Origin of the sequence: Acinetobacter gyllenbergii CIP 110306 = MTCC 11365, from assembly GCF_000413855.1 — a bacterium.
GTDB lineage: Bacteria > Pseudomonadota > Gammaproteobacteria > Pseudomonadales > Moraxellaceae > Acinetobacter > Acinetobacter gyllenbergii.
In genome coordinates this window covers 1-57,671 of record NZ_ATGG01000010.1, presented here as the reverse complement: position 1 = coordinate 57,671, position 57,671 = coordinate 1, and the positions used below count along the sequence as shown (strand labels likewise).

52 protein-coding genes and 1 pseudogene are annotated in these 57,671 nt (G+C 39.9%); 24 read left to right on the top strand and 29 right to left on the bottom strand.

Annotated features, from left to right (window positions below; all coding sequences use genetic code 11):
• Nucleotides 1-10 precede the first annotated feature (10 nt).
• The 8 genes from F957_RS15280 to F957_RS15315 all read left to right on the top strand — a co-directional run bounded on the left by F957_RS15280 (nucleotide 11) and on the right by F957_RS15315 (nucleotide 9,248).
• Nucleotides 11-1,297: an NAD(P)/FAD-dependent oxidoreductase gene (locus F957_RS15280; protein WP_016541262.1), complete on the top strand. Its 1,287-nt coding sequence runs from the start codon at nucleotides 11-13 to the stop codon at nucleotides 1,295-1,297.
• A 125-nt stretch (nucleotides 1,298-1,422) separates the two neighbouring features.
• Nucleotides 1,423-1,905, top strand: a complete 483-nt coding sequence (locus F957_RS15285) for an FKBP-type peptidyl-prolyl cis-trans isomerase (protein WP_004652066.1) — start codon at nucleotides 1,423-1,425, stop codon at nucleotides 1,903-1,905.
• A 120-nt stretch (nucleotides 1,906-2,025) separates the two neighbouring features.
• Nucleotides 2,026-3,465: a deoxyribodipyrimidine photo-lyase gene (gene phrB, locus F957_RS15290; protein WP_016541261.1), complete on the top strand. Its 1,440-nt coding sequence runs from the start codon at nucleotides 2,026-2,028 to the stop codon at nucleotides 3,463-3,465.
• 187 nt (nucleotides 3,466-3,652) lie between these two features.
• On the top strand, nucleotides 3,653-4,402 hold the full coding sequence (locus F957_RS15295; protein ID WP_016541260.1) for a hypothetical protein: 750 nt from the start codon (nucleotides 3,653-3,655) through the stop codon (nucleotides 4,400-4,402).
• The gene (locus F957_RS15300) at nucleotides 4,402-5,307 is read left to right on the top strand and encodes a hypothetical protein (RefSeq protein ID WP_016541259.1); all 906 of its coding nucleotides are present in this window, start codon (nucleotides 4,402-4,404) and stop codon (nucleotides 5,305-5,307) included. Before F957_RS15295 ends, F957_RS15300 begins: the two co-directional genes overlap by 1 nt.
• Nucleotides 5,294-6,544, top strand: a complete 1,251-nt coding sequence (locus tag F957_RS15305) for a glycosyltransferase family 2 protein (protein WP_016541258.1) — start codon at nucleotides 5,294-5,296, stop codon at nucleotides 6,542-6,544. The genes F957_RS15300 and F957_RS15305 overlap by 14 nt, the downstream gene beginning before the upstream one ends.
• Complete coding sequence (locus tag F957_RS15310) at nucleotides 6,545-8,392, top strand: hypothetical protein (RefSeq protein ID WP_016541257.1); 1,848 nt, start codon at nucleotides 6,545-6,547, stop codon at nucleotides 8,390-8,392. It abuts the gene before it with no gap.
• Nucleotides 8,370-9,248 (top strand): alpha-amylase family protein, encoded by an 879-nt coding sequence (locus F957_RS15315; RefSeq protein ID WP_016660214.1) that lies wholly within the window; start codon nucleotides 8,370-8,372, stop codon nucleotides 9,246-9,248. Before F957_RS15310 ends, F957_RS15315 begins: the two co-directional genes overlap by 23 nt.
• A gap of 15 nt (nucleotides 9,249-9,263) precedes the next feature.
• Here the strand turns inward: F957_RS15315 and wecB are convergent, their stop codons facing one another.
• Both wecB and F957_RS15325 read right to left on the bottom strand, forming a co-directional pair.
• The gene (gene wecB / locus F957_RS15320; protein ID WP_016541255.1) at nucleotides 9,264-10,391 is read right to left on the bottom strand and encodes a non-hydrolyzing UDP-N-acetylglucosamine 2-epimerase; all 1,128 of its coding nucleotides are present in this window, start codon (nucleotides 10,389-10,391) and stop codon (nucleotides 9,264-9,266) included.
• Nucleotides 10,392-10,393: 2 nt separating this feature from the next.
• The gene (locus F957_RS15325) at nucleotides 10,394-11,608 is read right to left on the bottom strand and encodes a tetratricopeptide repeat protein (RefSeq protein WP_016541254.1); all 1,215 of its coding nucleotides are present in this window, start codon (nucleotides 11,606-11,608) and stop codon (nucleotides 10,394-10,396) included.
• A 230-nt stretch (nucleotides 11,609-11,838) separates the two neighbouring features.
• Between F957_RS15325 and F957_RS15330 the strand changes: the two genes are divergently transcribed.
• Together F957_RS15330 and F957_RS15335 are read left to right on the top strand one after the other, a co-directional pair.
• Nucleotides 11,839-12,540, top strand: coding sequence for a VIT1/CCC1 transporter family protein (locus F957_RS15330; protein WP_016541253.1), 702 nt, complete (start codon nucleotides 11,839-11,841; stop codon nucleotides 12,538-12,540).
• 115 nt (nucleotides 12,541-12,655) lie between these two features.
• Nucleotides 12,656-13,699, top strand: coding sequence for an NAD(P)H-dependent flavin oxidoreductase (locus F957_RS15335; RefSeq protein ID WP_016541252.1), 1,044 nt, complete (start codon nucleotides 12,656-12,658; stop codon nucleotides 13,697-13,699).
• Nucleotides 13,700-13,746: 47 nt separating this feature from the next.
• Here the strand turns inward: F957_RS15335 and ppk1 are convergent, their stop codons facing one another.
• Both ppk1 and mtgA read right to left on the bottom strand, forming a co-directional pair.
• A complete protein-coding gene (gene ppk1, locus F957_RS15340; protein ID WP_016541251.1) occupies nucleotides 13,747-15,825 on the bottom strand; it encodes a polyphosphate kinase 1 in 2,079 nt (692 codons plus the stop codon).
• A 112-nt stretch (nucleotides 15,826-15,937) separates the two neighbouring features.
• Nucleotides 15,938-16,612, bottom strand: a complete 675-nt coding sequence (mtgA, locus tag F957_RS15345) for a monofunctional biosynthetic peptidoglycan transglycosylase (RefSeq protein ID WP_016541250.1) — start codon at nucleotides 16,610-16,612, stop codon at nucleotides 15,938-15,940.
• Between the two features lie 72 nt (nucleotides 16,613-16,684).
• Here mtgA and F957_RS15350 point away from each other — a divergent pair, with 72 nt between their 5' ends.
• Nucleotides 16,685-17,491 carry a rhomboid family intramembrane serine protease gene (locus tag F957_RS15350; protein WP_016541249.1) on the top strand — a complete coding sequence of 269 codons (807 nt, stop codon included), beginning with the start codon at nucleotides 16,685-16,687 and terminating at the stop codon, nucleotides 17,489-17,491.
• Here the strand turns inward: F957_RS15350 and F957_RS15355 are convergent.
• Nucleotides 17,488-19,971, bottom strand: a complete 2,484-nt coding sequence (locus tag F957_RS15355) for an ABC transporter permease (RefSeq protein WP_016541248.1) — start codon at nucleotides 19,969-19,971, stop codon at nucleotides 17,488-17,490. The genes F957_RS15350 and F957_RS15355 overlap by 4 nt on opposite strands.
• Nucleotides 19,968-20,672 carry an ABC transporter ATP-binding protein gene (locus F957_RS15360; RefSeq protein ID WP_016541247.1) on the bottom strand — a complete coding sequence of 235 codons (705 nt, stop codon included), beginning with the start codon at nucleotides 20,670-20,672 and terminating at the stop codon, nucleotides 19,968-19,970. Before F957_RS15360 ends, F957_RS15355 begins: the two co-directional genes overlap by 4 nt.
• A gap of 36 nt (nucleotides 20,673-20,708) precedes the next feature.
• Here F957_RS15360 and F957_RS15365 point away from each other — a divergent pair, with 36 nt between their 5' ends.
• Nucleotides 20,709-21,338 carry an arylesterase gene (locus F957_RS15365; RefSeq protein ID WP_016541246.1) on the top strand — a complete coding sequence of 210 codons (630 nt, stop codon included), beginning with the start codon at nucleotides 20,709-20,711 and terminating at the stop codon, nucleotides 21,336-21,338.
• A gap of 25 nt (nucleotides 21,339-21,363) precedes the next feature.
• Here F957_RS15365 and F957_RS15370 read toward each other — a convergent pair whose 3' ends face one another.
• Nucleotides 21,364-21,804 (bottom strand): aminoglycoside N-acetyltransferase AAC(6')-Ih, encoded by a 441-nt coding sequence (locus F957_RS15370; RefSeq protein ID WP_016541245.1) that lies wholly within the window; start codon nucleotides 21,802-21,804, stop codon nucleotides 21,364-21,366.
• Nucleotides 21,805-21,904: 100 nt separating this feature from the next.
• Entirely contained in the window at nucleotides 21,905-22,519 is a 615-nt protein-coding gene (locus F957_RS15375) for a carbonic anhydrase (RefSeq protein ID WP_004652048.1), read from the bottom strand.
• 233 nt (nucleotides 22,520-22,752) lie between these two features.
• Here F957_RS15375 and F957_RS15380 point away from each other — a divergent pair, with 233 nt between their 5' ends.
• On the top strand, nucleotides 22,753-23,769 hold the full coding sequence (locus F957_RS15380) for an alpha/beta fold hydrolase (RefSeq protein WP_016541244.1): 1,017 nt from the start codon (nucleotides 22,753-22,755) through the stop codon (nucleotides 23,767-23,769).
• 24 nt (nucleotides 23,770-23,793) lie between these two features.
• Entirely contained in the window at nucleotides 23,794-24,798 is a 1,005-nt protein-coding gene (locus tag F957_RS15385) for a hypothetical protein (protein WP_016541243.1), read from the top strand.
• A gap of 32 nt (nucleotides 24,799-24,830) precedes the next feature.
• Here the strand turns inward: F957_RS15385 and F957_RS15390 are convergent, their stop codons facing one another.
• On the bottom strand, nucleotides 24,831-26,840 hold the full coding sequence (locus tag F957_RS15390) for a ligand-gated channel protein (protein ID WP_016660213.1): 2,010 nt from the start codon (nucleotides 26,838-26,840) through the stop codon (nucleotides 24,831-24,833).
• A gap of 224 nt (nucleotides 26,841-27,064) precedes the next feature.
• Complete coding sequence (gene nfuA, locus F957_RS15395; RefSeq protein WP_004652044.1) at nucleotides 27,065-27,703, bottom strand: Fe-S biogenesis protein NfuA; 639 nt, start codon at nucleotides 27,701-27,703, stop codon at nucleotides 27,065-27,067.
• A gap of 153 nt (nucleotides 27,704-27,856) precedes the next feature.
• On the opposite strand from nfuA, the gene F957_RS15400 reads away from it, so the two are divergent.
• The 5 genes from F957_RS15400 (at nucleotide 27,857) to F957_RS15415 (ending at nucleotide 32,871) form a co-directional block, all read left to right on the top strand.
• On the top strand, nucleotides 27,857-28,474 hold the full coding sequence (locus F957_RS15400) for a rhomboid family intramembrane serine protease (protein WP_016541241.1): 618 nt from the start codon (nucleotides 27,857-27,859) through the stop codon (nucleotides 28,472-28,474).
• Nucleotides 28,475-28,608: 134 nt separating this feature from the next.
• The gene (locus tag F957_RS15405; RefSeq protein WP_016660212.1) at nucleotides 28,609-30,291 is read left to right on the top strand and encodes an arylsulfatase; all 1,683 of its coding nucleotides are present in this window, start codon (nucleotides 28,609-28,611) and stop codon (nucleotides 30,289-30,291) included.
• A complete protein-coding gene (locus tag F957_RS15410) occupies nucleotides 30,288-31,289 on the top strand; it encodes an SUMF1/EgtB/PvdO family nonheme iron enzyme (protein ID WP_016541239.1) in 1,002 nt (333 codons plus the stop codon). The genes F957_RS15405 and F957_RS15410 overlap by 4 nt, the downstream gene beginning before the upstream one ends.
• Nucleotides 31,290-31,384: 95 nt before the next feature.
• On the top strand, nucleotides 31,385-31,546 hold the full coding sequence (locus F957_RS21585) for a hypothetical protein (RefSeq protein WP_016541238.1): 162 nt from the start codon (nucleotides 31,385-31,387) through the stop codon (nucleotides 31,544-31,546).
• Nucleotides 31,547-31,743: 197 nt separating this feature from the next.
• Nucleotides 31,744-32,871, top strand: a complete 1,128-nt coding sequence (locus F957_RS15415) for a helix-turn-helix transcriptional regulator (protein ID WP_016541237.1) — start codon at nucleotides 31,744-31,746, stop codon at nucleotides 32,869-32,871.
• Nucleotides 32,872-32,880: 9 nt separating this feature from the next.
• Here F957_RS15415 and epmA read toward each other — a convergent pair whose 3' ends face one another.
• Together epmA and F957_RS15425 are read right to left on the bottom strand one after the other, a co-directional pair.
• The gene (epmA, locus tag F957_RS15420) at nucleotides 32,881-33,864 is read right to left on the bottom strand and encodes an EF-P lysine aminoacylase EpmA (protein ID WP_016660211.1); all 984 of its coding nucleotides are present in this window, start codon (nucleotides 33,862-33,864) and stop codon (nucleotides 32,881-32,883) included.
• Nucleotides 33,861-34,928, bottom strand: a complete 1,068-nt coding sequence (locus tag F957_RS15425; RefSeq protein ID WP_016541235.1) for a 4-phosphoerythronate dehydrogenase — start codon at nucleotides 34,926-34,928, stop codon at nucleotides 33,861-33,863. Before F957_RS15425 ends, epmA begins: the two co-directional genes overlap by 4 nt.
• Nucleotides 34,929-35,118: 190 nt before the next feature.
• On the opposite strand from F957_RS15425, the gene F957_RS15430 reads away from it, so the two are divergent.
• Nucleotides 35,119-35,493, top strand: a complete 375-nt coding sequence (locus F957_RS15430; RefSeq protein ID WP_016541234.1) for a diacylglycerol kinase — start codon at nucleotides 35,119-35,121, stop codon at nucleotides 35,491-35,493.
• 57 nt (nucleotides 35,494-35,550) lie between these two features.
• Here F957_RS15430 and F957_RS15435 read toward each other — a convergent pair whose 3' ends face one another.
• Nucleotides 35,551-36,288 (bottom strand): hypothetical protein, encoded by a 738-nt coding sequence (locus tag F957_RS15435; protein WP_016660210.1) that lies wholly within the window; start codon nucleotides 36,286-36,288, stop codon nucleotides 35,551-35,553.
• A gap of 320 nt (nucleotides 36,289-36,608) precedes the next feature.
• Here F957_RS15435 and F957_RS15440 point away from each other — a divergent pair, with 320 nt between their 5' ends.
• Nucleotides 36,609-37,832 (top strand): tyrosine-type recombinase/integrase, encoded by a 1,224-nt coding sequence (locus tag F957_RS15440; protein WP_004828396.1) that lies wholly within the window; start codon nucleotides 36,609-36,611, stop codon nucleotides 37,830-37,832.
• Between the two features lie 72 nt (nucleotides 37,833-37,904).
• Here the strand turns inward: F957_RS15440 and F957_RS15445 are convergent, their stop codons facing one another.
• Nucleotides 37,905-39,638 carry a UvrD-helicase domain-containing protein gene (locus tag F957_RS15445; protein WP_004828394.1) on the bottom strand — a complete coding sequence of 578 codons (1,734 nt, stop codon included), beginning with the start codon at nucleotides 39,636-39,638 and terminating at the stop codon, nucleotides 37,905-37,907.
• A gap of 5 nt (nucleotides 39,639-39,643) precedes the next feature.
• Nucleotides 39,644-41,743 (bottom strand): ATP-dependent nuclease, encoded by a 2,100-nt coding sequence (locus tag F957_RS15450; protein ID WP_004828393.1) that lies wholly within the window; start codon nucleotides 41,741-41,743, stop codon nucleotides 39,644-39,646.
• Nucleotides 41,744-42,108: 365 nt separating this feature from the next.
• Between F957_RS15450 and F957_RS15455 the strand changes: the two genes are divergently transcribed.
• Nucleotides 42,109-43,029: a chromate resistance protein ChrB domain-containing protein gene (locus F957_RS15455; RefSeq protein WP_004828391.1), complete on the top strand. Its 921-nt coding sequence runs from the start codon at nucleotides 42,109-42,111 to the stop codon at nucleotides 43,027-43,029.
• Between the two features lie 2 nt (nucleotides 43,030-43,031).
• Nucleotides 43,032-44,384 carry a chromate efflux transporter gene (chrA, locus tag F957_RS15460; RefSeq protein ID WP_005158089.1) on the top strand — a complete coding sequence of 451 codons (1,353 nt, stop codon included), beginning with the start codon at nucleotides 43,032-43,034 and terminating at the stop codon, nucleotides 44,382-44,384.
• Nucleotides 44,385-44,428: 44 nt separating this feature from the next.
• On the opposite strand, the gene dmeF is transcribed toward chrA, so the two are convergent.
• A complete protein-coding gene (gene dmeF / locus F957_RS15465; RefSeq protein ID WP_004828387.1) occupies nucleotides 44,429-45,349 on the bottom strand; it encodes a CDF family Co(II)/Ni(II) efflux transporter DmeF in 921 nt (306 codons plus the stop codon).
• Nucleotides 45,350-45,404: 55 nt separating this feature from the next.
• Here dmeF and F957_RS15470 point away from each other — a divergent pair, with 55 nt between their 5' ends.
• Complete coding sequence (locus F957_RS15470) at nucleotides 45,405-45,674, top strand: metal/formaldehyde-sensitive transcriptional repressor (RefSeq protein ID WP_005158090.1); 270 nt, start codon at nucleotides 45,405-45,407, stop codon at nucleotides 45,672-45,674.
• A gap of 32 nt (nucleotides 45,675-45,706) precedes the next feature.
• Here the strand turns inward: F957_RS15470 and F957_RS21465 are convergent, their stop codons facing one another.
• From F957_RS21465 to F957_RS15530, 13 genes and pseudogenes are all read right to left on the bottom strand, one after another.
• Complete coding sequence (locus tag F957_RS21465; RefSeq protein WP_016541229.1) at nucleotides 45,707-45,832, bottom strand: YHYH domain-containing protein; 126 nt, start codon at nucleotides 45,830-45,832, stop codon at nucleotides 45,707-45,709.
• A gap of 89 nt (nucleotides 45,833-45,921) precedes the next feature.
• Complete coding sequence (locus tag F957_RS15475) at nucleotides 45,922-47,229, bottom strand: MFS transporter (protein WP_004828384.1); 1,308 nt, start codon at nucleotides 47,227-47,229, stop codon at nucleotides 45,922-45,924.
• A gap of 80 nt (nucleotides 47,230-47,309) precedes the next feature.
• Nucleotides 47,310-47,948, bottom strand: a complete 639-nt coding sequence (locus F957_RS15480) for a hypothetical protein (protein ID WP_004828381.1) — start codon at nucleotides 47,946-47,948, stop codon at nucleotides 47,310-47,312.
• Between the two features lie 11 nt (nucleotides 47,949-47,959).
• Nucleotides 47,960-48,673: a HupE/UreJ family protein gene (locus tag F957_RS15485; RefSeq protein WP_004828379.1), complete on the bottom strand. Its 714-nt coding sequence runs from the start codon at nucleotides 48,671-48,673 to the stop codon at nucleotides 47,960-47,962.
• Between the two features lie 5 nt (nucleotides 48,674-48,678).
• A complete protein-coding gene (locus tag F957_RS15490) occupies nucleotides 48,679-49,050 on the bottom strand; it encodes a hypothetical protein (RefSeq protein ID WP_004828376.1) in 372 nt (123 codons plus the stop codon).
• Nucleotides 49,051-49,061: 11 nt separating this feature from the next.
• The gene (locus F957_RS15495; RefSeq protein ID WP_004828374.1) at nucleotides 49,062-52,190 is read right to left on the bottom strand and encodes an efflux RND transporter permease subunit; all 3,129 of its coding nucleotides are present in this window, start codon (nucleotides 52,188-52,190) and stop codon (nucleotides 49,062-49,064) included.
• 14 nt (nucleotides 52,191-52,204) lie between these two features.
• On the bottom strand, nucleotides 52,205-53,680 hold the full coding sequence (locus tag F957_RS15500; protein WP_004828373.1) for an efflux RND transporter periplasmic adaptor subunit: 1,476 nt from the start codon (nucleotides 53,678-53,680) through the stop codon (nucleotides 52,205-52,207).
• 10 nt (nucleotides 53,681-53,690) lie between these two features.
• Nucleotides 53,691-54,890 (bottom strand): TolC family protein, encoded by a 1,200-nt coding sequence (locus F957_RS15505; RefSeq protein ID WP_016541228.1) that lies wholly within the window; start codon nucleotides 54,888-54,890, stop codon nucleotides 53,691-53,693.
• A gap of 47 nt (nucleotides 54,891-54,937) precedes the next feature.
• Nucleotides 54,938-55,393: a hypothetical protein gene (locus tag F957_RS15510; protein WP_004828369.1), complete on the bottom strand. Its 456-nt coding sequence runs from the start codon at nucleotides 55,391-55,393 to the stop codon at nucleotides 54,938-54,940.
• A 313-nt stretch (nucleotides 55,394-55,706) separates the two neighbouring features.
• Nucleotides 55,707-56,009: a hypothetical protein gene (locus F957_RS15515; RefSeq protein WP_004828367.1), complete on the bottom strand. Its 303-nt coding sequence runs from the start codon at nucleotides 56,007-56,009 to the stop codon at nucleotides 55,707-55,709.
• Between the two features lie 115 nt (nucleotides 56,010-56,124).
• Nucleotides 56,125-56,508, bottom strand: a complete 384-nt coding sequence (locus F957_RS15520; protein ID WP_016541226.1) for a hypothetical protein — start codon at nucleotides 56,506-56,508, stop codon at nucleotides 56,125-56,127.
• 28 nt (nucleotides 56,509-56,536) lie between these two features.
• Nucleotides 56,537-57,298 (bottom strand): hypothetical protein, encoded by a 762-nt coding sequence (locus F957_RS15525; protein ID WP_004828362.1) that lies wholly within the window; start codon nucleotides 57,296-57,298, stop codon nucleotides 56,537-56,539.
• Nucleotides 57,299-57,321: 23 nt separating this feature from the next.
• A pseudogene (locus tag F957_RS15530) lies at nucleotides 57,322-57,671 on the bottom strand (CAP domain-containing protein); the annotation flags it as partial.

The following is a 57,671-nucleotide window of genomic DNA, read 5'->3' as shown; positions in this document are numbered from 1 at the left end:
TAGGTTAATCATGAGTAAAACCTTACATCATATCGTGATTGTAGGCGGTGGCGCAGGTGGTTTAGAACTTGCGACACAACTAGGTGAACGTTTTGGCCGACGTAAGAAAGCCCGAATTACCCTAGTCGACCAAAACCTCACTCACATATGGAAACCACTTCTTCACGAAATCGCAGCTGGCTCACTCAACCCCCACGAAGAACAGACCAATTACTTTGCTCATGCAGAAAAACATCATTTTGAGTTCGTCCTTGGTACCCTCACTGATGTCAATAAAGATAAAAAACAAATTACGCTCTCTCCTCCACAACTTTCCAAAGAACACACCCCACTGATCCAGACACTTAACTACGATACGCTAGTGCTTGCTGTTGGCTCTGTGTCCAATGACTTCGGTACCGAGGGTGTGCGTGAATACTGTCATTTCCTTGATAGTCGTCAACAAGCTGACATCTTCCAACAGGATTTGTTCCATCTGTATATCGAAGCACAAAACCAGCCAACTGAACGTGCCTTAAATATTGGCATTGTCGGCGCAGGGGCAACGGGGGTTGAACTGGCAGCTGAACTGATTGAAACCACCAAAAACTTTTATCGTTATGGCTTAAAGAAAATTGACCCTAAACAAGTCAAAATTACCTTGATTGAAGCTTCTGATCGTATCTTGCCTGCACTGACTGAGAAAACCGCTGCACATAGTGCCAAGCAACTCAAGAAAATGGGCATCGACATTTTGACGCAACACAAAGTACAGAAAGTCGATGAATCCAATGTCTATTTTAGCAATGGCAGTGTTTTACACTCAGATATTACGGTTTGGGCCGCAGGTGTTAAAGCGCCTAAAGTTTTAGAATCATTCCATGATTTTAAACGGGACAAGATTAATCGCTTAATGGTCTATGCAACGCTGCAAACCTACTCTGATCCAAATGTATTTGCTTTCGGCGACTGCGCCAACTGTCAGTTGGATGCACGCCAACCTCCACTAGGTCCACGTGCGCAAGTGGCAAGTCAGCAGGCCACCTTCTTGGTAGATGCCATGGCTGCGCGTTTGTCGGGTTCACCTCAGCCAATGTTTAGCTTTAATGAAAAAGGGTCTCTGGTGTCATTGAGCCACAATCAAGCGGTGGGAGAGCTGTTGGGCGATGTTAGCGTACAAGGTTTTATTGCCAAAACTATGTACGTCTCTTTATACCGACTACATCAAGCCAATATTCATGGTTATACCCAAGCGGGCATGCTCACCATGAAAGATTTCCTAACGCGTCGTGTCCGTCCAAAAATTAAACTGTATTGAGTTGAAATTTGATATTTCGACTCAATATTTAAGTAAATCGTTTCAAAAAGTGGAAAATAGTCAACAAAATCTATTTTTCACTTTATGATATACAGCTAAAACTATTGATGACATGGATTCAAAACATGACTGCTATTGCAAATAACCACGTGGTTTCATTCCACTACACTTTAACAAACGCTGAGGGTGAAACACTTGATCAATCTCAAGGTGAACCACTTGCATATTTGCACGGCGCGGGCAACATCATTCCAGGTTTAGAAAATGCTCTTACAGGTAAAACTGTTGGTGAAAAATTCACTGTAAACGTTCCAGCTGCTGAAGGTTATGGCGAATACAACCCTGACCTCGTTCAAGAAGTTCCAGCTCAAATGTTCCAAGGTGTGGACAACATCCAACCTGGTATGCAATTCCAAGCTCAAACTGATGACGGCGTTCAAATCGTAACCGTTAAAGCAATTGAAGGCGACAACATCATTGTTGATGCGAACTTCCCACTTGCTGGTCAAGATCTTACTTTCGAAGTTGAAATCGTTGAAATCCGTGATGCTTCTCAAGAAGAATTAGATCACGGTCACGTTCACGGTGCAGGTGGTCACCACCACTAATTCATGATTTGAATTAGATGCAAAAAGCAAAGCTTGGGCTTTGCTTTTTTATTAGCAAATACTTTTTTAAAATCAGAAAATCGCTTAAGGTCATTTCAATCACCATCTACGTTGTCAACTATGTCTCATCCCTATCAATTGATTTGGTTTCGCCAAGATTTAAGAATCCAAGATCATGCTGCGCTTTGGCATGCGACTCAGGCTGGTTCATGTCTGGCACTGGTGATCTTATCGCCTGCGCAATGGCAACAACATAATGATGCGCCCATTAAAATCGAATTTTATTTACGCCAACTGCAAGAATTAAAAAAACAACTGCATCAACTCAATATTCCTTTAATGGTTCAGACCATTTCACTTTGGAAAGATCTACCTGATTTTTTTGCTGATTTGCTCCAACGACTTGAGATTGAACATGTCTATGCCAATGTCGAACTCGGTGTCAATGAATTAAAACGCGATCAGGCCATCCAACAACAACTCCATCAGCAGCAAAAAGAATTCATACTTTTTCATGATCGAACCTTATTTCCTGTGGCTTCGATCCGCAATCAGTCTGCCTTACCCTATAAAGTTTTTAGCGCATTTAAAAAAACCTGTTATCAACGTTTACAGCATGGTTTACCGCAATGCTACCCGGCTCCTACGCAGCAGCAACCACTCTCGCTCGATGTGTCCTATTTTCAGCTAGATAACATTCAACAATTACATCACGATTATCTAGAACAGATCCAACATCCGCATTTTGCTGAATGGCAAGTGGGTGAAGACTATGCACTCACCTTACTCGACCAGTTTATCCATACTCGCTTAGCAGATTATAAAACTGCACGTGATTTACCAGCTGTTTCAGGCACCAGTCAGTTATCTGCCTATTTAAATATCGGGATTCTTTCCATTCGACAATGCCTGCAAGCCCTGTTTAGACAACAACACGGGCATTTTGAAATTCAGTCTGAAGGGCAACAAACTTGGTTAGATGAGCTGCTGTGGCGAGAATTTTATCAACATATCTTGTTTGATTTCCCCCAAGTTTCAAAGCATCTACCTTTCCAATCTTCCACTGCAAAAATCAGCTGGCGTAATGATCATGTTGCTCTAGCAAAATGGCAACAAGGGCAAACAGGGATTCCGATTATTGATGCGGGCATGCGGCAAATGTTGGCGACAGGTTGGATGCATAATCGAGTACGTATGATCTGTGCCATGTTCTTAAGCAAGAACTTGTTGATTGACTGGCGTAAGGGAGAACAATGGTTTATGCAGCATTTAATCGATGGCGATTTAGCAGCAAATAATGGGGGTTGGCAATGGTGTGCCTCAACAGGTACCGATGCGGTCCCCTATTTCCGAGTGTTTAACCCTGTTACACAATCACAAAAGTTTGATCCCGATGGCGTTTATATTCGCCAATGGATCCCTGAACTGGCTCATCTTGATCACAAAACAATCCATGACCCTTATGCAAAGAATCAAGCCTTAGTACTAGATTATCCTAAGCCAATGGTTGATTTAAAGCACAGCCGTCTACGAGCCATAGCAGCATTTAAAACAATCTAACTCAGCTTACATAAATTAAAAATTCTTATCATTTTGACTACTGTTTATTACTCTGAAATACAGGCTATACTGTATGTTACTGTTTATAAAATTATTTTACAAAGCTAACAACAGAAAAACTATCGTCAAAACCGTAAAATAATGCTAACTTTTCCACAAAAGACATATATTAAAACTAAAAACGATTATGCAAAAAAATCCAGCTCCAGCACTCGTCTTATGGATTATCTCAGCCCAAATCTTTATGGGCATTGTTGCGTATGAATGGCTACCAGCAAGTTATCGTGGAAGTTGGGTATTTCTACTCATCTTGTTAATCTCAGGTGCGTTCTTAAATGTTGGCATGGCCATCATCGTGGGTTTACTCACGTTTATAGGCGTTGCCGTTTACTTTTTCCTCGACTTGGCCAATCAGACTTATGTCGAACGCCAATTGTTATTGTTGTTTGTACTTCCAATTACCCCGATTTTTTTGAGTGCTATCCGTCATAATATTCAAAATGCATTAAAAAGTTTCCGAGCCATTCAAAGTTATGACCGCAATTATCAACACGATATCTTGCCGCTCACTGCGTTGAAACATTTCCAAGGCGAATTAAAAAAGTTACTTCAGCTTACCCAAAAAGATCACTATAAAATCATTACGACACGTATTAGCAACACTGTCCTGATTCGTGAAATGCTGGGTGAAGATATTTGGAAAGACACACAAAATAAAATTATGGAAATCCTATCTACTGAGCGTGACAGTGTAATTTACCACTTCATCAATGAAGAACTTAGTGAAATTCAAAGTATCGTGATTCATGAAACAACCTCAGATGAAACTCAAGGATTTCCTCAGTTTATTCAAGACCTTCAAGAGCTTACCGTCCTTAAACTCCAGATCGAGCAACATACTGAATACTTAGCCCCTCCAAGTAGTGAGGTGAGCTAATGTCGGTACTCCTCAATATTTGTGGTGTTTTGGTCGCCACCAGTCATTTTCCAGATACCACCTTGCAGCAATTTTATCAGCAGTATTATCACTGCCAGATTGAAACAGCTAAACAAGATCTCAGTACTCAAGTTCAAACGCCCCAAACTGTAGCAGAGCTCTTTCCACAACCTGCCACGTGGTGGCCAATTTTCACTTCCGATCAATTAGACTCTGAAAGCTTTAAACAATTGCTTGAACAAGGGATCAAGCCCGGTGTGATTTTACCCAATGAATATTTTAGCGTAGTGAAATATTATAAAATTAAAAAAGCCGTCAATGAAGGCGCTATTCCTGTTGCCTTATATCAGATGACCCATGCCAAATATTTTGCCGCCAAAGCCACGTTTTCAACGGCAATTGGCTTACGCCCTTTAGCAGCATTGATCGAAACAGGTTGGGATGAAAACATCATTGCGCAGCCTGCTGGAAGTTATATTATTCAGTCCGATCTTCCAGATGAATTGCGTATTCCCGCACGTAAAATTCAGCATCATCAGCATTATTTTTATCAAGCCATTACTGACTCCTCACAAAGCTCAGGTTATCAAGTCGTGATTAATCCACCACTTGGGATGCCCTTAAATACTATTCAATATCCTCAATTGGGTATTTCCTGGGATCTGAATCGTACAAAATTTACCAGCAGCACCGAAGGGGTTAAAACTAGTTTATTTGGCTATATTTTAATTGGGTTAAGTACAGTGGTCATTCCACTGGATTATATCTATTCAGCACATTATCCAAGTCTTCTCAGCTCCTTTGGTAGTTCGATCTCTTGGGTTTCGCTGCTGCTCGGTGGTGGACTCCTCCTGATCTTGATTATTTCAATTATCCGCAGGAGAAGAATAAATGCCCGCAATTGACATTCTTTTCTTATTCGGTTTTTTAGGCATCTGGATTCCTCAAGCCTTCTGGGCTTGGCTCAGTTTTCAGGCATGGAAGTATTCAAAAAATGCAGCCAAGGAACTGGAAAACATGCCTGTTCCCGAGCACTGGCCCATGTTAAGTGTTTTGATTCCTGCCTATAACGAAGGTGTGGTGATTGAAGATACCCTACATGCGATTGCCCAGCAGGATTATCCTGCCCATGCCTATGAAGTACTCCTGATTAATGATGGTTCAAAAGACAATACTTTAGAAATTGCAGAAGCTATGGCTGCCATTTATCCCTGCATTAAAATTGTCAATGTACCCAAAGGTATGGGAGGGAAAGGAAAATCACGCACGCTGAACAATGGTTTACCCCATGCCACCGGTGAGCTCATTGTGGTCTATGATGCAGATAGTACGCCTGAACCAGACTGTGTGCGCTTATTAGCCCAGACCTTACTGGCGGATAAAAAATTAGTTGCAGTGAATGGTAAAGTTCGTACCCGTAACTGGCGCGACAGTATTTTGACCCGTTTTATTGCGATCGAATTTATTTTCTTCCAATGGATTTTCCAAGGGGGGCGTTGGCAACGTTTTGAGTTGTCCACCCTGATGGGCACCAATTATGTAATCTGGCGCGATGCATTGGAAACACTGGGTGGTTTTGATGAAAAATCATTAGTCGATGATACCGAAATGAGCTTTCGTATCTTCCTTGGCCAAAGACGAATTAAATGGGTACCGTATGCAGTTGGTTGGCAACAAGACCCACCTTCATTGAGCGTCTTTGTCAAACAGCGCTCACGCTGGACGCAAGGAAACTTTTATGTCACCAGTAAATATCTGCCAATTGCATTGAGAAAACCGTTTCCAATCGGCATCGAAATTTTCAACAACATCATGTGCTATGTTCTCTTTGTACCGGCACTGATCTGGAGTCACATTACCTTAGCTTTAGGATTGCTTGGGATTGCTGGGATTACTGTTCCCGGCCCATTCACCCTGCTTTGGGGCTTATCCTTCTGTTTATATGTCGCACAAATGTGGTTCACCTTATCTTTAGAACGAGCTAAACCTCAACTATATTTCTTCTCGGTCTTATCTTACGTAACCTATTCACAAGTGTTCTTATTTATCGTGTTTAAAGCTGCTTATGACATGCTGAAAAATAAGATTCAGGGAAATTCGTTACAGTGGTATAAAACTGAGCGTAGCAAGGAGAAAAAATAAATGAAAAATAGAACTTTACAACATCCACTTTTAAAAGCTGTAGTTGCCAGTGTCGCCCTCTCCTTGCCAGTATTTGCTTTTGCAGATACCTTGAATACATGGACCTTTGACAACATCAATACCTCCAATAAATATACCATTGAGCCGCATTTCTTCTATGTTGGCAAAGGCTCTGAATGGCAGAACATCCGTTTTAGCAGTGATTACTCTACCGAGCATTTCACTACTTTATTGGTGAAATTTGATGACAAACTGATTTATAACACCACCTTAAATGGTGATGGTACTTTGAGTTTCGATATCCCAGCAACCCAAAGCGGCTTCCATCGCCTAGATTTTATTTTACAGCAGTATTCACCCAACACTTCGCCTGCGGCTGATCGCACTACCTTCTGTAGTGAGGATGTCGATCAAGTGACTTATTTAAGCAATTCTAAGATTGAGTATATACGTCATCGCCCCATTTATCGCTTAAAAGATTTACCTGATGCCTTGTTCAATCCTCAGGTTGTGCGGCCAACGCCTTTTGTCGGTGTGCTGAAGTATAACCCAGCCAATCTCAATGAAGCTGCAATGTTAGGGCGTCTCATCAGTGCTTGGGGTTCAGTCACGCCAATCCAATGGTATGAGCAAAATGCACCAACGGAACAAGCACCTAACTTTTATATTGAAATTGTCAAATCAGCGACCGCCTTACCGAAAGGAACACTGGTTCAAATCAGTACGGCAAATGATATTCCGACCTTACAAATTCAATATGACCAACCAGAAAAACTGGTCTCCGCAATCAATGGCTTACTTAACTCAGACTATTTACAACAACTCAATACTTCGGCAACCTTTCTTCCCAATAAACTGGCAGCACCGAACTGGGCTAAAATCAAACAAATCCATACCCTTGCTGACCTCGGAATTAGCGATTTCCGTTTGAATCAAGCTGAAAAAAATCTCTTCCTTAATTTCCCTGCAGTTTGGCAACCAACCGACATTTTACAAGGCCAAATTGCATTGCGTGTGCAAAGTGGTTTATTGGAAGGCTCAAATATTACCACTTGGATTGATGGCGGTTTTGCGGGGAGTTTGAAAACAGCCAATTTAGATTCAGACCCTGTTAACCGCCAATTTAACTACTTTGCCAAGACCATTTCAGATAATACCACCTTCAACCTAAAGCTTGAAAACTCGGTTATCGTCAACTCACAATGTTTACCGACTGCGAAAGGTTCTCTGTGGATTGATACGCAAAAATCGACGGTGAAATTACCGCACAAATTGAAAAATGGTGTTGCATCTTTATCGATGACCTTTGCAACACATCCCACTATTGCGATTGACGGTAATGCGGGAAGCTTAGAAGTTGCGATGATCATCAGCCAAGTGGCCAAAAAAATGCTGATGACCAATGACCCGATTCCACTAAATCTGGTCAAGTTGGATCCAGCTAAACCTGAACTGCTCAATGTACAGGTCAATCCCAACATTTATCGCCAACAGGTTTTAATGCATCAGAGTACACTGTACGCACCAGCAACCGTGAGTGGCTTCTTGGTAAGTTTCCATGATCAACGCTTTGATATTATTACCGACTCAATGCAAGGGGCACAAAACTTCACCAAGCTTTGGGAAAAGATTCAACAAAACATCCCAAATAATGCCAGCAAAATATTGGTGACTGAAAGCGGACAAGTCTTTATTTTACAAAAGATTATGGTCGGAAATCAAAAAGCACCTCTGGTAAAACAATCCTCCTTCTTTCTCTTGGTCGTTATAATCTCTGCTATCATGATTGTTGCAATCTTGCTCTGGTACTGGCGACAAAGACCAAATGCTAAAAATAAGGCTGACTAAAACAACGTTTTTAATCACATTTACATTATCAGCACTCTTATTTTTAGGAGGTTGTATTCATCATCTCAAAACAGACGTACACGCTCCGCACATTGAAGGTATGTTCTGGCAGCCTGACTTGGCAACCACGCCACCGTCAGGCAATTGGGACTTACTTGGTGTTTCTACTTTTGTGCCACAATGGTCAGTTGTACAATCTAAATCATGGTTTGATCACGATATCGGTTTAGAAAAATGGGATAAAAACATCAATCTAAAACAGCTCCAGCAAAAAGCATGGGCTCAGCATATTTTACTTGGCCTAGCAGGAGAATATGATGAGAAGCTCGCTCGCGCCAATGTCTTAAAACTTGCTGAGAGCTCCCAAAAAATCATTAAAAACACCCAAATTATTCCCCTTAAAGGTTATTATTTTCCTGTAGAAGCCGACCCAACCTGGATCGGTGTTGATGATCTGGCCCATGCCATCCGAACTTTGCCCAAACCGCTGTGGATCAGTATCTATAGTGGAGAGCAGGCACCAGAGCATCTAGATTCTTGGCTTAAAAGCTGGTTACCAAGCCATACTGGCGTCTTCTTCCAAGATGGCGTTGGCGTTGGAACGCGGACACCACAACAAGCGCGTGTTGTATTAGAAGACCTTCAAAAAGAGTTTGGCAAAGACAAGATTGTGATTGTATTAGAAGCATTTCGTCCCGTGAAAGGCGGAAAATTTCGCTCCGCCTATCCTTGGGAAGTCATGCAGCAGTTGAAAGCCTACGAAGGGCAAACCGTCTATATTTTTGACGGCCCACATTATATGAACCGTATGACCGTTTATGCAGTTGCGTTGTGGTATAAACTCCGATACAACTAGAATCTACAACGCGCATTAACGCGCCGCGATTTGGTCTAAAATGCGTTGCGAAGCCTTCCCATCTCCAAAGGGATTTGGGACATTGGCCATACGTGCATAATGGGCTTGGTCAGATAATAATTTTTCAGCTTCAGTGACAATCTTTACTTGATCCGTTCCAACCAATATCCCCGCACCCACTTGTACGACCTCGGGACGCTCCGTTGTCTCTCTTAAAATCAATACAGGTTTATGGAATGAAGGACTTTCCTCTTGTAGGCCACCTGAATCAGTTAATATAAAAGTCGCCCGATCAATAACAGCAAGTAAGCTTGGATAATCAAGTGGCTTAACTAAATGTACTTGTGTATGTCCATCAAATTGAGCATGAACAAGGTCATGCACAGCAGGGTTTAAATGCACAGGCCAAACAAAATGCACATCCTTATATTTCTGAGCTAAATGCTGAACGGCATGGCAGATGTTCTGAATGCCCTCACCAAAATTTTCACGGCGATGAGCCGTAATTAAGACCACTCGTGCATCGGGAGGAAAATTCAAATTATGTTGCTGTAAATAATTTTGTTCAGCTCCTTTACGCTGAATTAGTTCCCGACCTAAATAGACAGCATCAACCACCGTATTACCTGTGACCGTAATTGTATTGGCAGCAATATGCTCCTGCAGTAAATTTTGCTTAGACTGTTCTGTGGGTGCGAAATGCCATTGAGTAATTCGTGAAACCAGTTGTCGATTGCCCTCTTCGGGAAATGGGTGCGCTAAGTCATAAGAGCGTAGGCCCGCCTCGACATGTGCAACTGGAATTTTCATAGAAAATGCAACCAATCCTGCAGCTAAAACAGTTGTGGTATCCCCTTGAATGATAATTGCATTACGCTGTTGTCCATCATTAAAAATACCTTCTAACTGACTTAGCCCCTGTATTAATAATTGATTGAGGCTTTGGCCTGCATTCATCATTTTCAAACGATGATCGATTTTTATTTGGAAAAAATCGATCGCATCACGAACCAACTCATCATGCTGACCAGTAAAAATAACTTCGACCTGAAAACGAGGGTCTTGTTGGGCCTGCAAAATAACAGGTGCTAATTTAATCAGTTCAGGTCGTGTTCCAAACACAATTGATATTCGTTTTTTCATTGTTAGAAATCCTTATAAAAAACCAGTTCAGTGCGGGTGTTATTATAATTTTCAGTACCATCAGCGAGCGCATCTTTGAAATAGTGCCCATACAAACGCTCAACGCGGAGTTTCACAGGCATATAATTAAACGGTTGCCATGCAACACCAGCACCATATTCAAATAAATTATTGTAATTTTCACCTTTAGAATCAGCTAAGGTATGTAGTTTTCCATAGGCTTGCACCGTACCCGCTTCACCCCGGTACAGATTAAAACCTGAACGCAGTCGCAAATCAGCAATCACGTTATAGTCCTCCCGAGAGTAACTCGCCACATTGCCATACAGATCCGTGAAATAATCATTCCATACTGTGCGTTGTTCTATCGCTGGATTGGCATACCACTCTTGATAACCGGTTACCCCACCCACCACACTTTCTCTGAATTTATCTCGATTGCGATCGATCAGATCATAACTGCCCCCCACTTCCAAATAGGCCCGAACAGGAATCGATTGCCATGGTTGATAGTTTGCCCCCACGCCAATGGTTACTGCATTTTCATCAATAATTTCTGGACGCACGCCACCTTTAGATTTGGTATCACGGTTCAAATTCACAAAGCCATAGACTTGTGCTCGACCACCCTCCAAATTTTTCCCATAGCGCATTTTTAAGGGAAAAATGAAATCGTCATAACGTGACTCATAAGACGGGGCAAAATACACATCTTTAAACGTCGCGGGAACAGATGAACCACTTAAATTCTGTACGGCTTGCTGTGCTTTTGTAGCAATTTCAGTATCTGAGGAGGTCGATAATCCTTTAAAAATGACTAAGGCTTCTTTGTTCCTTTTTTGCTGATTCAGCAAATACCCTTCTTGTAATTTCAATTGATCATCTTCAGGTGCAAGCTGCTCAGCTTTGCGCACACTCTGAATGGCCTCATCGTGTTTATTTAAACGAATCTGCAAATAGGTCAAACTTTTCCAGACTTTGATATCTAGTGGTGTGAGTTGTCCTAATTCAAGCAAAATTTTCTCAGCGTCTCGTGGCTGGCTTTGTTCAATTTTATAAAATTTATCCCAACGATCGTAAATGGGGTTGCCGGGTTTATAAGCAGCATCCCCTTCCTTTACAAAATCAGCTTCAGCGCTGAATATCTGTTGTGCAGGTAGAATGAGGCCCAAGAATAGTAGTGTATGACTCAGCAGCTTATTTTTGGAATTGTTCATCGCAGATCTCAACTAAATATACTCAGAATATAGACAATAAAAACTCAATGTAATCTAAAGTTAAAGTGTTAAATTATTCACATATTATAACCAAGTCATGGTTATGCTATCGTTAAAATACGTTATTTTATAATAGATTAAGTTTATGAATCAGCAATAGAATTTTACAAACATTCGCTACATTCACCTTTATAAATAATTAAATTCACTCGATCAAAAAGAGCAAGATTATGTCCTACTCCCAACATGCAGAACCGCACGTAATCCAACGTTCAGGCTGGCTAAGAGCCGCTGTTTTAGGTGCCAATGATGGCATTATTTCCGTCACCAGTTTAATTATGGGTATGGCTGCCAGCGGTGCCAGTTCACATACCTTATTGATTACCTGTATTGCAGGTCTCATCTCAGGTGCGACCTCAATGGCGGCGGGTGAATACATCTCGGTTAAATCACAGGAAGATATCGAAAAATCTGATCTGCGCTTTGAAGCCAAGGAACTGGAAAAAAATCCACATGCCGAACTAAAAGAACTGACGCAAATTTACATTTCACGTGGCCTAAATCCAGCACTTGCCGAAGAAGTTGCCAAACAACTGACTGAACACGATGCCCTCGGTGCACATGCACGAGATGAAATCGGGATTCATGAAAATACCGCTGCCAATCCTGTTCAAGCGGCACTTTCATCCGCAGCATCATTTTCATGCGGTGCAGCCTTACCGATGTTGGCGATTTTACTGAGCCCTAGTTCATGGGTCGCAGGTTCTGTACTGATCACAGGGGTGATTTCTCTGGCTTTATTAGGTGCCTTATCCAGCTATTTTGCCCGTACCTCCATGCTCAAAGGCAGTTTACGCATTACTTTATGGGGCATGCTCGCTATGGCCTTTTCCAGTTGGGTCGGTTCTCTGTTTAATGTCACGCCGCTTTAACATTCCTTTTAGATTTGAAAATACTGTCTATATTCAATAATTAAATAGCGATTATTATTTGCAAGCCTTTTTGTTTTTACGTTATGGTGACTGAAAAGGGAATGAGTATAGCAGCATGTCAATTTTAGAATTATTAGAAATAAAACACCCGATTTTACTTGCGCCGATGGCTGGTGTTTCCACGCCTGAACTTGCAGCTGAGGTCTCTAACCAAGGCGGTTTGGGCTCTTTAGGACTTGGAGCCAATACCCCTGAAGCCGCCAAAGCACAAATCTTAAAAACTCAAGAACTCACAGATCATCCATTTCAAGTGAACTTCTTTTGCCATCAATCCGAGTCATTGAATCAGGAAACAGCGCAACAATGGATTGACTACATTCGTCCACAATTTGAAAAATTTGCTGCACAAGCACCGACTCAACTCAATTGTATTTATCCCAGTTTTTTAGATAATGATGACTTTCTCAATGTGGTACTGGAAACCCATCCCAAAGCCGTGAGTTTTCATTTTGGTATCCCCCATCCACATCAAATCCAAGCCTTGAAACAAGCTGGGATCATAACCATGGTATCTGCCACCAATTTAATTGAGGCGCAAGCGATTGAAGCTGCGGGCATTGATATCATTATTGCACAAGGGATTGAGGCAGGAGGGCATCGAGGTATTTTCAATCAACAATTTGATGCAGCCATCAAGACCGCTGATTTAGTACAACTGCTCGTAAAACATTGCAACACGCCTGTGGTTGCAGCGGGTGGAATTATGAATGGCGAACAAGCCAGAGCCATGCTAAAACTCGGTGCTGTGGCGGTACAATTGGGTACAGCCTTTGTTCAATGCAAAAGTTCCAGTGCCAATGCGGCCTATCGCAAAGCTTTGTTTAGCCAACCAATTACTCAAATCAGTGCAAGTCTGTCTGGTCGTCCAGCACGTGGTTTACTCGGGACTTGGCATACCCAGATTGACAGCCCTCAACGCCCGAAAGTACCAGCCTACCCTTATACCTATGACCTTGCCAAACAACTCATGAGCATTGCTGGCGGACAGCATGATTTTAGCTATGGTGCCTTTTGGGCAGGGAGTAATGTAGCGCAAATCCGAGAATTAGAAGCCGCAGATCTCGTCAATCAACTGGTCTTAGAAATGAAATCCAACTAAACCCTGCCATAAAAAACCGACCTTTAGTAGGTCGGTTTTTTATGGTCTTACTTGATCGCTTCTAATAAGGTATGTTGTGCATTATGTGGCTCTTCACCTTCCACAGGTCGTGCACGATCCCAAACACCATCGCCTTGTAATAGCCATGCTTGCTGATTATCTTTGAGATAATTCAATAAACCGAGTTGGTAGATCCGCTTTTTCAATGCTGGATCTTCAATTGGAAAACAAGCTTCAACACGGTTGAATAAATTACGATCCATCCAGTCCGCACTCGAACCGTAAATGCGTGGATTGCCATTATTACTGAAATAGTAAACGCGAGTATGTTCCAAGAACCGTCCAACAATCGAACGTACACGAATATTTTCAGATAAATTTGGCAAACCTGGGCGTAGGCAGCAAATAGAACGAATAATCAGGTCGACCTGAACACCCGCTTGCGATGCTTCATACAATTTATTAATCAACTGAACTTCAGTTAAGGCATTCACTTTAATAATAATTTGCGCAGGTCGGCCTTCTTTGGCATTGGCAATTTCGTCATCAATATAATTGATCAATTGTGCATGCAAAGTGAAAGGTGCATGGAGTAGCTTTTTCGGCTTCGCCATTTTCCCCATACCAGTTAATTCTTGGAAAATACGATGTACGTCTTCGCACAGGTCTTTGTCTGTGGTCATCAAACCATAGTCAGTATAGATCCGTGCATTCGTAGCATGATAGTTACCCGTCCCCAAATGTACATAACGGACTAACTTATTATTTTCACGACGCACAACTAAAATCATTTTGGCGTGGGTTTTATAACCCACAATACCGTATACGACCACGGCGCCCGCTTCTTGCAAAACGTTGGCCACTTCAATATTGGATTCTTCATCAAAACGAGCACGTAGTTCAATGACGGCTGTCACTTCTTTCCCATTTCGTGCTGCTTCGGCAAGGACTTGCACAATTTCTGAATCTGCACCACTGCGGTAAAGCGTTTGCTTAATTGCTAACACTTGTGGATCACGTGCCGCTTCACGTAACAGTTGAATCACAGGCGCAAACGACTCAAATGGATGGTGCAATAAAATGTCCTGCTTTTGCATTGCCGCAAAAATACTTTCCGACTTTTTAAATGCTTTTGGAATCACAGGGGTATGCGAGTCATAACGTAAATGTGGACGCTTAAAGTTCGATAACAAACGTGCCAAGTTCACTGGCCCATCAACGCGATAAAGTTGCTCTTCGTTTAAATCAAACTCATCCAGCAAGTATTCGTAAATATGCTTTGGACAGTTATGTGTCACTTCCAAACGTACAGCACGACCAAAACGGCGTGAACTTAATTCACCTTTGAGCGCTTTGGCCAAATCTTCGACATCTTCATTCAAGGCTAAGTCGGCATTACGCGTGACACGGAACTGATAACAACCTGTTGCAGTCATACCTGGGAACAAATCAGAGACATGTTCATGAATAATTGCAGACAGCATCACATGATGTTCTTTGCCATCAGTGAGTTCATCTGGTAAACGTACTACACGAGGTAATGAGCGCGGCGCTGGGACAACAGCAAGATCAATCTGACGACCAAACGCATCCTTGCCTTCCAAGGTCACAATAAAGTTTAAGCTTTTATTCACTAAGCGTGGGAATGGATGTGCAGGATCGAGGCTAATCGGAGTCAGTACAGGTGCAACTTGTTCTTGAAAATATTTCTTGATCCATGCCGATTGGGCCGGTGTTAGTTCTCCACGGCGTAAAAAGCAAATATCTTCTTCACGTAATTTTGGCAAGATTTGTTCATTTAAAATACGATATTGGCGTTCAATCGCTGCATGTGTCGTTTTTGAAATTTGATCTAAAACCTGTTTAGGTGTTAGCCCATCTGGGGTACGGCTTTCATTGCCTAAGGTCAGTTGCTCCATTACCCCTGCAACACGAATTTCAAAGAACTCATCTAAGTTACGTGAAAAAATCAGAAGGAAATTCATCCGTTCTAACAGTGGGTGAAGTGGATCGACGGCCTGTTCAAGTACACGAAGATGGAAATCGAGAATCGAAAGTTCACGATTAATATAACGGTCGTTGTAACTATATTCTATGGGCGCTGTTGTCGTCACTGCAGTATTCATACCGAACCTTGTCGCATTATCATTCATCAAGTGATGATTTAAGTATGCTGCAAAATTATGTCAATTTGGTAAAAAAGCCCAAAAATATTGGGCTTTTTTAAAATTTATTTAATTATTCTGGAATTTGTATCGCATTCATATATTTCAAAATCACTCGTTTGCGAAATTGCAGCTTGCGATCGTTGCGATTGTCTTGATAATACTTCGGATTAGGCAGTAATGCCGCCAAGAACGCGGCTTGTTCCCGACTTAAACTTTTTGAACTTTTGCCATAATAAAATTGTGCCGCTGCCTCGACCCCATAGATATTCTGACCAAATTCAACCGAATTCATATACACTTCTAAAATGCGGCGTTTTGACCACATTCGTTCCATCATCCATGTGGCAATGGCTTCTTGCCCCTTACGAATAAACGAACGTTTGTTATAAAGAAAAAGGTTTTTTGCCAGTTGTTGCGAAACCGTTGAACCGCCTGCAACCAACTCCCCTTTTTCACTATTGCGTTCCAATGCAAATTGAATCCCCGCCCAATCAAAACCATGATGATGGATAAACTTGGCATCTTCACCCGCTAAAATGGCACGCTTGAAATTATCACTAATATTGTCATAGTCACGCCATTCTTGTTTGATTGGCTTAAAATCGGTTAAATAGTCTGCCCGCATAAACATTGTAGTTTCAACAGGATGGGTACGCCACCAGACCAGACTACCAAAGATCCATAATTGAATCAGTAGAATGACGCCGATAATCAACATTACTGCGCGTGCTAAAAAGGCTTTCATTAAAGTGCATCACTCCATCGTGCAACTAATTCATGCTAAGCTATTTTTTATATCAATAACTAGCGTAAACACATGACTGAAACGACTCCACCACAAATTAATCAAAAATTGCAAATACAAACATGGTGGTTTACTGCGCTATTGATTGCAGTCAATGTCGGATTATTTGGCTGGCAAATTCTTTCAGGGGTGAATATTACCGACCCTACCCCTGTAGATGCAATTGCTTGGGGTGCAGATTTTACCCCACTCACCTTCACAGCTGAACCTGAACGCTTATTCAGCAGTATGTTTTTTCATTTTGGCATGATTCATTTAATGCTAAATATGTCGGCACTTTATGTATTCGGCAGTGTGGCAGAACAGCTATTTGGTCGAAGCTACTATATTGGTCTGTATTTTCTAGCTGGTTTAATGGGCAGCGTACTGTCGAGCTATTTAAGTATTCGTGATGGCTATGAACTATTGCAGCACTTTGATCCGAATCTTCTGCCACGGATTAGTGCCGGTGCATCAGGTGCAGTCATGGGTCTCGGCGCAGCACTGACGGTCGTGTCTTTATTGTTACCTTTACCACAACAACGTTTCTGGCGCGATAAGAAATCATTATTGATGATCATGGGGATTAACTTAGTCTTTGGTTTTACTGTTTCAGGCATTAATAATGCCGCACATATTGGCGGTATGATCATGGGAGCTTTGTTAGCCTCGATGTGGTATTTCAGTCAAAAAACGCAAAACCGAGGCCTATTCCAGATGATCGCCTTGGCGATCGGAATGTTGCTTCTTGCTATATTTTATTGGTATTGCACGGTTCTAAGCGCAGGACTCAATCCTTTATGGCATGAAATCCTGCGCCAAAACCAATTAAGTTTTTAAGACTGATTCATTTCTCTTAGGCTTTGTAAGGGTGGAATATCGCATAAATAACTCAGGCGATAACGACCAATCAAAGTACAAATAATCATCATACTCAGCGGTAAGATCAACCAAATCTCAGGATGCCATTGCACGGCCATTTGCATCCTGTGACTGGCAATCGCGCTAATCACTTCAGCAAATAAACACGCCACCACACCTGACAATAATCCAATAAAACCAATCTCAAGACTGAGCATTCGTTTGAGCTTATTCTTGGCAACGCCAAATGAACGTAACAATGCCACTTCTTTGCGACGCTCATCCATCAGCACATTTAAACATGCGATCAGTACTAATATGCCTGAGAGACCAACTAAGGCAGCCAGTACTGTGACAATCTGTACCAGTACATTCACCAAGCGTTTAATTTCATCCAGAATCCGTCCGACATCAATAAATACCGTATTGGAAAATTGCTGAATCAATTGCACCATTTTCGGCTGATCAGCAGGTGGCAAATAAAAGCTGCCTAAATAACTGCCCGCGTTTTCATCCATCGTTTCTGGTGAGAAGATGAAGAAAAAATTCGGACTAAAGCTTTCCCATTCGACGCTACGCAAATTCACCACTGTGGCTTCTAAGCTACCTTCAGGCAGGCTAAAACTGAGTTGATCCCCAATTTGAATGCCAAGCTCATGTGCAGTTTTTTCCTCAACCGACACTTGTCCTGCTTTACTAAAATGAGCACCGCCTTGAGTAATCACATTGTCTTTAGGATAAAGACTGGCTTGAGTCAGATTGAGCTCACGGCGTAATGAATTGTTTTGCTTAACCAACTCAGGTGCAAAGGCATGACCGTTTTTAGCAACCAATCGCCCACGAATATTGGGATACAGTGGCGTTGATTGCCAACCATTTTGCTCAATCTGTTGCTTAAACTGAGGCATATCAAATGGCGGTAAACCATAGACAAATTGGTTTGGCGTACCCACAGGCAATTGCTGTTGCCAGCGTTGCAATAGATCCGTTCTCAATACACTCAATACCGTAATCAAGCTCAGGCCTAAAGCCAGTGCGGTGATCTGCAAAGCAGTTTGATGTGGAATCCGCACATAAGCCGCGAGAGGATGTTTCAGTTGTTTAATCGCCTTGAGGAACAGCCAAATCACAGCATACATCATTGTGCAAAGTAGTAAGATTGCACTGAGTACCAACAAGCTCAACTGGAGGTTATCACTCAGCACCAAACTAAACAGAACCAAGCTGACAATACCAATCGCAAACATTGCCACATAAGACTTGCGTGAACGCTCCTGTTGGCGAATCACCCGAATCGGAGGTGTGTTTAATAATTCCCAAATGCTTGGCAAAATAAAACCAATCAACACCATCACACTGGTAAAAATCGCAATCGGCAAGGCATAAAGTAGATCAATGACTGCGAAACTCAATTGCAGTTGTGGAATCAATTGCAGCATCAGTTGCAATAAACCATAACCCAAAGCAATCCCAATCAGACTTCCTAACACAATCGACAAAGCACTGACGATTCCAAGCAAGGCAATATAGGCCAATAAAATTTGTCGCTTACTGGCCCCCAAACATCGCATCAAAGCAATATGATCTTGGTTTTGTTGGACATAACGTTGACTGGTTAAGGCAATCGCAATACCGCAAAGTAAAATGGTCAATAGATTAGCTAGCTGCAAGAAGGTATCCAGATTTTCAATCGGCTTCATTAAGCGGGTATTGGATTGACTGGCATCTCTGAGTTTCAGTGAACTGTGTTCACCTTCAAATTGTTGGTCTGCTTGCTGTTCGGTGTCTTGTTCATCTTTTTGAGATTGTTTAAAAATCTTTTTATAGGCCTTGATTGACTCAGGTTCTCCTGCAAGCAGCAGTCGATATTCAATACGACTTCCAACTTGAACTGCATTGGTTTTGGCAATATCAGCTTGGTGAATAATCACTGTCGGAGAGAAACCTGAAAAACCTGTCTCTTGATTAGAATCACGCTCGATTATCCCCGTGACTTTAAACTGAGCATCGGCAATTGCCAGTGGTTCACCCAGCTTGGCATGTAATAAATCCATTGCCCTCTGACTTAACCAGACTTCTCCTGCTTTTATCGCCTGTGCTTTGGGTTGAATCACCAACTGACCACGCAATGGGAAATGTCCATCTACAGCTTTGACATTGACCATCACAAACTGATCTTGGGTATGTGCCATCGAGCTAAATACCGTCACAGGAGCATGCTTTAACTTCAGTTCATCTGCCTGTTGCAGCCAATTCGGCTGAATAGGGTCCTTGTCTGATAGGACTAAATCACCACCCAACATTTCGGCAGCCTGTAATGCCACCGCATTTTGGACTTGAGTATTACTAAACTTGAGCGCCGTGGTTGCACTGATTGCCAAAGACAAAGCTATAATCAGTAAATATAAGCCCCCAGTACGAAAACTTTGTAACAGTAAGGGTTTCAGGACTGAACTCATACCTCCTCCTGCAACTTGACAATTTCCTGAATTTGACCATCGGCAAGTTTGACGTGGCGTTGGCAAAGTGCAGCCAAGTTTTGATCATGGGTGACCAAGACTAATGTGGTGCCGAGTTCTTGATTTAACTCAAATAATAGTTGTTCAACCTCTTCCGCAGTTTGCCCATCCAGATTCCCTGTGGGTTCATCTGCAAAAATGATTTTCGGCTCGGCAATCAAAGCTCGTGCAATTGCAACACGTTGCTGCTCTCCACCTGAAAGCACTTTCGGCGTTTGCTGTGCTTGTCGAATCAGTCCAACCCGTTCCAACCATACCAATGCTTTTTGTTCAGCTTGTTTGAAATTAAAATCTGGCTGTAGCCGCAACGGCAACATCACATTTTCCAAGGCACTTAACTGCGGCAACAATTGGAAAGATTGAAAGACAAAACCAATATTTTCTAAACGGACACGGGCACGTTGTTCTTCAGTAAGCTTATGAACGGCTTCTCCACAGACCCATAATTCCCCCAGACTTGGTCGATCCAATGTCGCAAGAATACCTAATAGTGTTGATTTCCCCGAGCCCGAACGGCCAGTAATGGCAATCTGTTCACCTTGATAGATATCTAAATCTATGTCTTTTAAAATGCTCAGACTTTGCTGATTGATTTGAATGTTTTGTGTAACTTTTTGGGCAGAGATAATCGGTTGTGGCATGATGTCACGTATCCTTTAGGACAAATTTGAAATACGATGCAAAAATCTAAAGTTATCGGGTCACGATCAAAAGCAGTTGGAATCATCGCCATTGGCTTGATCCCAACATTGGTATCAGCAAAGACTATTTTAATTTTGGGTGATAGCCTGAGCGCAGGTTATGGCATCGATGTAAAGCAAGGTTGGGTGCAATTATTACAACAACGCCTAGACCAACAGTATCCGAAACAACACAAAGTGGTCAATGCAAGTGTCAGCGGTGAAACCACCAGTGGTGCCTTAGCAAGACTTCCGAAGTTATTACAAACCTATAAGCCTGAAATTGTAGTGATTGAGCTTGGCGGCAATGATGGCTTACGTGGTCAACCGCCACAAATGATTCAAAAGAATCTCGCTCAATTGGTACAACTGAGCCAAAAACAGAACGCCAATGTTTTACTGTTTGGTATGAAAATACCACCGAATTATGGGACCGCCTATAGCACAGCTTTTGAAAATAATTACAAAATTGTAAGTCAGCAATATAAAGTAAAACTCTTGCCGTTCTTCCTTGAAGGCGTGGCTGGGCATAAAAACTTAATTCAGAATGACCAGATTCATCCCAATGCCAAAGCCCAACCGATTATGCTGAATGTGGCTTATCCCTATATCAAAAGCGCCTTATAAGCACCAGTTGATTCGCTAAAGCCGCTTAGCCGATATTTTTCTTAAAATACACCACACGTTCAGTTTCATGAAAACCGAGTGCTTGATGCATGGCGTGGCTGATCTGATTATCCAACGCTGCATCCGAAGCAAACTCTGTACATGCAAACTGTTTCGCCCAAATTTCCACTTGTTGAACCAACCCCGTTGCGATACCTGAACGACGATATTCAGGCAATACAAAAATCCCTTCCAAAAAAGCCACAGGCGATGTTTGTGTGCCATTCACATATTCATACCGAATTGAAGCTTCCAACATGGCAATTGCTTGTTGGGTGTCGGTATAAGCCAATAATTGTAAACGATGTGCCTGTGTGATCAGTTGGCGCATTTCCTGTAAATGCACATCTTCATGATCAGGCCAAAGTAAGCATCTTAATGCTAACCAATCTGATAATTGTGATTCAGATATCGGCATAATATTCATAGTGGAACTACGCTTTGATTGAAACACCCAAATTTTATCAATAAAGAATATAAAGTATGAATGATAAAATAATGGCGAGTCTCTCAACTCGCCATCTGCTTTAAAAATCGAAGAAACTGACTTCACCTGTTTCCAGTGAATATTCTGCTCCGACTACAATCATTTTGCCTTTCTCGATCAAACTTTCCAACACTGCCGAACCATGACGTAATTGATTCACTGAAGCAAATACATTGGAACGAACCGCATGAGCTGACAGTTTTTTCAAATCATTTTTTAAATCTGTTTGCATCAAGATTTCAACCGAAGGACGTACCCGATTGACAATCGACATCAAATTTGACGATGGCGGTTGCTGTGGATTCATCAAGGTATCAATCGTCGCTTGAATCGCACCACAGTGACTATGCCCTAGCACCACTACGACAGCACAATCATAACGTTCTGCTGCAAACTCAACACTCCCCACCTGTGATGGCGCAACGATATTGCCGGCTACACGAATCACGAACAAGTCACCTAAACCTTGGTCAAACACCATTTCCGCAGGGACTCGGGAATCAGAACAACCTAAAACAATCGCAAAAGGATTTTGTTCACTTGCCATTTCGGCACGTTCTTGGTGAGACAATAATTTTTGTTGAACTGCCTCTCCCTTTACAAAACGAGCATTACCAGCTTTTAAACGTTCTAGGGCTTCTTGAGCAGTGAGCATGCTTAAATCCATCTATGGTTGACATGAGCAAATAGTGTAATGTGCACCTGTTTGAAAGTCACTGACAAAAATAAAAACTCTCAGCCGGTCTGCTAATGTTTTAATCAGGAAAATAATGGAAAATTGATGATTTCATTGGCAAGAATTTCCATACAGCTGTAGATTATGCAAATGACTCCTTTAGCACTTTCCCCAATAATCAATGGGCGTAAAAATAGATCAAGGACAGAACAATGAATACAAAAAACCAATTTGCAATGCCCTTTCGTAGGACACTCACTGCAGCTTTACTGGCATGCAGTTTGACTACAGTTGCAATCAGCACCACACAGGCTGCGGAAATTGAAATGAGTTTCCAAAACCTACTGCAGCAAGAACGTGCTTGGGCAGGCTTACAAAGTAAAACTCTAAAAGTAGGTGACATCACTTGGTCCTATAGTGAGGGCGGGCAAGCAGGTAAACCGATTGTGATTTTAATTCATGGTTTAGCAGGCAGTCGCGATAACTGGAACCGTGTCGCACGTGCCTTAACAGCAAACTACCATGTGGTCATCCCTGACTTGCCTGCCAGTGGTGAAACGCAGGTGCCTAAAGATTTTGATTATTCAGTTCCCAACGTGACTGAAAAACTACGTCGTTTTGTCGAAGCGGCAAACCTCACTGGTCCAGCCCATGTGGCAGGCCATTCACTGGGTGGTTCAATTGCGATGCTGTATGCAGGTCAATATCCATTTGAAACCAAGAGCCTGTTCTTGATTGATGCGGCTGGGGTATATAAATCTGCTACCACGCCTTATCTCAAAGATCCAACCCAAGTAAGAAACATGATTGTGAGCAAAAAAGGAGACTTTAATTTCTTGATGCAACAAGCCATGCATACACCACCCTTCATTCCTAAGGAAATTGCACAAGCGCAAGAGAAAATGATGATTGGTCAGATTGAGCAAACTCAAAAGATGGTGGATCAAATCATTGCCTTGAATAAACTCTACACACCTGATTCATTTGCCTTATTGGCACGCTCAATTGATGCACCCACCCTAATTTTATGGGGTAAACAAGATAAAATTATCAATGTTGAAGTTGCACCTGAGTTAAAATCACTGCTGAAAAATGCGCAAGCGCCTGTGATCTTGGACAATGTTGGACATATGCCAATCTTGGAAGCAGATCAATTGGTGGTACAGCAATATCTACCTTTCCTCAGTAAGATTCAGGCACAAAAGCCTGCAGCAGCACCTTCACCCTAAATTTAATTAGCGATTTGAGATTTTATGTCGAAACAACCCATGATAGAACAACTGATTGATGCACAACTTGATTTTCTAGAGCAGGAGTTTGCACAAGCAGAAACGATTCAATACGAGTTTAAACAGTTCTATCATTGGTTGCGCTTACAACAATTACAGCATCTTTGGTCGTTTGAACAAATCTTTGAGCTGATTGAAAAGCAGATTTTGGCCACACCAGCCAGTCCATTTTTAATCGAACAAATTGCGGAACATATTCGTTTTGCCCTGATTCATCCGATCAATGATCAAACCACGATTGAACAGGTCATTCCTGTTCTGACCATTGACTCGATTGCACAATATGTAGCAAGCAAAAGCGGCCATCGACAGCGTTTGATTAAAACAGTGGTCAACAACCCTGCTTTTTCTGCATTGATTACCCAACTGATTCAGCACTCAATCCAAGATTATCTGGATAATTCCATGTCAAAACGTGTTCCTGGGGTTGGACATTTTATGAAAATGGGAAAATCGGTTTTAGAAACAGTGACCGATTCCAACTTGAATGACACGATTAACCACTATCTACAAAAGAACATTCTAAAAATCAGTCAAATGAGTGAAAAAGTATTAAATCAACATTTTAATGATGACAAGCTTTATCATTTTCAGGCCAACCTCTGGCATAAAATTAAAGTCATGCCTTTATCGGTTTTGCGTCATTATGTCGAAGTACAAGATTTGCCTAAGACCGTGGGCATGGGACATGAAATTTGGGAGCATATCCGTCAAACGCCTTACCTAAAACAGCAAGTACATGATGGCGTCTATGCATGGTATGCCCGTAATCAGGAACGCACTTTTGACCTGTTACTACGTGACCTGAATATTGATGAAGAATTGGTTGAAAATGAACTGAGCCATTTGCTCAGCCCTGTTTTACAGCAAGTCATTACAACAGGTTATTTAAGACAACGTGCTCGCACGTATTTAGAGAAATTTTATTATTCTGATCAAGTTCTTAAAATTATAAAATCAGAAGGATAAGGCTTTATAGCCCTATCCTTCACTTCGATTATTTAGAAGCTATAGGTCACACCAAGATTATAACGGCGACCATCTAAGACATAATTATAGGTTGCTGTATCAATCTTTTTATCAAACAAATTATAGATCCCTGCTGCCACTGCGATATTTTGTGTTGGCTTATAATTAACCCCAACATCCACCATCGTATATGCAGGTTTACCTTTCGCCATTGCGGTACGGCTTAAGTAGTCTGAAGTTTTACTACGATAGTTAACACGGCCCCAGCTTGAGAACTGGTCATTTATTTCCCAGTCTGCAGTGGTATTAAACATGTGCTTAGGCATTTCATTTAAAGGCTTGCCTTTATTTACGCCACTCTTTTGTTCGGTATCCGTAAAGGTATAGTTCGCACTCAAATTCACATTCGGGAGTACTTTCCAGCCAAAGGTTGCTTCCGCACCACGCATATTGGCTTTATCCACGTTTTCCTTCAAGCTCACAAAATCAAATTTTTCACCCAACCAATCACAGCCAGCTGAACCTGCACCTTTGTCACAATCACGGATCTCTGTGATTTTGTCTTTAAATTCACTATTGAAGAGTGTCAAACCAGCATTGAGATTATCTAAGTTATCCCAATTGAAAGAAACCTCATAGTTCACACTTTTCTCTGGTTTTAAGTCTGGGTTTCCTACAATCACACCATTGCTTTGACTACCACCCGTTGCTTGTCCCCATGTTGCCACAGTTTCTCGCAGTGTCGGTGTTTTATAGCCTGTAGAAACACCCCCTTTAATCACCCAATTATCATTGAGTCCCCAGACACCATAGACTTTAGGGCTCCAGTGATCACCAAAATTTTCATCTTTATCTAAACGCAATGATGTTGTTAAGGTGAAATCATCGACAATATTCCAAGCATTTTCAGCAAATAAAGCCCAGCTATAGCGCTCAAGACTCGAAATTGGCTTTGCCCCACCTACGCTTAACTGGTTGCCTTTATCATCTAATTCTTCTTTTAAATATGATCCACCAAAGCTCAGGCTGTTCCGATCAAAATTAATTTTATTGAGGGTATTAAATGTCGTATTCGTTGCTTCCATATTACGGGATGGATTTTCATTCTCTTCACGTTGGATATAAGAGTGAGTTTCCACAGCACCAATCTTACCTTGATGCGTTAAGCTATATTCGGTACGGTAATAATCAGTCAGTGAATTTGCTGGCGGGTTTCGTCCCGTTTGTACTGGTGAAATACTTTTACCAACAGTCGCATTTCGGTTTTGAATTGAACGTTGATATTCTAGTTCAATTGTATGGTCATCGTTTGGTGTCAGGCTAAATGCTGCCCCACCCGCACGAATTTTCTGTTTCTTATATCCACCATAAATTTCATCTTCATCACGCTGAGAATACAAACCATTGGCTTTAAAAGACAAGAGATTGGCAATCAACGGACCTGCAATATATGCATTGGTTTGATATTGATTACCTGAATCTGAATTTTCTTGTAATGTGGTATCAAGCTTCAATGAGCCAGTCCATTCAGTTACATTTTTCTTGGTAATGATATTAATCACACCACCCATTGCATCTGAACCATATAAACCGGACATCGGCCCACGAATGACTTCAATACGCTCAATCGCCCCAATATTCGGTAACCAGCCCTGTTCAATCCCTGAATTATCACTATTTGGACGCACTGAGCGCGAGTTTACTTTCTTCCCATTTACCAGAATCACTGTATAAGCGCTGCTCATACCACGGATACTGATATCGCTTGAGCTGCCCCCACCTGTGACCACAACTCCAGGCACATCTTTAAGTGCATCCGTCACATCACGATATGCTTTTTTATTAATTTGTTCTTGTGTCAATACCGAAATCGAAGCCGCTGCTTTTTTTATATCTTGTTCAAATCCACTTGCAGTGACAACGATCTTGTCTAATTGCACCGCATCTTTATTGGTTTGAGTTTCTGCTGCATGTGCAACTGCCATCATACTACTCAACACAGAAATTGTGAGGAGTGATTGACGCACGATCGTATTAGACATATTTTCACCCGATTCAGAAAAATCTTAAGATTTGCTTAAAAATTCATGAGAATTCTAACAAAAATTAAATAAAACTCAATAAAAATGATAATTATTATTATTTATATATTCATTATTTTTAGAATACATCCATTTATGAAATAAAGAAAATTTATCTTGGTTTTGATTAAACAATAAAAAAAGTCCCCAAAAGGACTTTTTTTATTGCGTTAACTTTCCAGCAATTATTTGAAATAAGCGCCTTCTGCTTGTGTATGATCGGTTTGATCCACCACACGTTGCAACTCAGGCACATGCTGTCTTAAGGTGGTTTCTACACCTTGCTTCAAGGTGACATCAATCGCAGAACAACCTTGGCAACCACCACCGAATTTCAATACAGCAGTAAGACCGTGTTCTGGATCATTATTGACTTCTACCAAACTACAGTTACCGCCATGCCCTTCAAGACCTGGATTAATTTCAGATTGCAATACATAAGTAATACGCTCTTCAATTGAAGCATCTGGGCCGACACGTGGTACTTTTGAGTTTGGTGCACGGAATGTTAATTGCCCACCAAAACGGTCTTTATTGTAGTCAATCACCGCATCAACCAAATACGGAATTGATGGCGCATCAACATAAGCAGGAAAATTAGGATAATCCTGTTTATAGTCCGTTGGCACCACTTCTTCAGGTGCGCTATATGCCATACAACATTCAGCACGTGGAGTACCTGGATGCTCTACAAAAACACGAACGCCAATTCCTGGGGTATTCTGCTTTGCTAATAAATCACCTAAATACTCTTGTGCAGAGGGAGTAATTAAAAGGTTTGGAATTTCTTCTGCGACAGCAGTGTTGGTGTTCTCAGTCGACATAACAATAATCCTCAAGCTGATGTCGTTATATTAACCGAAGATGGAGGGTAATAAAAAAAAATCAACCATTTTTGTAGGAATTCTATGCAAGATCATTGTTTATTAAGTTTTTAATGGCATTATTGCTTAGACACTGATCAATTTAAAACCTATATGTTACATCTACCCTTTGGTCACACTGTGACTCTGATCATTATTACCGTTGCAATCTCCTTATTGGCCTTCTCCAATCAGGCGGTGATGAACCGTTTAATTTTCTGGCCTCCTGCCATGCAGCGTGGACAATATGATCGTTTTATCACGCATGGCTTTATCCATGCCGATGGTATGCACCTCCTATTCAATATGATTACGCTATTTTTCTTTGGCAATATCATTGAAAGCTTCTATCGTCAGTTTTTCTATGACATGGGCTTTGTTTTATTCTATTTGGGCGGACTAATTGTTGCCATTTTACCGAGCTATTTAAAACATCGCCACGATGCACGATGGGCGAGCTTAGGGGCTTCTGGTGCGGTTTCAGCAGTCCTGTTTGCTTATATCCTGTTCCAACCTTGGAACTTGATCTTCGTGTTCTTTATCCCTGTTCCTGCGATTATTTTTGCGATTTTGTATGTGGCTTACAGCATTTGGTCGGGCAAACGTGGCAATAGTAATATTAATCACAGCGCGCATCTCTGGGGTGCCGCTTATGGTGTGGTGGTCACTATCATTTTAGAGCCACGGGTCATTCCACATTTCTTGAATCAACTCAGCAAAATCCCATTTTAAATCATCTTAGAAATCAGCTCCTGTATTGGGGCTTTTCTTTTTTTTAGATTAATAATCAAATTTTAATTATTTTTATCATAAAAATCATCTCTCTAAACTCGCCCTAATTCTTCTATAAAATTAAGTCGACTCTCATGTCTCGTAACAGCCTCCTGAGCACACTTTCAATTGCATTATTTAGTCTGTCAATTTCAGCGTGCAGTGATAATGATTCCGATAATTCCAACACTGTGGTTGAAACCAAAAAACAACCCAACATTTTATTCATCATGGCCGATGACTTAGGCTATTCAGACTTAGGGGCGTTTGGTGGTGAAATTCATACCCCCAATATTGATGAACTGACCCGAGCAGGTCGTATTTTAACGGATTATCATACCGCACCAACCTGCTCACCAACACGTTCACAATTGATTTCGGGGACTGACCATCATTTAGCAGGAATTGGGGCAATGGCGGAACTCACACCAGAGCATTTAAGAGGCCAACCTGGTTATGAGGGCTATTTAAATGAGCGTTCACTCTCTATTGCTGAAGTCCTCAAAGACAATGGCTATCGAACCTATATCAGTGGCAAATGGCACTTAGGCTTAACCAATGCAACCAACGCACATGCCAAAGGTTTTGATCATTCTTTTACGCTATTGCAAGGCTTAGACCTACATTTTAAACAAGCACCGAGTGCCTATAAGCGTAATGCAACGTATACCGAAGACGGCAAACAAGTTCCGATTTCATCCTTACCTGATGATTTCTTCTCTACCAACTACTTCACAGATAAACTGATCAGTTATTTAGAGTCAGGCAAGAACTCAGGCAAGCCATTCTTTGCCTATGCAGCGTATACAGCGCCCCATTGGCCCTTACAAGCACCTGCTGAATATCGTGATCGTTATCGTGGTGTTTATGATGCAGGCTATGATGTGATTCGCGATGCTCGGATTGCCCGTCAAAAACAACTCGGATTAATTCCAGCAAACTTTAAAGCAGCTGAACCAATCGCCACACCAAATGCACCGCAAAAATATGGCAAGTGGAATGAACTTTCAACTGAGCAAAAAGCGCTGGAAGCCCGCAGAATGGAAATCTATGCAGGCATGGTCGAAAATCTGGATGCCAATATTGGTCGCGTGATTCAATATCTAAAACGCAATAACTTATATGACAACACTTTAATTTTCTTTGTCTCAGATAATGGTGCAGAAGGCTTTATCCGTGGCAATTACGGAGCTGAGTCAGGTTTTGATAACAGCGTCAATAATGTCGGTACTTCAAGTTCATATCATTATGTCGGCCCCCGTTGGGCGGAGGTCAGTGCTGCGCCCTTCCACCTCTGGAAAGACACTGCGGGTGAAGGTGCAACCACCGCACCTGCCATTGTGAAACTGCCATACCAAACCAAGGCTCAAGCCACGCATCATGGTTTTGCCTCAGTCTTAGATGTGTTCCCAACCGTACTCGACTATGCCAATATTGCCATCCCACAAGGTCAATACAAAGGTCGTCAAATCAATACGCCAAGTGGTTACTCTTGGAAATCTGTACTCGAAAATAAAACCCAAGCCATTCGTCCAGCCAACTTTAGTTTTGCCGACGAATTACATGGCAGTAAATACGCGCGCCAAGGAGACTGGAAAATTGCACTACAAGGCAAATCAGAACTTGGGACTGGGTCTTGGGAACTGTATAACCTGAAAAATGATCGTGGTGAAACCCAAAATCTCGCTCAAGACAATCCTGCCAAGTTACAAGAGCTTGTCGATGTCTATAACCAATACACCCAGCAAAATGGGGTCAAGGAATATTTCCTTAAATGAAGTGGATTAGTTTATTTATTTCACTGAGTAGCCTGTCCCTTGTGGCAGGCTGTAGTAAAGTTAAACCCGATACAAACCTCTCCCCTCTCGATAACACGATAGTGGCGCAATTGGGTTCATTACCACAATGCCAACAGTATTCGGGTTTACCTGAGGCATGGCAAAAGAGGCAAACTGCGGGGATGGTCTGGCTTCCTGAAGGTTCATTTCAATTGGGATCAAATTTGGCCTACCCTGATGAGCTGAATTTTGGAAAATCTCAACGTCAGGTCAAAGGTTTTTGGATCGATCAAACCGAAGTCACTGTGGCTCAGTTTTCCAGCTTCATCAAAGCGACAGGCTATATCACTGATGCTGAAAAACAAAAGCAGGCGGCCGTATTTTCGCCTGATGCGAATAACCCCAAACAATGGTGGCAACTGAAAGCAGATTACACATGGAAAACGCCAAATGGTGTAGCTGGTCAGCCCCCATCACCCTCTGAGCCAGTTCGCTATGTCACTAAAAATGATGCCGAGCACTATGCCGTTTGGTTGGGTCGAGATTTACCCACAGAACAAGAATGGGAATATGCAGCCAAAGCAGGTTCTAAAACAGATACGCCTTTACACCAAGCGCCACAGGATGCGCATCAACATCCACAGGCCAATTACTGGCAAGGGGAATTTCCTTTCAACAATACGGTTGAAGATCATTTTCAAAATGTCGCACCTGTCGGCTGTTATCCTGCCAATGCCTTTAAACTCTTCGATATGATTGGCAACGTCTGGGAGTGGACCTCCTCTGTTTATCATGGCGCACATGATCAACATATGGGCAATTATACTGAACTCCGTCAGCAAGACACCGCCACAACGCAGTATGTCCTTAAAGGTGGCTCTTTTTTATGCGCTTCCAACTTTTGCGCCCGTTATCGGAATAGCAGCCGCTATCCACAAGAATTTGATTTGGCCGCAACGCATGTCGGATTTAGAACCGTTTTACGCACAACCAAATGATACAAATCTCTGTTAAAAAGCTGCATCGTTCTGCTAGCTGAAACCTACTGCTCGATTTACAGTAGAAGGGAAAGCAATAACAATAGGATGTAATGATGAAAATAATACTACTTTTCTTCAGCACTTTACTGACATTGGGTTTATCCGCCTGTGCTGTGCATACCCCTCATGGCAGTGTGATTGTTGATCCAGACAACCATCATGATGGACGTGGTGATTTTTGTCCCCCAGGACAGGCTAAAAAAGGACGCTGCTAAATTCTTCTCTGCTTAAACTCCTATTGAGTTTAGGCAGAGTCATACGCCTCACTGTTTATCCATGATTTAACACCAAACACCTTTCTGTCAGATAATTGCATAAAAAATCACATTTTTTTTCATTTAGTAATTTCATTTATTAAAAACCCATATAGACTATATGGAATATATTCTATTTATTTCGATGGGATTCTTAGATGAATTTGACCCAGCATCGCACTGTTATGGACATCTTGAATAAAGTTCAACATGCAGATGATTGGATCTTTTTTCTAGAGCAATTAAATCACTATTTTAATGTACAAGCTTCGCAACTGTTGGCTGTGGACCTTGAAGTCCAAGCACTTTCATTTAGCGTGCATCACGGCGTCAATCTTGATACACATCAACTCGAACAAGCGGCTCTCACCCAAATTCGTTTAGATATTGATGACGATCCACGTTTAAAAAAAATGCTCATCGCACCGATGAGTGGATGGATGCATTGTGCACAACATTTTCAAGAACAGGAAATAACCCAGACCCAGGTCTATCAACGCGTATTACAACCGCTCGATCTACGTTTTTGTTCAGCCATTCAGATTATTTACGATCAAAAAGTCTGTGTATTACTGGCCTTTCTCACTAATCCTGAACGCGGTGCTTTAAGTTGTTCTGAACTTCAGCCAATTTATGACATTTTGCCCATCGTACAACAAAAAATTCAGCAGTATCGTCATCATTTTGAATATTCAACCATGACCTTGCTGGGCTCGCAGCTGATTCAGAAAATGAATCAACCGATTGCAATTATTAATCTGAATGGGGATATCTTAGAAATTAATAATGAAGCTGAGCAGTTACTGAAAAATAATGCACAGATCCAAATCCAACAACGCCGATTTATTTTTAATGAAGATAAGCAAATTCAGTTTGATCAAAACCTGATTGAATTGGAGCGTCATTATAAAAACAATCCAGAGCAGACGAATCATAAACGTTCCAAAATCATGCTGTTGGATCAACACTTATTCTTAACACTAGATTTACTCAGCCCAGAAAAAACCCATAAGATTTTTGGCCTTCGTCCAGTCTTACTTGCAACCTTCTCTGGATTAAAACAGAAGCCAAAATATCAAAAAGACATCTGTACCCAGCTGTTTATGTTTACGCCTGTTGAACATAAAATATGTGAGCAACTTCTAGAAGGAAAAACCACCAAAGAAATTGCGCTTTCACATGAGATTCAAGCGGATACAGTGAAGAAGCACTTGCAATCAATTTTCAAAAAAACCAATACCCATAGACAAACTGAATTGATTCAATTGTTGATGCAGATTTTATAAACATTGTAATTAGGCAATCTCAGCAGGAAATGCAATCACTTGGTCAATTTTGACTTGATTCATGGCAACCATAAGTAAGCGGTCGATACCCAAAGCAATACCCGAACATTCAGGCATATGGGGTAAAGCTGCCAGTAAATATTGATCCGTTGGAATCACAGCCAAACCCTGCTTTGCACGTTCTGCATTATCGGCCTCAAAACGAGATGCTAAAACTTCAGCATCTAATAACTCATCGTAGGCATTGGCTAACTCTAGGCCTTCAATATAAACTTCAAAACGAGCTGCAACTGGCTCACCATCCTCATCCTGTTTAACTTTTGCCAGTGATGCCATTTCAGGTGGAAAATCGGTCAAAAATACAGGTGCATCGAAGCCTAGACTCGGTTCTACAAAGTGTGAGAATAACAAGTCCATATAAGCTAGACGATCATCACCCAAATCAAGATTAAGCCCAACACGATTGGCTGTATCTTTGAGTTGTTTCAAGCTCGCTTGCAAAGGATTAATGTCTAAACGATCCTGAAACGCATGCTTATAACTGAGAACAACTGGACGAATATCGCCAAAACGATGTGCCAAACAGGTTTCTAACAGATCTGCAGTTTCATGCATCAAGCCCTTTAAGTCTAATCCCGGTCGATACCATTCCAACATGGTAAATTCACTATTATGCTTACGACCATGCTCATCATCACGAAACACTTTACAGATTTGATAAATCGAACCACTGCCACTGGCCAATAAACGTTTCATTGGAAATTCAGGCGAGGTCTGTAAATACTGGGTATTTAATTTGCCATGAATATGACGCTGTACCTGTACCGAAGCCAAATGCACATCTGTAACGCCTGCCTGCGATAAAATCGGAGTCTCTACTTCCAAAACATTACGTTGTACAAAGAACTGACGAATCTTGTGATACATCTCTGCACGTGCTTTTAAGGCCTCAATTGAACAGGTCGGTTGGTAGCTTTTCATTACTTGATTCATGCTTTTGGTCCACCGTGTGCAGCCCATTCACGGCGTAAAGGATAATTTTTGCGGAGTAAATCAAATGCTGTTTGTTCAACCTTGCCCGCTTGTACACAAGCACGCAATTGCTGATCATCAGCTTTAATATCATAAATCTGAGTGAGATGCTGTTTAAGCACAGTTTTTAAATCTTGCTGTTCAAAATACTGCTCTACGCTTGGCAATTGGCTTTCAAATTGCTTCGATACCTCATGCTGAAAAGTATTGCAAAAGGCTTCATAAATCATCTGTGTGCCTCTGGCCTTACCTTCCAGACTATAACCCGCAATATGTGGCGTTGCTAAAGCCAACATATCCAATAACTGTTCTGAAATTTCAGGCTCGAACTCAAAAACATCGAGAACGACTTGACGCTGCGTCGCAACAATATCTGCCATTAATGCAGACTGTTGAATCACGGGTCCACGCGCACTATTGATTAAAATAGCTGAAGGTTTCATCGCAGCCAAAGCAGCGGTATCAAATAAGTGCTGTGTGGGAAAATCACCTGATCTGGTCAGAGGCACATGAATCGAAATGGCATCAGCATGTTTTAATAGTTCTTCAAAAGAAACATTTTCGATGTCTGCTAGCTGTACATAAGGATCATAACCAACTACATTCCAGCCAAGGAGTTGCGCCATCACAGCAAGACGACGACCGACATTGCCAAGCCCCACAATAGCTAAAGTAAAGGCTTTATTTTTTTCCAAGAGATTGATATCTAAATGTAGCAACGCGGTAATCACATATTCTGCAACAGCTTGTGCATTACAGCCTGCGGCATTACTCCAAGCAATATGTTGTTGTTCGAGTGCCTGAATATCTAGATGATCGGTGCCAATGGTAGCACTGCCTACAAATTTAATTTTCGTTTGATCAATTAAAGCATGATTCACTTTGGTGACAGAGCGCACCAACAATGCATCGGCATCCTGTACATCAACATGGGTCAGGGTACGCCCTGCCCGATGTTGTATTTCTGCAAATTCCGCGAAGAAATAATCGGTAAATGCCAAATTTTCATCAGCGATAATTTTCATGCAGAAATGTCCTTCAATAAGTCTGCACTTATTATCCTTAGCGTGATCCCAATTGACAATTCTTAAATACATCACAGTGCCGATTAAATGACAGAAAAAGTCTAACCTTCGTACACGCATACGACATATTGCCAATTTACTGCAACATCTTTGCTCTTATACTAGAGCTTTCTATCATTCCTCAATCGTAATGACGCAATACTCTCCCTATAAAGGCAAAAATGGCATTAAACGGATTTTAAATGCAACAGGCTATTCAGTTGCTGGGTTTAAAGCAGCTTTTCGCTATGAAGCCGCCTTCCGACAAGTCCTATTGCTGAACGTGATTCTCATCCCACTTAGTTTTTTCCTCCATGTCTCAGCTGTTGAACAGGCCCTGATGGTTGCTGTCTGCTTATTGGCGATTATTGTGGAACTGTTTAACTCAGCAATTGAAGCCGTGGTTGATCGCGTTTCTTTAGAAAAAAATCCGCTGTCTAAAAATGCCAAAGACATGGGCAGCGCCGCGCAATTTGTCTCTTTAGCAATTATTTTCTTTACATGGATGATTATTTTATTGAAATAATTTTGAGATCGAGAAGAAACAGGATGACTATTTCTTCTCTTCATTTATTTCATCGGCTTAGAATCCAACCCCGATACCAATGACAGGACCTTGTTGTACCGTATCCCATTTAAAACTGCCATTTTTATAGTCTTGGGATACATAACGGTAACCCACTCTAAAGTTTACAGGTGCTGTAAATACTTTTTGACGATAACCTAAATATGCCTGTGCGATTTGAGTCTGTTCCGTACCATAGGTATATTGAGCAGCAAGATTCCAAGGTGAATCATTATTGTAGCGAAGCCTTACTCCACCAAAATATTCATACCAATCCTCTCCAACAGAAACTTGCTTACCCAACGCCCCTAACACACCTTCTAAGTCGGTATAATTCACACCTAAACTCGGCTCAATAACCAGCCCCTGACCATCGGGAAATTGTTCATAGGCTCGGTAATAAATACCTAAATTACTAAGATTAACTTTAGTCGATAAAACCACAGGAAATGAATAAACTTGTTTTTTCTCTTCAGTTTTCACATATTGAATATCAGAGAAAATCCCCCACTTGCCTTTATTTATTTCTAAATGTCCCATGAGAGCCTGATCAAGGGCATCAGCTGTATCTTTGAAGGGCTGATCAAGTTGATAGTTCAAACCTTGATAGCCAATCACTCCATCAATATCGGCAGCAAATCCATAGATATTCAAAAAGACTTTGGTCTCCCCCGCAAAAGATTCTTTAATGCTTTCAGCATGGGCTTGGAATCCCGATAGACTGCATATCACAATGAAACAGCAAGATTTATACATGTATAGGCTCCCAGCAATTTATGTTCTATTAAATTTTTAAAGTTATAAATATGAATTAGCGTATTATCTTGGCTTTTACCATTCTACAAACGTAAAAAATCCCTGCATATGCAGGGATTTTTTGATCTAGGCTTAGATGTATTACATCATGCCAATTAACAATCTAACCTTCTATAAATACAAATCACATTACAACCTATCCAATTGATTCAACGATATTTTTATTCTAACCTTCCATAACAATGTAATACATGCAATTACCAATTTTTGTGAGTAAGATTGTGAGTAAGCCCTTTCAAAAATAGCGTTACTCACAACATATGCTGAACGATTTAAAAATCAAAAGATTAAAACCACGTGAAGAATTATACCGCATGGCTGATCATTCAGGGCTCTGTATAGAAGTCCGCCCATCTGGTAGCAAATTCTGGCGTTATCGTTACCGCTTTCTTACTAAAGCAAAAATGCTCACAATCGGTAAATATCCTGAAATTACTTTAGCATATGCTCGATTAAAAACTATTGAATATCGAGAGCAACTTGCCAAAGGAGTAGACCCAATAGGTCACCAGAAAAATGAACGTCTTGAAGCAATTAAAGCAAATAATGGTACATTTCGGTTAGTCGCAAGTGAATTTATAAATTCCCGAAAAGCTCAACAATCCAAGGAATGGGAACAACGCCGAAGCAGTTATTTTGAGAAAGATGTTTACCCTCTTATTGGTAACAAACCTATTCATGAGATTGACTCTATTGATATTAAAACTGTGCTTGATAGCACTATGGCAAGAATCAAAAAATCAGGAAGAGGCACAGGAGAAGTTAAAGGGATTTTTGTAAGACAAATCATTGGTGAGGTTATGGAATATGCAATTATCACAAAACGTATTTCTATAGATCCTACTTATGTTCTTAGGGGTTACATTAAACAGCCAGATGTAACCCATGCCAGACCATTAACTGAGTCTGAAAAAAAAGTACTTATGCTTAAGCTCAATGCATACGGTGGCTCAATTAGCACACGAAATGCTATTAAAGCCGCAATATACACATGGCTTAGAAGCATTGAGATACGTCGAGGTAAAAAGGAATATATTGACTTTGAAGATAAGACATGGACGATTCCAGCAGTATCAAGGGCTGATATTTTGGCTGGCAAGCGCAATATGAAAAAGAACAGAATACATGTTGTACCATTATCTGACCAAGCCATTGAAATCATAAAAGAGCAATTTGCACTTTATCCAGATAGTGAATATATATTTGCAGGAGAAGACGGGGAAATGATGGGTAAAACCACATTGAATACAGCCCTGAGTAATATGAAATTAGAGTTCAGGATGCATACTCTAAGAGCAACTGCATCCACTGTGGCTAATGAGAATGGTTTTAATAAGGATTGGGTTGAAATACAACTTGCCCACGTTTCAGATAATAAAACAAGGGCATCGTACAATCATGCTCAATGGTTAAATGATCGTAAAACGATGATGCAATGGTGGGCTGAACATGTAGATAGTTGGGATAAAAATAATAATCTATAGTATAGGTATAAATTCTTTATTTTTTCCCAAAAAAAATGTTTAAAAAGTTAGATACATAAGTTGAAACCAACTCTATGTATCTAAACTTAATTCTATTACATTCTCACTTCCAAATAGATTATTCACTGTTACAAGTGCTGTATCAGATAATGTCTGAGTAGCTAACACGGCCAGTCTCGTCATTGGGCGAGAAATAGATACATAGAAAAGATTACGAGCTCTATAAAAACCTTTTGTGTTTGCATTAGTCAACTTTTTAGTCTCAAGCAACTCGAGAAGCTGTGGCCATTTATAATTATTCCATCCACCACCTAAAACTACTAATACATTCTCAAACTCTGCCCCCTTAACACTGTGCTGAGTTGCAAATGGAGTTTGCTTTTCAATAAACTTTGTAACTTCGATTACTTCTTTATATGGAATTTCTCTTAATTTATTATAACGAAGTAGTGTTGAAGACATTTCCGTGTCAGGTGAATTTCTTAGAGAAATAAGCTCATCATCTCGTCTAAGCACTCTATCTGGGGGGGAGGGACGTTTTGTCTGCTTAAGATGATCTATCACTTGCCCTATAGTCCCCTCTTGTCTTAGTTTTAATAATTGATCCATATCCCGTCGCCAACAAGATTTATCTTCATGCTTCGTTATTGCAGGCCTTGAGCCAAAGATTTTAAACATTTCACCATAATTTGATAAGCTATAGCTAACACTCATTGGTTCAACTATTTCTGCAAAAAATTTTATTACAGGGTCTTCTTTTTTAGCAAATTGATCATTACGTCCGTCAAATACTTTAATTAATTGAGGGTATCCTTGTTCAGATGCTAAAACATTATGGCTTAACATCAGTATCTTAGTTTTTTCAATATCCCACCCCTCATTTTGTAGCCTCTGTATCAAACTTGTACGAGTAGATCGAGCTATATCTATTGGTAAATCATCTTTAGAACTTCTCTCATCTGTTCGTGTCCCCTTATAAGAATTAGTATGAAAAAATCTAGCTTCACCTTTGGCATCTGGCGAACTGACAGCTTGTGGTAAGTCTGGTCTTAAATTATTTAATATATCTACAATTGCTGGAACTGATCGAAAATTTGATCCCTTTGCAATCTCTTCGATTGGATACTCTGCCAATTCATATTCACTACCATAAATAGTCTGCCAATGGTCTCCAAAAAGACCAAAAAGTGGTCCCACCTTTGGTTTTAAGAAATACTCTGTAATAGCATCCATAAATTGGCGATTGGTATCTTGATATTCATCAATAAAAACTACCGGAAACTGATTGCTAAATATTTTCCGAAACTTTTCTTTATTTAGTAATTTAGCCATCATCGTTGGGATATCATCATGACTCAGTGTAATTTTCTGATCATTAACACCAAAAAAGCCCAACTCGTATTCCACTGATTTAGACCCAATGCCACCACCTTGTTCAACTTTTTCTTTTCTTGAATCATCTTCAATAAGAATCTCTCTTATGGCTTTTTGAAATTGGCGCATAAAAGCCCATGAGAATCCATGTATAGTATCGACTAAAATTGCTGGATGGTCTTCAATTTCTTGGGCAATCTCATTTCTTGCAACTTCCGTATAAGTAATACAAGCTACTTTTTTACCTGTTTGCGTTAATGATCTACCACGCTCTTTAATAATGGATTTTAGAGCATGAACTAAAGAAAATGTTTTTCCCGCACCTGCGCCAGCTTCTAGTCGGAAACTTCGTCCTGCTTTTATAGCTGCATTAATTTTTGCTTCAGCTAGTTGAGCTGCAATTATTGCTGGATTGTCTAGAATCTCACTCATGCTACTTATTCGCCTGTAGTTAATTCATAGTTTGATTTTTTTATAGTGTCCATTTCAGATAACCAAATTAGACCTTCCTTGATATATCTTGGTGCCGACCAATCTTCTATTAGAATTGCATATTCTAAGGCGAAATCAGATTTAATAAGCCCTTGTGCTTTTTCCCAAGCAGCAACAGCAATATCTTGTCCTTCAGGTAATTCAAATTTAGAAAGATTAGCTAATATGAAAGCATCCTCATAACTTCTAGCGCATATATTAGTTTCTGGATCTTCTGGTATTTGATATGCAATTCTACGGAACTTAATTTGTTTCTCTTGAGCAGTTTTAGCAATCAAGACTGACGGGGAAATTTGACTATCCTCATTTTTAGCTTTTTTCTTAACTTTACCAGTATCATCGACTTCTTTAGGATAAAACCAGTTTTTAATGGCAGCATTAGATGTATTCTGACCATCAACTACTGGGCATTTCACCCATGCATCTTCCTGTTTTCCATTCTTAGTTATTTTGCCTTTTTTTGTTGAATCTAGATCAGTGATTACTAACGTTTTCAACTCCAGAAAGTCAAGAAGTGGGTAAAAAATATGCGCATGTGCTCCACCAACCTCAACACAAGTAACATATTGTCTGGCTAGTTTTTGTGGTTCATCAAGAGACTCATCAACTAATTGACATAACTTTGGCATTAATAAACGTTCTGTTGTCCCTTCAACTAAGATAGCTTTATCAGCAAAGTAAAGATCACATTTCGTTAAGGTCATATATTGATGTAAAAATTTTTGATCTTTAACAGAAATACTACTCAACCCCTTCTTAAAATCTTTAACCTTTGTCTGACGTACGTTTTCTATCTTATGAATTTCATTATAAAAATATCTAACAGCATCAAATTTTGCAGCATTCGCAACATGTGGGGAGTGTGTTGTGATAACAAACTGGATATTCCATTTATCTTTGTTAGAATAATTTTCTGATAATTTTTGAACAGCCACATTTAATTGATTGATAAAAACCTCCTGCATTTGAGGATGTAAATGAGCTTCTGGCTCTTCAATAAATATTAAATGAGTAGCGGGGCTAATTGATTTTGATCTATAGATTTTGTGATAGCTTGCTAACTGTAGCAACATGTAAATCAAATTACGGGTTCCTAGACCATTATACCCTTCTGGTAAATGTACTCCATCAACTCCGCTATAAACGACCTTAGTATGCCCTGATAATAATGATTCCACGTTTAATGATGTCTCTGGTCTTATCTCAGTATCATTAAGACTTGGGAATCCCATTACGTTCATAACTGGTAATAATTCTTTAAGCATACCATCAAAGTCGAGTTGGACATTATGCTCAATATTTTCAACAGATTGCTTTAATCTTATAGCTAAATTTTGATCTGCCTCAGCAGCAGATGGTGCTGTAGCTGTCTTAAATAGCTCACTAAGCAATTTACCTATTACATCAGCATCCCCTAGTTTTGTTTTATCAAGATTTCTTTGAGCTAATACAAAGTTACATTGTAATAATGCTGTTAAAGCAGATGTGCCTTCAAAATCTCTCGTATTTGTAATATCAGTAGGATCAACTGCACTTACATGAACCCCATAAGCTTTAGACAAATTACCCTTCAAATTTTTATAAAAATGTGTACGAGGTTCAACCACTGCGGAAGATGGGGTAAGGTCAAAAAGCAAATGCATATTTTTCAAAATAGGCCGATACTCAACTCGCGCAATAGCCGTTGTAGAGTCTTCATCTAAATCAATAACAAAAGGGGATAGAGAACCTAAATCAGGAGAAAGTTTATTATATTGAAATGTAAGTGTAAGAGAAATTCGAGGAAGTGCTTCGAATATTACTTCTGAACTTTCCCCCGCCTCTCTTAATTCTTTAGCTTTTAAAAATTTCTCTCGTGATAAAACTGAAAAATCCTCTAGCCGAAATCTTGTTCCAGATTCACCACAAAAACAATCAAAAATACTGGTAAAAGATGTCTTTCCACTATTATTACGTCCAACAATTACAGTTGAATTCTCTTCCAATCCGAATTCGACATTCTCCAGAAGCCTAAAACCTTCTACTTTAATTTTTTCAATGCGCATTATTATCCCCAATTATTTATTTTAAGCTTTTAAAACTTCGACTATGAATATAGCTTAATAACTAAGATATTATTATTTCTAAAAATAATAATATACAACTTAAGCATAAACTTTTTAAAGCTATCTAACATAATCTTCAAAATAGAAATTGCCATCTCTACAAGCTAACTACGACTGAGCCTTTTTTCAACACAATAGATCAGTAACGTAAACACATCGAATAGTTTTCAACTTTAATTCTACTTCAATCAAAGCTTGTCTGCCGCCCGTCTTAATATTTATCCTGATATAAGAAATCAGTTCTTCATATTTGTACCATGATAAAAATAATGTAATATAATAAACAAATAAGTTGAGTATACTACATGAAAATATCCTTACTCATATCCTCACTGCCTACGCAGAACACAACCACTCGTATGAGAGTCTGGCGATCTCTCAAAGCAAGCGGCGCAGCAATTCTAAGAGATGGGGTCTATTTGCTTCCTATTTCTCATAGTGAAAAGTTTGATCCTATTGCTAATGATGTTATCTCAGAACAAGGGGCTGCTTATGTATTTCACGCAGACCAACCTATAAACCTTGAATTAGCTCCTTTCTTCAATCGAAAAGAAGAATACGATGCCCTCTATAAACAACTCTCCGAGTTGAGAGATAGACAGAATAAAGATGAAAAGAAAGAGCTACTCAAGCAAGTCCGTAAATTAAGAAAAAGTATCGATGCGCTTGTAGAAATTGACTACTACCCCGATGAAACTCAAGCACAGGTTCTAAATGAGCTTTCCTCTTTAGAACTTTCAATTGCACGTCTTGGTGAAGTGAATGAACCAATAGCAATACAAGCTCATATTCAACTTCTAGATAAAGCTAGTTATCAAAACAGAACTTGGGCAACTCGTAAAAGACCTTGGATTGATCGTTTAGCCTCTGCATGGCTAATAAAGACATTTATTGATGCCTCACCAAAATTCATTTGGTTAGAAACACCAAGTGACTGCCCAAAAGGAGCATTTGGATTCGATTTTGATGGTGCAACTTTCAGTCATATCAATCATTGGGTGACCTTCGAAGTTCTTTTACATAGTTTTGATCTAGAAACACCCGCATTAAAGAAAATCGCTGAAATTGTTCATTACCTAGATGTAGGGGGAATTGAGCCTCCCGAAGCAATCGGTATTGAAAAAGTTATTCAAGGAATTCGAAGTCAGATAAGTGACGATGACCAATTATTTGCATTATCGAATCACATTTTCGATGGCTTATATGCCAACCTATCAAGAGAATAATCATGGAACAAGAACTTGTTATAGAACCAGAACAAGAAATACAGTCAATTTCATTTTGGCAAGCATTTCTATTCTGGCTGAAATTGGGGTTCATTAGTTTTGGTGGACCAGCAGGACAAATCGCTGTCATGCACCAAGAACTCGTTGAACAAAAACGCTGGATCTCTGAAAAACGTTTCTTACACGCTCTCAACTACTGCATGTTATTGCCTGGACCTGAAGCACAACAATTAGCAACCTATATCGGTTGGTTAATGCACAGGACTATAGGTGGTATTGTTGCTGGTGTCTTATTCGTTTTACCTTCTTTATTTATCCTGATCGCCCTCTCATGGGTCTATGTGAAGTTTGGTGATGTTCCTATTATTGCTGGGCTCTTTTATGGCATCAAACCTGCTGTTGTTGCTATTGTCTTTCATGCAACCTACAGAATTGGCAGCCGATCATTAAAGAATAAATTTTTATGGGCAATTGCTGCACTTGCATTCGTTGCTATCTTTTTCTTTAACCTTCCGTTCCCCTTAATCGTTCTAACCGCAGCAATCATTGGATACTTAGCAAGTAAAAAATATCCAAGCTTTTTTACGGGTGGAGGTTCACATCAGCAAGGTAAAAAAGATTATGGCCCAGCACTAATTGATGATGATACCCCAACCCCAGAACATGCCATATTTAGTTGGAAGCACTTAGGAAAAATATTATTTATAGGTGCAATTTTATGGTTCACACCCATTATAGGTTTGACTCTAACCTTAGGATGGGATCATGCCTATACACAAATGGCTTGGTTCTTTACCAAAGCGGCGCTGCTAACATTTGGTGGAGCTTATGCTGTATTACCCTACGTGTATCAAGGTGCTGTAAATTTTTATGGCTGGTTAGGACCGACACAAATGATTGACGGCTTAGCTCTAGGAGAAAGCACCCCTGGTCCATTGATCATGGTTGTTGCATTCGTAGGTTTTTTAGGTGGTTATAATCATGCATTATTAGGTAGCGAACATTTATTTCTAGCGGGTGCAATTGGTGCAGTAATCGTCACTTGGTTTACGTTTCTATTTTCATTCATTTTCATTCTAGCTGGCGCTCCTGTTATTGAATCAACTCACAATGAACTAAAGTTTACAGCGCCTTTAACAGCAATCACTGCTGCTGTTGTCGGTGTGATACTAAACTTAGCACTTTTCTTTAGCTATCACGTCTTATGGCCAAATGGATTCAATCATCCTTTCAACTATGAAGCAGCATTCATCGCAATAGCGGCATTTATTGCCTTGTTCCATTTTGAAGTGAAAGTCATGTATGTGATTCTTGCCGCTGCCTTATGTGGTTTGATTCTATACATTGGAGCCTAAAAATTAAGAGGAGCTTTTAAAGCTCCTCTTAATTAAAAAACCTACTAAATAAAATGAATTTCTACACTTGCATGAACAATTTCTTCATGAATAGAAAGTGCTTTCTTTACAACATCAGGCGTTAAATCAATACCTGTACTTTCTAAAGCCAAGATACATGAAAATTTCCCTTTCCCAACTTTCCAAACGTGTAAATCAGTAATTTTAGCTTGAGTAAACTGATCAATAACTTCTCTAATTTCATCTACAACAGGATGTGACATTTCTGCATCAAGTAAAGTCTTCCCAGTTTCACACAACAAGCCCCATGACCATTTTGCAACTAGAATTGCACCAACAACACCAAGTAAAGCATCCAAGAAATTCCAACCGAAATATTTACCTGCAATAAGAGCCACAATTGCAAGTACAGAAGTCACCGCATCAGCCACTACATGAATAAAAGCTGCTTTTTGATTTAAATCATGATGATGATCATGATGGTGGTCATCATGACCATGGTGATGGTCTCCACCATCGTGCAATAACCATGCACACACTATATTTACTAATAAACCAACAACAGCAATAGGAATCGCTTCATTATAGTGAATATTTACAGGGTTCATTAAACGATCAATAGACTGAATTCCCATTAATATCGCGACTACCATTAAAATAATGGCACTGCTATAACCTGCTAAAATTTCAATTTTCCAAGTACCAAAGCTAAATCTTTTGTCATGAGCATAATGACGAGCCATTCGATACGCAAAATAGGCCAAGCCTAGAGCCACCATATGTGAACTCATATGCCAACCATCTGCAAGCAGTGCCATTGAATTAAAAATCCAACCACCAAAAATTTCTAGCACCATCATTATCGCTGTTAATATCGTAGCGATAAGAATCTTTTTTTGAGCTAAGGGATTTCCCTCATCAAATTGATGAGAATGATAGCGATCCAAGTTACTATGAAGTTGCATAAGTTTTATCTTTCCAAGATACTCCCCCCAGTATATATTTTTTTAAGGAAAAATCATGTCTCATTTGCATCAAGATAAAAAAATTTTTAATCGCATTAAACGGATTCAAGGACAAGTTGCATCTGTAGAAAAGTCACTTTTGACGCCAGAAAGCTCCTGTCTTGATGTTTTACAACAAGTTGCAGCAATTAAAGGTGCTGTTAATGGATTAATGCAGCAACTGCTAGAGCAACATTTAAGAGAACATGTACTAAAAGGAGAGCAAAATTTTGATGAAGAAGAAATGCAAAAATACTTATTGTTATTAGATCGTTATTCAAAGTGAGTAGAACATTATGCTCTACTCACTTTTGATTATTAATGGCAGTGACGATCCCCTGTCTTGCTATTCGTATGGCAGCCTGAAGAATCAGTACCACCTGAATGAGCAAAAGCATTTGTTACCGCAAGCCCCATTAAACATACAAAGATTAGTTTTTTCATGTTGTTCCCCTTTTTTATTGAACGATAAAACAAGTTTAAAATTGTACAACAAATAAACGGGTTACTTCTAAGCCATTAGTCGAAAAGAATTATTTAGGCCACTTTTGATGATAGTCATCAATCACATACTCATGCACATGTACACCATTGACTTGGTGCTGAACCACATGATCGTGGTCTGCGGGTAAATCATCATGGCTATGTGCTAGAAAATCTTCATCTTTAGTTGTCCATAAGCGTAATGCAAGAATGAGAGCAATAATCGCAATAACAGCCATCGGAATAAAAGTCTGTAATGTGCCTATATTGGTACTTAACCATCCAACTAATGGATAAGTAATTAACCAACAAGCATGAGAGAAAGCAAATTGTGCGGCAAACAGTGAGGTTCTATTCTCACTCGATGCAGACTTGCGAATTAAACGGCCTGTAGGTGTTTGTGAAACAGAATATCCAATACCAAGCACAAACCAAAGTGCAAGCAAACCATTATAAGATGTAATGAAATAACCACTTAACAGCCCGATTACAAGAATTGTTGTACCAGTCAACATAACTGATCGATCAGGAAATTTATCCAATATCTTTGGCAAAACAAAAGCCGATAACATTGATCCAAGACCAAATAAACCAAATGCCCATGTCGTTGCATTTTCAGTAAGTTTAAATGTCGATTGAACCAGTACAACAGTATTTACAATCACAACCGCACTCGCCGATGCAATTGCTAGATTTAAAGCAAGCAACGCCTTAAGTCTTGGCGTATTAAAATAAATTTTAGCTCCCTGCTTTATACGACTATAAACACCTCTAAATTCAGGTACTTTGGCAACTGGTAATTTTGCACTTACCACAAACAAAGCAGAACCGATAAAACCTAATACTGTTCCTAAAAACAGATTATGGTAGCTCATGACAGTGAGTAAGAAACCTGCCAGCATTGGACTGATAATATTTTCCAAATCATAGGCTAAGCGAGACAATGACAAAGCATTGGTATAGTCTTTTTCTTCAGGAAGAACATCTGGAATCATTGCCTGAAATGTTGGTGTAAATGCAGCAGAAGCAGATTGCAAAATAAAAATGAGAATATAAATTTGCCAAATTTGCGTCACAAACGGTAGACACAATGCTGTTAATGCTCGAATAACATCTAATCCAACCAATACTTGTTTTCTTGGTAATCTCTCAGCAAATGCTGATGCTATAGGTGCTACACCGATATAAGCAATCATCTTAATTGCCAATGCAATACCGAGAACTTGGGCTGCTTCTCCCTTTGCAATATCGTATGCCTGTAAAGCTAGGGCAATTGTGATTAACCCCGTTCCGATTAGTGCTATTACTTGGGCCAAAAACAAATGCCGATATGTTGTGTTTTTTAGTACTTCTAGCATCTTATGGATTCCTTTTAGAACCTGACTTCTTTAGCAATTGAATCTCCTTGGAATAATATTCCAAGGAGATTGATCAAAACTTAAAAGACTTTCTTCATTTCACTAAACTGCCCTTCTACAAGTAGAGTTACAGTCACTGGATTTTCAGTACGGTTACGCCAGAACCAACCATGTTTGCCATCAAAAGCTGCCTTTAAGACGCCCTGCTGAGTTGTCTCATTCTTTCCTTTGCCATAGCCATGATAGAACCCTTTAGGAGCATTCACTGGATCACCATGAGTATCATAGTTAAGACCACCTCCTACTGCTTTCCAATCAAAGTTGACACTTGCACTTTGTGGCATTGTCAGTTTCACTTCGGTTGCTTGGCCCGGTTTAAGCTCGATACTAATGCTCTCTTTATTAATAGCAGGCATAATCATTTGAGCATTATCAGCTGCCGTTTGAGTCGAAGTTTCTACTGATATTTGTTCAACACTATTCACTGCCTGTGCAGCATTGATACCATTTTCTGACTCTTCAGCTAGTGATTGTTTGATTTCTCCCATTTTCGTTAAACCAAGCACTTTACCCATACCTGTCGGATCAATTGCATACTCCGCAGGCATGACACAGGTAACTAGCACAACAACGGCACTTACGGCAGCAATTGCTGTTGATTTAATTAATTTTTTTGATGAAGGTAATTCGATATCTTTTGGAATTTCAGCGTTATACATAATTTAGATCCTTATTGAGTAATGAAGCCAGTAAGTTGATAGCCAACAAGTAAAAAACCGAGGAACATGAGGAAGACATTGCTTTGATAAGCTGTTTTAAAGAAATAAGGTGTCTTTCTCCAAAACGTCATTAATAACAAGATGATGCACAGAGCCATAAACTGACCTAATTCAACCCCAATATTGAATGAGATTAAATTTGCCAACAGTCCATCACTCGGAACTTCATATTCCTGAATTTTTACTGCGAGTCCAAAACCATGAATCAGACCAAAAATTAAAGTCGCGATTTTCGTGTTTGGTTGAAAACCAAACCAACGCTGATATGCCCCCAAGTTATCTAGAGCCTTATAAACAATCGAAAAACCAATGATTGCATCAATGATGTAGGCGTTTATCGAGATATTGTAATAAACACCCACCAGCATCGTAATCGAATGCCCAAGTGCAAATAGGCTGACGTACAAGCCGATATCTTTCATTCGGTATAAGAAGAAGATAATGCCAACAAGAAATAGTAAATGGTCATATCCAGTGACCATATGTTTCGCACCCAAATAGATGAATGGAATCACATGAACGCCATAAATTTCTTGAATATAACCCTTATCACCTTCTGCTACTCCATGAGCAAAAAGTGTAGGACTTACCAATGTAATGAATAAAGCAAGTAATAGCTTTATGTAAGCACTTAATTTCACAATGTGTGAAGCAATAATTTGCATGTATATCAAACTCCAAAATTTAAAATGAATTGAAAATCCATTAACTTTTTGGGCGGTTTAAAAATACGACTCACCATCAGATAAACATATTCTTTTGACCAATCTAGAATTGATATCCCCTTTAAGAGATGGGCTAAAGCGGTCGATTTAAGTGCGTCATAGCCAACAAAATGTTCATAGTAATTATCTTGGTGACTATGTGAATGTTGTTGGCTTATCTCATGATGGTGAGAGTGAATTGCATCAATTGAAACGTGTCTCTGAAATTCATTTTCAGTTACATGCTCATTAAAGTGCAAACATAAAGCGAGACTGATCATGCAGACTAGCCACATCATCACAAATTTGCTTTGTTTATCTCGCAATATATTTGTCATTAAAGATGCCCCTAAACAACCTGTTCAGTGGCATCGTTTGATTTTCTTGACCTACCTTGGTTAAACCACACATATAAGGTCGGCAAAATAATCAAAGTCAGTAAGGTTGATGAAATAATCCCACCAATAACGACAGTTGCAATTGGGCGTTGAACTTCAGAGCCAATGCCTACGTTTAAGGCCATCGGAATAAAACCTAATGAAGCGACCAAAGCTGTAATCAACACGGGGCGGAGTCTTTCCATTGCACCATGTTTCACTGCATCAATGACACTTTCACCTTGAACTCTAAGCCGCTGAATGGCTGAAACAAGAACCAAACCATTCAGCACAGCAACACCCGATAAGGCAATGAAACCCACAGCCGCAGAAATTGAGAATGGAATATCACGTAGTGCTAAAGCAATCACACCACCTGTTAGTGCAAATGGCACACCTGTGAATACCAAGATACTGTTTCTAATATTACCTAAAGCCATATAGATCATGGCAAAGATCAGAATTAAAGCAATCGGTACTACAACCATAAGACGATTTGAAGCAGATTCCATCTGCTCAAACGTACCGCCCCAAGTCAGCCAATAACCATCTGGTAATTTAAAATCAGCATTCAGCTTAGATTGTGCTTCTGAAATGTAACTACCAATATCTGTTCCACGAACATTTGCTGTAATGACGATACGACGTTTACCATTTTCGCGAGAAATCTGGTTTGGTCCTTGAACATTTTTTAACTCAATCAATTCTGATAAAAGAACACTAGAACCATCAGCTAAACTCACAGGAATCTGATAAAGCTTCTCGAGGTCTGTTACCGAGTTTTGGTCCATGCGTACCACAATGTCGAACTTTCGATCTCCTTCAAACACCTTACCTGCTGTCTCGCCTGTGATTAGACTAGAAACCTGTTTTTGTACATCCTCTGCATCAAGCCCATAATTGGCAATCATGTCTTTTTTCAACTCAACAGAAACCATGGGTAAACCAGACATCTGTTCGACTTTAAGATCAGCAGTACCATTGACTCCCTCTAAAATCTTAGCGGCAGCGTTTGCTGATTCAAGTAACTGTTCCAAATCATCACCATAAATTTTTACGGCAACATCGGTTCGGACACCTGAAATAAGTTCGTTAAAACGCATTTGAATCGGCTGTGTAAACTCATAATTGTTTCCATATACGCCTTTAGATACACGTTCAATTTCAGCAACAACCGCAGACTTTTCCTTATCAGGATTAGGCCACTGACTACGAGGTTTCAGCATGACAAAGTTATCTGCAACGTTAGGTGGAACAGGATCAGTCGCAATTTCAGCAGTCCCCACTTTGGCAAAAATAGTCTGAACTTCTGGAATTTTCTTAATCTCTTTTTCTAACGTGTATTGCATTTCAATTGCTTGAGTCAACGACGTGCCAGGAATACGCAAGGCATGTAGTGCTACATCTCCCTCATCCAAGGAAGGTATAAACTCTGAGCCTAAACGAGTCGAAAGACTTGCACTAAAAACAAAGAAAATAGAGACAAAAGCAATTAGCAAATATCTATGATTTAAAGACCAATCTAAAATTGGGTTATAAAATCTTTTGATGCCATGGACGATTTTTGACTCTTCTTCTTTAATTTCACCGGTAGTGACTAATGCCACCATTGCAGGGACAAACGTAATTGAAAGAATCATTGCTGCCACTAAAGCCATAACCACTGTTGCAGCCATTGGTGTAAACATCTTTCCTTCAACACCAGTCAGAGTCATTACAGGTAGATACACCAAGATAATGATCAATTGACCATAGAGAATCGCTTTGCGGGATTCTTTAGTCGCTTCAAACACAGTCGTAAAGCGTTCTTGCCTTGTTAAAACTCGCCCAAGCTCTTTTTGTTTAATTGCCAACTTTGCTAAGGAAGCCTCAACAATTACAACAGCACCATCTACAATAATCCCGAAATCTAGTGCCCCAAGACTCATAAGGTTGGCACTAATTTTCTGGTTCACCATACCTGTGATTGTCATCAACATTGATAATGGAATAACTAGAGCTGTAATCAGCGCGGCACGGAAATGACCAAGAAATACAAACAGAACAACGATTACCAGAATCGCACCTTCTAGAAGATTCTTTTTCACCGTCTGTATCGTTGCATCAACCAAAGTTGTACGGTTATAGACCGCTTTTGCTTCTACACCTTCTGGTAATGATTTTTGAACTTGCTGTAGTTTTTGATCAACAGCATGAGCAACATTTCGTGAGTTCTCACCGATAAGCATGAATGCTGTACCCAGTACAATTTCTTGCCCATCTTTAGTTGCGGCACCTGTACGTAATTCGTGACCAATAGATATTTTGGCAACATCTTTCAATCTGAGGATATAACCATTGCTCGTCGTAATCGGGATATTCTGGATTTGCTCAATTGAGTTAATTTGAGAATCAGAACGAATCAAATACTGTTCACCATTTTTCTCAATATACCCCGAGCCTTTATTCATGCTGTTCTTAGAGATAGCCTCTAAAATCGCTTTCTGATCCAGCCCTATGCTACGTAAATAAGCATAATCAGGTTGAACTACAAATTGTTTGAGATAACCACCAATGGTATTGATTTCATTAACACCCTCTACATTTCGAAGCTGAGGTTTAATCACCCAGTCTTGTAAGGTGCGTAATTCCGTTGGTGAAAGTGGATTAGGATTGTTCTTGGCATTTTCAACGGTATACATGAAGATTTCGCCAAGTCCTGTAGAAACAGGCCCCATAGAAGTTGCAATTCCAACGGGAAGATTTGGTGTCACCCCTTGTAGCTTCTCATTCACTAATTGTCGGGCAAAATAAATATCCGTCCCTTCTTTGAAAATTGCCGTCACTTGTGACAGGCCATACCGAGAGACTGATCGGGTATAGTCTAAATTTGGAATACCAGCCAAAGCCGTTTCAATAGGATAAGTCACCTGAGACTCCATCTCCATTGGAGAGAGTCCTTGAGCTTCACTATTAATCTGAACTTGTACATTCGTAATATCGGGAACAGCATCAATTGGTAGCTTAAAATAGTTATAGGCCCCCAATGCACCGACAAATAGGAATACGATGAGTACAAGCCAACGATTCTTAATCGAGAGTTTAACAATCTGATCAAACATATTCGCTACTCCCCTTAATGGTCATGAGTAGCGCCAGATTTACCTAGCTCTGCTTTTAAAAGATATGAATTTCCTGCGGCATAAACCTGTCCTATTCGTAATCCAGATTTAACTTCCACATACCCATTGTATTTATCGCCAAGCTCCAGAGGTCGAGCTTCAAAATCGTTACCAACACGAATGAATACCACGTCCCAATCACGGAAATTCTGTAACGCATCTTCACGTACAACCATTGGCTTTTGACTTTGATTTTCAAAAATTTGAGCCGTGATTAACTGTCCAGAACGCCACTTAAACTGATTTGGTATCTCAATAAATACCTTCGCTGTACGTGTTTTAGTATCGATGACATCACTAATATATTTGATCTTGCCCAATGCCTCTTCTGTGCCTGTCGGACTTTGAGGTTTAACTTTGACTCTGTTTGTAGGGTTTATAGCATTAAGCTTGTCAGCAGGAACATTTACTACCGCCAAGAGTTGCGAAGTATTTGCGATTTTAAAAATAGGGGTTGAAGCGCTTACATTAGATCCAACAGCACCAAGGATTTCTAATATTGTTCCTGACATTGCTGCACGAACTTCAACTGTTCCATTACCTGAACCGCCATAAGAGCTTATTAAGTTATTCAACTCATTTGCACGAGTTTGAGCAGCATCAAAATCTCTCTTTGCAGAAATATAATCAATCTCAGGTGATACACGCTTTTGCCATAATGCTCGTTCTTGTTCCATTTTTTGTCGAGCAAACTGTAGAGTTTCCAAAGCAACTTTACGATCCGCATTCAAACGAATTAAATCTTGGCTTTGGACAACAGCAAGTAAGTCTCCTTGACTTACTTTATCCCCAATATTACGGTAGGTTTTTATCAGTGTTCCACTGGCTTTTGGTGCAACAAGGCTTTCAAAATTATCAGGAAACTTCAATTCACCTTTCAGTTCCAAAGCATTTTCAAACATCATTGGTTCAACTTTTAAAAGCTCTAAACCACTGCTCTTAATACTACTGTCTAACATGGTGACACGACCTTCTTTCGTATCCCACTTCCAAGTATGTTTTTTTCCTTGATAATCGACATTTACAACCATTAGAAACGAATGTGGCTCATAGACAATTTCATTTCCAATCAAGTAATCACTCTCTGGTTTAAATTGAATATTCTGCTCAGCATCTAAACGCTTAATGTAAATATTCGCTTTTAAGTCTTCAGGTTTAAGTGGCTTGTCTTTCAAATACCCATAAACACGGAGGTGTGGTTCCACTCCTTCTTCAAATATCTTAACCTCAGCAGAGAAATCTCCATCTCGATACAAACGACCACCGTGTGGTCCTTTCTCATCTCCAGCTACAGCTACTTTTTCTTCGGCGACCTCACCATGTCCACTCGCTTGTGTCTTATTTCCGGTTTTATACCAAGCAATAGCACATAAGACGATAAGTAAGGCAACGACACCAGTTGCAATCAATGTATTTGTTTGTTTATTCATATCCTTGCCCTTATTCTTGATCTAAATGAGTAATGTAGTTGCGCTCGACTTCTGCAATTTCTGTCTGCAAAGCCAACCACAAATCGAATCGAGCAAGATGTTTGTCTAGCCAAATTTGCTTGATGTTATTGAACTCAAGTAAAGAGTTTTTCCCTGCTTGGTAACCCATCTCTGCAATTCGCAGGCTTTCATTTGTTGCGGGCAAAACGGTTTGATCATATTGCTTAATCGCATCAATTAAATTTGAAACCTCAATAGATTTGTTTTCCAATTCAATTTTAGAGTTACGACTCACAAGCACAGACTTTGTTTCTGCTTTCGTATGCTCTGCTTGAGCAATCGCAATATTGCCCTTATTTCGATTAAAGACATTGAGAGGTATTGACGTTGAAACTTGGAAGACTTTGTCATTGGTTTCTTGGTAGTTCCTAACCCCTACTCCCAAAGTAATATCGGGTATTGCTTCTTTACGGGCCAGTTCAAACTGAGTCTTTTTCAGCTTTGAACTCAGCGTTGCTTCTTGCTCAGACAAACTTATTTTGTCTGTGAAATTAAAGCTTAGCGGAACCTCCAATGCATTACTTGGCAGGTTGGAAGTGAACTTAGAGCACAGATTTTTCTGGAACTGAATCTTCTTCACTTCATTTTGATGGCGCAATTGAGATTCAGATGAAAGTGCTATGCTTAGTTGAGCATCAGAAGGAATTACTCGCCCGTACTTAAGCCGTTCGGAAAGAACATTAGCTTGTCTGGCATTCAATTTACTCTCAGAAGAATAAATTTCAGCACGCTGAGTAGCTACATACCAGTTCGCCATACAGATTCTTAAATCTGCTTTGAGTTCAGCCTGACGCTTTGCTATTTCGAACAGATTGCGATCACCTTGAAAACTCGCAATCTGTTTTCTCAAGGAAAGTTTATTACTAAGAGGAATCTCTTGTGACAGTCCCAATAAGGTTGTTGGGCCATCCAAATCCTTCAGTTTAGAATTACCGAGATTATCCAACTCCACATTGAAAGTCGGATTATTTAATCTACCAGCAAACTTTTGATTGATTTCATAAGCTTGCTCGGACTGCTGTAAGCTATTGAGTACAGCATCACTTGCGATTACCTGCTTTTGTAGATCAGCATAATTCGTTTCTGCGAATACATTTGCTGCTGTTGCTACAAATCCACAGGTAAGAAATATCTGATATTTTTTAGACATGACTTTACCTATACAAAAAAATTAAAATTAATTTTTGTATAGAAAAATCAATTATGTAGGACGATTAAGTTTTTAGAGTAGGTATAAGAATTACTAAATATTAGAGGGGATCGCCGCTTTAAAAAGGCTCGATAAATAGGCTTTTCAAAAAGCTGGAAAAAGAATAAAACTAGTGGAAGTGCGAAACTAAGAATAAAGACTGGATCTATGCTTAGATCACTATCAGAAGAAATTGGTTTTACTGAATGATGATAAATTGGCTCATCAATGTTCTTCCAGCTATGCGCTTCAGCGTCATGATCAGTAGAGTTTTTAAGAGAATCACTAGAATGCTGCAAAGACCAATGACTTGATGCATCATCCTCAACGACAATACTTAACTCATGTTGGTGTTCAATATTCTCAAGTAAGACAGGCGCCCACGCATGAACTCCCGTAATTGTTATCGTAAACAAAAACAGGATAAATGCGAGTATAAGCTTAGACAACCTACTTGAACGCATAGCGATGGAAATACTACTGATTTGCTAACAAAATACTAAAAAGTTTTATTAAAGTAAATCTCTCTCCTCAACATTTGAAAATGAATATGTTCGAAACTATTACCAATATCAGCAAAAGGAGTATGAATAAGCTCAAATCCGATCTATCTAATACTTACCCATTTTTTAGGGCAGCTATTAAGCTAAATTTGAGCTAAGTTTTCTACAGTCGTCAAATCATCCGCTACTGCTAGATAAGTATGTAATTATTAAATTCGGCATTAAGCAAAAAATAAGGGAAAAACTATTCCCTTATTTTTAGATAAAATAAATTTTAGGCAACATCCTCTTTAAAGTACTGATGCTTTCTTTTGGAATTATGCTTCCAGCTTTTAGCTACATTGTAGACTGAAGATGGAAGATCATCCCATTCTTCTGGCAAACCAGAACCTCGTGCAACACGAAGTTTTAAAGGATAATCCTTATATTCGATCAAATGAAAAAAATAGAAACTACGTTCTGGATATGTACTGAACTTTTTAAAATAAGCATTCCTCATATGGGGATATCGTTTTCGTATACCGTCATTAGGATGAGTGTTTGCAGGTTGTAGATACTGAAATTTCAGCTTTTTCATGTTTCCTCCTAGATTAAGTTATCTAGAAGGGATCCTCTGCATAGTAATTCATGTTTTAAAAATCTCTGATCAATTATCGTTTTAGCTTTGTATATTTAGCCTACCTTAGATCAAGCTATTTAAAATAATAGCCTAGCGTATCGTCTTTTGAATCACCCCACCCCGTCCATATCTGAGTCAGTTTTACGTAATGCTGATTGATGCTTTGGACTTTATATAAATAGCTACGTGGTGGAGAAATATTATTCGTTCGTACTTTCTCAATTAAAATAAAGGTTTTGTCATCTAGCCATTTTACTCGAAGTAGTAAAGGATCTTGGCATTGCCCCATTTCAGCATACATTGCTGCATCTTTACCATTCTTGGCAAAAGACAATCCTGCACATTCAGTATCTGGCAAATCCAAGACCAAACGCTTTCCTGCTAGGCTTTCTTTCGCACCTGCACAAGCCAGTGTTGAAAGACTTAAACATAATCCTGCGAATATTAATTTTTTCATTTGATATGACTCTTTATTTATTTGGAGGTTAAAACACATTGTCAATAAAACCACACTGTAAGATGTGCTGTGATGGATTGATCGGATTGTCATAAAGACTGATAAAAGCAATCATGTCATTCAGATAAGAACTGTCACGTTTATAACGCTGGCTATAGATATAAATCTGTTTGGGTGTATAGATCTTTTGATTTTGGAAGACTTCACCATTAAAGACCTTTAAATGTGGATATTGCTGAAAGACTTTTTGAGTTTTACTTCTATTTTGATCATCATGCATAGAAGCTTTATCCCACTGCTGTTTAAAGCTTTTGAATTGCTGTCCTGTATAGTGACTGAATTTAATATTTAATGCGTTCTCAATTTTTTGTTTAGTTGTGGCGATGTCATCTCGACGATAGATCGATGTATTTGCTCCTGCAACACTGACATGCATTGAGGTCTCAATCCGTTGAATCGGATTACTTTTGTTTCTAGGAAGATAGACGGTTGTTTCAGGGCAGTCCTGACAGAAATTTTCATCGTCTGAATCATCGATAATGGTAGTCTTTTGCTTGCTATATAGCTGTTGAAATTGTTTCTGAAGTTTGACGATCGCTGGTGTTGGTATATCTGCCTTGTCACCCAGCGCCAGTTGATTATTAAAAGATTGTTCTTTTTCAGCCCAATCCAGACAGGATAAGCCTTGCTCTAGGGTTAAAGCTGAAGCAGAAATAGGTTGAGCCATCGCGGTATGTATCATGAGCAGCGAGATACTCGTAACGAGAATTTTTTGAATCATACATGTCATTTTGTTGTTGTCCTTATGTTGGATTACCGACCATTCACGTTAAACCAATAGGAATATTCTTTAGGCTGACCATTCACCAGAACATTGCTGAGTTTGACGTCATAAATCACATTCAACTTCAAATCGTCAAAGTTAAACTGGATATGGTTGGGAACTCCGATATTTTCATAACGGATATTACTGATCTTCTGTTTAGCCCCACTACTTCGTTCAGTGACAACAACGTTAGCTTTAGCGTAGTCCACATTGCGATTGGCAAAGAAATTCTTTTGTTCGGTTAAAACTGAAATCGAGAGAATTGAACCCGCCATATAATATTTGGCTGGATAGTTGTGGTAGGGATAGGCAATCACACCGAGTGGTGCAGTGGTTG

Bases quoted from the DNA above. Each gene is read 5' to 3' on its own strand.
- F957_RS15280 (WP_016541262.1), top strand. From the start codon at position 11: ATGAGTAAAACCTTACATCATATCGTGATTGTAGGCGGTGGCGCAGGT.
- F957_RS15285 (WP_004652066.1), top strand. From the start codon at position 1,423: ATGACTGCTATTGCAAATAACCACGTGGTTTCATTCCACTACACTTTA.
- phrB (WP_016541261.1), top strand. From the start codon at position 2,026: ATGTCTCATCCCTATCAATTGATTTGGTTTCGCCAAGATTTAAGAATC.
- F957_RS15295 (WP_016541260.1), top strand. From the start codon at position 3,653: ATGCAAAAAAATCCAGCTCCAGCACTCGTCTTATGGATTATCTCAGCC.
- F957_RS15300 (WP_016541259.1), top strand. From the start codon at position 4,402: ATGTCGGTACTCCTCAATATTTGTGGTGTTTTGGTCGCCACCAGTCAT.
- F957_RS15305 (WP_016541258.1), top strand. From the start codon at position 5,294: ATGCCCGCAATTGACATTCTTTTCTTATTCGGTTTTTTAGGCATCTGG.
- F957_RS15310 (WP_016541257.1), top strand. From the start codon at position 6,545: ATGAAAAATAGAACTTTACAACATCCACTTTTAAAAGCTGTAGTTGCC.
- F957_RS15315 (WP_016660214.1), top strand. From the start codon at position 8,370: ATGCTAAAAATAAGGCTGACTAAAACAACGTTTTTAATCACATTTACA.
- wecB (WP_016541255.1), bottom strand. From the start codon at position 10,391: ATGAAAAAACGAATATCAATTGTGTTTGGAACACGACCTGAACTGATT.
- F957_RS15325 (WP_016541254.1), bottom strand. From the start codon at position 11,608: ATGAACAATTCCAAAAATAAGCTGCTGAGTCATACACTACTATTCTTG.
- F957_RS15330 (WP_016541253.1), top strand. From the start codon at position 11,839: ATGTCCTACTCCCAACATGCAGAACCGCACGTAATCCAACGTTCAGGC.
- F957_RS15335 (WP_016541252.1), top strand. From the start codon at position 12,656: ATGTCAATTTTAGAATTATTAGAAATAAAACACCCGATTTTACTTGCG.
- ppk1 (WP_016541251.1), bottom strand. From the start codon at position 15,825: ATGAATACTGCAGTGACGACAACAGCGCCCATAGAATATAGTTACAAC.
- mtgA (WP_016541250.1), bottom strand. From the start codon at position 16,612: ATGAAAGCCTTTTTAGCACGCGCAGTAATGTTGATTATCGGCGTCATT.
- F957_RS15350 (WP_016541249.1), top strand. From the start codon at position 16,685: ATGACTGAAACGACTCCACCACAAATTAATCAAAAATTGCAAATACAA.
- F957_RS15355 (WP_016541248.1), bottom strand. From the start codon at position 19,971: ATGAGTTCAGTCCTGAAACCCTTACTGTTACAAAGTTTTCGTACTGGG.
- F957_RS15360 (WP_016541247.1), bottom strand. From the start codon at position 20,672: ATGCCACAACCGATTATCTCTGCCCAAAAAGTTACACAAAACATTCAA.
- F957_RS15365 (WP_016541246.1), top strand. From the start codon at position 20,709: ATGCAAAAATCTAAAGTTATCGGGTCACGATCAAAAGCAGTTGGAATC.
- F957_RS15370 (WP_016541245.1), bottom strand. From the start codon at position 21,804: ATGAATATTATGCCGATATCTGAATCACAATTATCAGATTGGTTAGCA.
- F957_RS15375 (WP_004652048.1), bottom strand. From the start codon at position 22,519: ATGCTCACTGCTCAAGAAGCCCTAGAACGTTTAAAAGCTGGTAATGCT.
- F957_RS15380 (WP_016541244.1), top strand. From the start codon at position 22,753: ATGAATACAAAAAACCAATTTGCAATGCCCTTTCGTAGGACACTCACT.
- F957_RS15385 (WP_016541243.1), top strand. From the start codon at position 23,794: ATGTCGAAACAACCCATGATAGAACAACTGATTGATGCACAACTTGAT.
- F957_RS15390 (WP_016660213.1), bottom strand. From the start codon at position 26,840: ATGTCTAATACGATCGTGCGTCAATCACTCCTCACAATTTCTGTGTTG.
- nfuA (WP_004652044.1), bottom strand. From the start codon at position 27,703: ATGTCGACTGAGAACACCAACACTGCTGTCGCAGAAGAAATTCCAAAC.
- F957_RS15400 (WP_016541241.1), top strand. From the start codon at position 27,857: ATGTTACATCTACCCTTTGGTCACACTGTGACTCTGATCATTATTACC.
- F957_RS15405 (WP_016660212.1), top strand. From the start codon at position 28,609: ATGTCTCGTAACAGCCTCCTGAGCACACTTTCAATTGCATTATTTAGT.
- F957_RS15410 (WP_016541239.1), top strand. From the start codon at position 30,288: ATGAAGTGGATTAGTTTATTTATTTCACTGAGTAGCCTGTCCCTTGTG.
- F957_RS21585 (WP_016541238.1), top strand. From the start codon at position 31,385: ATGAAAATAATACTACTTTTCTTCAGCACTTTACTGACATTGGGTTTA.
- F957_RS15415 (WP_016541237.1), top strand. From the start codon at position 31,744: ATGAATTTGACCCAGCATCGCACTGTTATGGACATCTTGAATAAAGTT.
- epmA (WP_016660211.1), bottom strand. From the start codon at position 33,864: ATGAATCAAGTAATGAAAAGCTACCAACCGACCTGTTCAATTGAGGCC.
- F957_RS15425 (WP_016541235.1), bottom strand. From the start codon at position 34,928: ATGAAAATTATCGCTGATGAAAATTTGGCATTTACCGATTATTTCTTC.
- F957_RS15430 (WP_016541234.1), top strand. From the start codon at position 35,119: ATGACGCAATACTCTCCCTATAAAGGCAAAAATGGCATTAAACGGATT.
- F957_RS15435 (WP_016660210.1), bottom strand. From the start codon at position 36,288: ATGTATAAATCTTGCTGTTTCATTGTGATATGCAGTCTATCGGGATTC.
- F957_RS15440 (WP_004828396.1), top strand. From the start codon at position 36,609: ATGCTGAACGATTTAAAAATCAAAAGATTAAAACCACGTGAAGAATTA.
- F957_RS15445 (WP_004828394.1), bottom strand. From the start codon at position 39,638: ATGAGTGAGATTCTAGACAATCCAGCAATAATTGCAGCTCAACTAGCT.
- F957_RS15450 (WP_004828393.1), bottom strand. From the start codon at position 41,743: ATGCGCATTGAAAAAATTAAAGTAGAAGGTTTTAGGCTTCTGGAGAAT.
- F957_RS15455 (WP_004828391.1), top strand. From the start codon at position 42,109: ATGAAAATATCCTTACTCATATCCTCACTGCCTACGCAGAACACAACC.
- chrA (WP_005158089.1), top strand. From the start codon at position 43,032: ATGGAACAAGAACTTGTTATAGAACCAGAACAAGAAATACAGTCAATT.
- dmeF (WP_004828387.1), bottom strand. From the start codon at position 45,349: ATGCAACTTCATAGTAACTTGGATCGCTATCATTCTCATCAATTTGAT.
- F957_RS15470 (WP_005158090.1), top strand. From the start codon at position 45,405: ATGTCTCATTTGCATCAAGATAAAAAAATTTTTAATCGCATTAAACGG.
- F957_RS21465 (WP_016541229.1), bottom strand. From the start codon at position 45,832: ATGAAAAAACTAATCTTTGTATGTTTAATGGGGCTTGCGGTAACAAAT.
- F957_RS15475 (WP_004828384.1), bottom strand. From the start codon at position 47,229: ATGCTAGAAGTACTAAAAAACACAACATATCGGCATTTGTTTTTGGCC.
- F957_RS15480 (WP_004828381.1), bottom strand. From the start codon at position 47,948: ATGTATAACGCTGAAATTCCAAAAGATATCGAATTACCTTCATCAAAA.
- F957_RS15485 (WP_004828379.1), bottom strand. From the start codon at position 48,673: ATGCAAATTATTGCTTCACACATTGTGAAATTAAGTGCTTACATAAAG.
- F957_RS15490 (WP_004828376.1), bottom strand. From the start codon at position 49,050: ATGACAAATATATTGCGAGATAAACAAAGCAAATTTGTGATGATGTGG.
- F957_RS15495 (WP_004828374.1), bottom strand. From the start codon at position 52,190: ATGTTTGATCAGATTGTTAAACTCTCGATTAAGAATCGTTGGCTTGTA.
- F957_RS15500 (WP_004828373.1), bottom strand. From the start codon at position 53,680: ATGAATAAACAAACAAATACATTGATTGCAACTGGTGTCGTTGCCTTA.
- F957_RS15505 (WP_016541228.1), bottom strand. From the start codon at position 54,890: ATGTCTAAAAAATATCAGATATTTCTTACCTGTGGATTTGTAGCAACA.
- F957_RS15510 (WP_004828369.1), bottom strand. From the start codon at position 55,393: ATGCGTTCAAGTAGGTTGTCTAAGCTTATACTCGCATTTATCCTGTTT.
- F957_RS15515 (WP_004828367.1), bottom strand. From the start codon at position 56,009: ATGAAAAAGCTGAAATTTCAGTATCTACAACCTGCAAACACTCATCCT.
- F957_RS15520 (WP_016541226.1), bottom strand. From the start codon at position 56,508: ATGAAAAAATTAATATTCGCAGGATTATGTTTAAGTCTTTCAACACTG.
- F957_RS15525 (WP_004828362.1), bottom strand. From the start codon at position 57,298: ATGACATGTATGATTCAAAAAATTCTCGTTACGAGTATCTCGCTGCTC.